Genomic DNA, 55793 nt, shown 5'->3' on the forward strand with positions numbered 1-55793 from the left:
GGCCGGGGCCGGCGGTGGCAGCGATCGCATCGATATCGCCGAGCGCCATGCCCGAATCGGCAAGGGCGGCCTCGATGATGCCGTCCAGCGCCTCGACATGGGCACGCGCGGCGATCTCCGGCACGACGCCGCCGAAGGCGGCATGCTCCTCGATCTGGCTGAGCACGATGTTGGACAGGATTTCGGGCGCGGACGTGCCGTCGAGCGCCACCACGCTGGCGGCGGTCTCGTCGCAACTCGTCTCAATGCCTAGAACGCGGATCAATTCGTCACGGTCCTCGAAGATTGTATCGCCAGGCGTTCCCCGTTAGGAGAAAACCCGGCAAGACCTCGCTTGCCCGGGGGTTATCACGGACCGCGCGCCATGCAAACAACCTTGAAAATTGGAACACGCGGCAGCCCGCTGGCGCTGGCCCAGGCGCATGAAACGCGGGCGCGGCTGATGGCGGCGCACGGCCTGCCGGAGGCAGCGTTCGAGGTGGTCGTCATCTCGACCAGCGGCGACCGCATCCAGGACCGGCCGCTGTCGGAAGCCGGCGGCAAGGGGTTGTTCACCAAGGAGATCGAGGAAGCGCTTTTGGCACGCCGCATCGACATCGCCGTGCATTCGTCGAAGGACATGCCGACGCTGTTGCCGGACGGGCTGGAGCTGTCCGCTTTCCTGCCGCGCGAGGACGCGCGCGACGCTTTCATTGGCAAGGCGGCGAGGAGGATTGCCGATCTGCCGCAAGGCGCGAAGGTCGGCTCGTCCTCGCTCCGGCGCCAGGCGCTGATCCGGCGCATGCGCCCGGATCTCGACGTGGTGATGTTCCGCGGCAATGTGCAGACGCGGCTTCGCAAGCTGGACGAGGGCGTCGCCGACGGCACCATTCTGGCCTATGCCGGGCTGAAACGGCTCGGGCTCGAACACGTCGTCACCGATTTGATGCCGCTGGACATCTTCCCGCCGGCGCCAGGGCAAGGCGCGATCTGCATCGAAAGTCGCATCGACGACCGTGACGTGGAAAAGATGCTGATGGCCATCCATGATGTACCGACCGGACAGGCGCTGGCCTGCGAGCGCGCTTTTCTCGCGGCGCTCGACGGCTCCTGCCGCACGCCGATCGCCGGCCACGCGACGATATCAGGCGAAACGCTCTCCTTCGTCGGACTGATCATCTCGCCTGACGGCACCGCCTCGCATGAGGTCAGGCTGGACGGTCCGGCACAGGACGCCGCCCGGATCGGCGCGGACGCCGCCAGGACGGTGCGGGCCAGGGCCGGCGAAACATTCTTCGACGGCTGGGCCTGACATGGTCCGCGTCCTGGTGACGAGGCCGGAACCCGGCGCCTCGCGCACGATGCGGCGGCTGCAGGACATGGGTTTTCAGCCGATCCTGCTGCCATTGACCGAGACCGTGCCGCTGCCGGTCGCCGCCGGCGCCGCCGCAATGGATGCAGCGGCCGTCGCGGTCACCAGCGCCAACGCGGTGCGTCATGCGCCGAAAGAACTGATCGCGGCGCTCGCCGGCCTGCCCTGTCATGCCGTCGGCAACAGGACGGCGCATGCGGCGCGCAAGGCAGGTTTCCTGTCGGTCGGCGAAGGTCCGGGCGATGCCACCGCGCTGGCCGACGCGATCGTTGCCGGCTATTCGGCAGGGACGATCGTCTATCTCGCCGGACGCGTGCGCTTTCCGGCCTTCAAGGAGCGGCTCATGGCAGCCGGCGTCAGGGTCCGCGCCATCGAGACCTACGACACGCTTGCGCTGGATTATTCCGACGCGGACCTGCTTGCGCGCCTGTCCAGCCGGCCGGTCGAAGCCGTTCTGCTCTATTCTGCCAAGGCGGCAGCGGCGACGGAGACCCTGATCCGGCGGCCCGCTTTGCGTGATCTTTTTGAAAAGACCACATTTTTCGCTCTGTCGGGACGTATTGCCGCAGCCTTCGAAAGCATCGCCGGGTCAAGGATCGAGATCGCGCCGGAACCGCAGGAGGAGGCGCTGCTGGAGCTGTTGCGAGCTTGGCGCTGAACCCGCGTCATCACACCGCCCCTTTTCACCGCTTGGTGATGTGCTAGAGCATCCTTAACTCGACACCCTTTGAACCATCCCAAGCCTATTTTGCGGAGCCCAAGCATGGTCAAGACGCCGAAGATGCGACATTCGAAAAGCCGCCGCGAGCCGGTGACGATCGAGCTCGAGCCCGGCTCCGTGTCGCGTATCGTCGACGAGGACGCGGCAAAGGCCGGGGCCGAGGCGAAAGCGGAGGATGCCGTCGACGCGTCGCAGCCGGAGGCTCCGCCGGAGACACCGGAAGAGCCCGTCCATGCCGACCAGACCGACCTCGAGCCGTGGGAACACACCGACGCCGCGCCGCAGGCCGGTACGGACCAGAAGGCGGACGCTTCCATGAAGGGGTCCCACGAACCGGAAGTCACCTATCCCGGAACCGAGAAGGCGGCATCGGAACAGCCAAAAGCCACCGACTATAATTTCGAGGACGCCTCCGCCAAGCCGGCGGAAGAGAAGCCGAGGACGAGCCAGGTCCGGAACGACACCGTGGCGCCGCCGAAGCGCAGCGGCATCAACGGCATTGCCGCCGGCATCATCGGCGGCGTCATTGCGCTGGCCGGTGCCGGCGGGCTGCAGTTCGCCGGCCTGCTCGGCGCGCCCGGGCCGGGCGCCGGCGGCGTGTCGCTCGATGGCGTCAATGGCGAGATCGCCGCGCTGAAGAGCGAGATTGCCGGCTTGAAGGAAGCGGGCGGCAACGGCGACGCCTCAGCCAAGGTCGATGGCCTGTCGACGGCCCTGGATCAGGTCAAGACCGATGTCGCGGCGCTGAAATCGGCGGTCGAGCAAGGTGGCGCCGGCGACAATGCCGGGCTTGCCGCGCTTGGCGACAAGGTCAAGCAGGTCGAGACGGCGGTTGCCGACCTTCAAAAGGCCGGCGGTGCCGCAGCGGTCGATCTCGGCCCGCTCAATGAAAAGCTCGCCGGGCTCGACGCACTGGTGAAATCGGCCGGCGAGGCAGCGACGGCGCAGGAAGGCCGGCTCACCGCGCTGGAACAGTCGGTATCGCAGCTTTCCGGCAAGGTCGAGGCCCAGGCCTCGCAGCCGAAGATCGCTTTGGCCATCGCCGCCTCGGCGCTGAAGGCGGCACTCGACCGTGGCGCGCCCTTCGCCGCCGAACTCGAAACCTTCGCGGCGATTTCGCCCGACGCGCCGGAGATCGCGACGCTGCGCGCCTATGCCGAGAAGGGGGTTTCGACCCGAACCGAGATCACGGCCGAGGCCGACGCCGCGGCCAGCGCCATGGTTGCCGCCGCCACGCCCGTCGACCAGAACGCAAGCTTCCTGCAGAACCTGATGACGAGCGCCGAATCGCTGGTCAAGGTCAGGCCGATCGGCGCTGTCGAAGGCGCAGGCGCCCCCGAGACGGTGGCGCGCATGGAGGTCGCGGTCAACCAGGGCGACTATGCCAAGGCGCTCGCCGAATACGAGACCTTGCCCGAAGCGGTGAAAACGGCCGGTGCCGCGTTTGCCGGCAAACTGAAGGCCCGCCTCGAGGTCGAGAAGCAGATCGATTCATTGATTGCCGGTGCGATGAAGGCGTGAGGAAAATCCGATGATCCGCATCCTGTTTTTCCTCGCCGTGGTCTTCGCGCTCGGCCTCGGCTTCGCCTGGCTGGCCGATCGGCCCGGGGAGATGGTCATCACCTTCAACGGCTACCAGTATCAGGTGACGCTGATGGTCGCGGCGGTGGCGGTGGTTGCCGTGGTCGCCGCGGTGATGATCTTCTGGTGGCTGATCAAGTCGCTGTGGAACAGCCCCTACACCATCTCGCGCTATTTCCGCGTGCGCCGCCGCGACCGCGGCTACCAGGCGCTGTCGACCGGTATGATCGCCGCCGGCGCCGGCGATGGCGCGCTGGCCCGCAAGAAGACCAAGGAAGCGGCCAAGCTGATCCGCTCCGACCAGGAGCCGCTTATCCATCTCCTGGAAGCGCAGGCCTCGCTGCTCGAAGGCGACCATGAAGGCGCGCGCGAGAAATTCGAAAGCATGCTCGACGATCCGGAAATGCGGCTGCTCGGCCTGCGCGGGCTCTATCTCGAGGCCGAGCGCCTCGGCGACCGCAACGCCGCCAGGCACTATGCCGGCCGCGCCGCGGCAGTGGCGCCGCAACTCGCCTGGGCCGCCGAATCGACGCTGGAAGAATTGACCGGGCGCGGCGACTGGGACGGCGCGCTGAAGCTGGTCGAGGCGCAGAAATCGACGCGGCAGATCGAGCGTGATGCCGCCAACCGGCGCCGCGCCGTGCTGCTCACCGCCAAGGCGCAGGCGCTGATCGACAGCGACCCCAATGCCGCCAGGACCGCTGCGCTCGAGGCCAACAAGCTGCAGCCGGATTTCGCGCCGGCGGCGGTCGCCGCGGCAAGCCTGCTGTTCAAGCAGAGCGATGTGCGCAAGGGCTCCAAGATCCTCGAAACGGCCTGGCGTGCCGAGCCGCATCCGGAGATCGCCGAGCTCTACACCCATGCCAGGCCGGGCGACGCGGTGCTCGACCGGCTGAACCGGGCAAAGAAGCTGCAGGAGATGAAGAAGAACCATACCGAATCCTCGCTGACGGTGGCGCGCGCCGCGCTCGACGCGCAGGATTTTGCCACGGCGCGGCGCGAGGCCGAGGCCGCGATCCGCATGGATCGACGCGAGGGTGCCTATTTGCTGCTCGCCGACATCGAGGAAGCCGAGACCGGTGACCAGGGCAAGGTGCGGCAATTGCTGTCCAAGGCGGTCAGGGCACTGCGCGATCCGGCCTGGGTCGCCGACGGCGTCATCTCGGAACGCTGGGCGCCGGTGTCGCCGGTCACCGGCAAACTTGACGCCTTCGAATGGCGCGCGCCGATGGAACGGCTCGGCCAGCTGATCGACAGCCACGAGGATTTGCCGGAGGCTGTCGTGCCGGCCATTTCTGCGCCGGTCGTATCGGTCAAGGAAAAGCCTGCCGACGTGATCGATCATCCGGCCGTCTCCGCCGGCAAGACGGCAGCCGCGGCCGGGGCCGTGGCGGAAAATGATGAGGACCGGGTTACGCCGGTCACCGCCGCCGCCTTTGCCGCTGTGCCGGCCGATTCCGAGGCGGTCGAACCGGCGGAGGAGCTGGCCAGGCTGCCCGACGATCCCGGCGTCGACCCCGACGAGGAAGCGGAAAAGTCGCCGCGCCGGTTTCGATTGTTTTGAGGCTCGGCCGATTGGGAATGAAGTGATGTTCGAACGCGTCTTGTCGTTTCTTAAGGATTTGCCGGGCGGTACCGGAGCCCGCGCCAACGCGGATGATCCGCGCATTGCCGCGTCGGCGCTGCTCTACCATGTCATGAGTGCCGATGGCGTGCGCCAGGACATCGAGTGGGAGCGGTTCAAGCAGGTGTTGGCGCAAAGCTATTCGATCAGCGGCGAAGAACTCGACGCACTGGCCGCCGCCGGCGAGCACGCCGACAATGAGGCGATCGATCTCTATGCCTTCACCAGCGTGCTGAAGCGCCATCTCGACGCCGAGGCGCGCAAGGCCTTCATCGGCCTGATGTGGGAGATCGTCTATGCCGACGGCGAGTTGCACGAGCTGGAGGACAACACGGTCTGGCGCGTCGCCGAACTGATCGGCGTCGAACGCCGCGACCGGGTCGAGGCGCGCCGCAAGGCGGCCGCGCAAGCGCCGGGCGCCAGCGGAACCTCAAGCGACGAATAGGGTCCTGCCCGCCGATGCCGCCCAAGCAGAGTTCGAAGCCAAGAATCCTGATCGTGCTGCATCAGGAGAATTCGAGCCCCGGACGCGTCGGCCATATGCTGCTGGAAGAGGGGTTCGATCTCGACATCCGCCGGCCGCCGCTCGGCGATGAATTGCCCGGTACGCTGGACGGCCATGCCGGGGCCGTGGTGTTCGGCGGGCCGATGAGTGCCAATGACGAGGACGAGTTCGTCCGCCGCGAGACCAACTGGCTCAACGTTCCGCTGAAGGAGAACCGGCCTTTGCTCGGCATCTGCCTCGGCGCGCAGATGCTGGTCAACCATCTCGGCGGCAAGGTCGAGGGTCATGGCGAGGGATTGGTCGAGATCGGCTGGTATCCGCTGAAAGCCACCGAAGCCGGCAAGAAGCTGATGCACTGGCCGGAGATGGTCTACCAGTTTCACCGCGAGGGGTTTTCCCTGCCCAGGGATGCGACGCTGCTGGCGACCTCAGAGACCTACCCCAACCAGGCCTTCCGCTATGGCGACAATGCCTGGGGCATCCAGTTCCATGGCGAATTGACCCGGGTGATGATGCAGCGCTGGGTGGTGCGCGGCGCGCACCGTTTCGAGTTGCCTGGCGCCCAGCCCGGCCGCGACCATCTCGGCGGCCGGCTGATCTGGGACATGCACCTGAAGCGCTGGCTCGGCGAATTTTTGGAACTGATTTTCGGCAGGCCGGCTGTTCGGTAGATTTCAGTTCCGTCCGTTCAGGTGGCGGACCTTCCGTAGCGCCGGAAACAGATAGGCCCACAACCCGGCGACGGCCACTGCGCCGACGCCGCCGATCACCACCGCAGGCACAGTGCCGATCAGCGCCGCCATGGTGCCGGCGCGGAACTCGCCGACCTCGTTGGAGGCGCCGACGAACACCTGGTTGACGGCGTTGACGCGACCGCGCACCTCGTCCGGTGTCCATAGTTGGATCAGCGTCTCCCTGATGTAGACGCTGAACATGTCGGTGGCGCCGAGGAAGGCAAGCGCTGCGATCGACAACCACGTGATGGTCGAAAGCCCGAACAGCACCGTGAAGGCGCCGAACAAAGCGACGAAGCCTAGCATGATCTTGCCGGCGTTATCGCGAAGCGGGTGCCCGGCGAGCCAGACGGCGACGCAGATGGCGCCGATGCCTGGAGCCGAGCGCAGCAGGCCGAGACCCCAGGGGCCGAGTTCCAGAATGTCGCGCGCATAGACCGGCAACAGCGCCGACGCCCCGGACAGAAGCACGGCGAACAGATCGAGCGAGATGGCGCCGAGCACGATCTTCTCGCTCCAGATGTAGCGGAAGCCGGCAAAGAGGGTCTCCATCGTCGGCTTGTCGGTGGCGCTCTGTTGGGCCGGCTTCGGAATGGTGAAGATCAGCAGGGCGGCCACCGCCATCAGGATGGCGGCGGTGGCGTAGGCAATCTCCGCCGAGAGGCCATAGAGCAGGCCGCCGGCGACCGGGCCGACGATGGTCGCCGTCTGCCAGGCGGACGAGTTCCAGGCAATCGCATTGCCGAAATCCTCCGGCGGCACAAGATTGGCGAACAGCGAGGACGAAGCCGGTCCGAAAAAGGCGCGCGCGACGCCGAACAGAGCGAGCACGGCGAAGATCGGCAGCGGACTGACGAGACCGCGCAACGTCAAGGCCAGGAGAACGAGTGCACAGCCTGCCTCGATCAGCGTCGACAGTGCCATGATCAGACGGCGGCCGAAGCGATCGGCGACGACGCCGGTGACCAGCACCAGGAGCAGCGACGGCAGGAACTGGACGATGCCGACAATGCCAAGATCGAAGGGATCGCGCGTCAGGTCGTAGATCTGCCAGCCGACCGCGACGGAGACGATCATGGTCGCGAATGTGCCGAGGAAGCGCGCCGTCCAGTAGCTCAGGAAGGCTTTGTGCCGGAAGGCCGCATAGCGCTGGTCCGGCGATATCTGTTCTGCAGTCATGAGTTAGGGCCCCGTTGCGAAGACATCGGCCGGCGGGGCACTTCCACGGTGGGCGCTGTTCCGGCCAAGGAACTTTTAGCAAAGTTCGCTGCGGCATGTGCGCCAGAATTAGCGCTGGATCAAGGGATTTCCGGTCTGTCCGCCAGATGGGGCCAGGATCACACCCTCAGCGCGGCGGAGACGGCGTCGAGGCCGCCGCGCAAGTCGGCCTCCTTCGGCCAGCCGAAGCCGACACGGAAGAAGCGCTTCGGCATGTCGAACCAGTGGCCGGGGCCGACATAGGCGCCGTGGCGCTCCAGCAGATCGCTGTAGAACCGGTCGAGATCGAATTCGGGGCCGACATTCAGTCTGGGAAAGCCGACAACGCCGCCCTCGGGCCGCACCCAGTCGACCAGCGGTTCGCGGTCGATCCATGCCTGGACGATGTCGCGGCGCCTGGCCATGTCCGGCAGCAGTGCCGCCAGGAAGACGTCGCGGCGCTCAAGCATGCCGCGCGCGATGCCTTCGTCGATGACGCTGCCGCAAATGCCGATCTGCTCCTTGGCGGCCAGGAACGTCTCCTGCAGCCCCGCGTCGCGTGTGACCAGCCAGCCGATGCGGATGCCCGGAATGCCGAAGGCCTTGGACAGCGACGAGACGCTGATCGCCCTGGAGCTCAGCGATGCCGCCGAAGGCAGGCGCCGTCCATAGGAGAGGTCGCGATAGGTCTCGTCGACCAGCAGATAACATTGTCGGCTCTCGGCGAGCGCCACCAGCGCGTCGAGTTCGGTTTGGCTCATCATCGTGCCGGTCGGGTTGTGCGGGCAGGTGACGCTGATCAGACGAGTGTTAGGTCGGATCGCCGCGGCCACGCGGGCGACGTCGATGGCGAAGCCTTCATCGAAATCGAGATCGACATAGGAGATGGCGCAGCCGATCGCCTTCGGCGTCTCGATGTTGGTGGCGTAGTTGGGCCTGACGACGACGAGATGGTCGCGCTCGGACAGCAGCGAGGTCGAGATGATGAACAGCGCGCCGGCGGCACCCGCGGTGACCAGCACGTCGTCCGGCGAAATCCCCTCATCCTGCGCCGCGATCAGCGCCCGCAATTCCTTGTCGCCGCGATGCTCGCCATAGAACAGCGTCAGGTCGGGCAGCGACAGGCCGATGTCGGAGAGCTTCTGGTCGGCGATCGAGCTTTCGGAAAGATTGTAGCGGATACGATCGTAGCCGTATTCCTCCGGCGCCTCTTTCTCGATCACCATCCTGGCATAGTTCATGGCCGCTCCCCCGAGAAAATACGTGGCCGCTCCATCTCAGCCACAGAGGCTGGCTGTCAACGGCCTGACCTTCAAACAATAAGTTCGGGATAGGACTTTCGAAATGCCTTCAGCCAACCAGCCGCTCTTCCGTAGCCCGCGACTATATCATTTTGGTCTCGAACTATCAGGAATTCGAGATCGTCCGTAAAGCAGAGGTGATCTATGCCGCCACGGTGAGCGTGCGCCAAGGACAGACCTATGGGATTGTCGAGTTTAAACAGAGTATCCGGGCGAGATATCTGACCGTGCAGTTCGGTCATCACGTAGAAAGGACTGCCAATCGCATCTTTCTGCGTTGCGTAGAACAATACGAAGAATGGATGCCCCTTGGTTCGATATGCTTCTACCTCAACCCCATCAATGTCCCTACAAGTGACCGGTGAGAGTTCAAATGCTCTCCCATATTTTTCGATCAGCCTATTATATCTTAGCTCAAACTCTGACCCACGCAGGATGTCATACCGCGACCCAAATCTCTTAAGCCCATCGGCAAAATACTCGTCGGTCTTGTTTCTGAACTGCATGGCCTGTCAGAATCGCTCCCCAAGGATCTTTCCCCGGAGGGAAGCTATCTGACAGACCATTGGCGCAGGGCCACGCCTCAAGCCGCGGCTTTGGCTTTCCTGCCCTTTGTCTTGACCGGTTCCGGCGCGGCGGCCTTGCGGCCAAGGCCGATCGACTTCGCCAGCGCGGAGCGCGAGGCCGCATAGTTGGGGGCGACCATCGGATAGTCGGACGGCAGGCCCCATTTGGTGCGATAGGCCTCCGGGCTCAGGCCGAAATGAACGCCGAGATGGCGCTTCAGCGATTTGAACTTCTTGCCGTCCTCGAGGCAGATGATGTAGTCCGGCGTCACCGACCGTCTGGGATTGACCGCGGGTACCAGCGGCGCTGCCTCGGGAACGGCCGACTGGCCGAGGCCGCTGATCGAGGCGCTGACGCTGGCGATGAGGTCGCTGAGGCCGGAAGCGGGCAAGCGGTTCTTCTCGACGTAGGCGGACACGATGTGGGCGGTGAGCTCGAGCAGATCGATGTCTTTGCGAGCGTTATTGCTGTCGTCGGCCAATTTATCTCTCCGTCGGTGGGGGGTGGTGGCACTCCTAGTCGGCAAATCTGCCCGGCGCAATGACTTCGTGCCACATCACACGTAATTTTGAACAACTATACTGAATCGTAATACTATCAGACGATCAGCGCCTTGTCGCGCCACAGTCGAAATCCGCCTTCGAAGGCTCGCGTATTGTCGCCGCGCCGCGAATCAGCAGGCAATTCGTCGAGCTTGTCGACATTGCCGCCGCCGATGACCACGTAGTCGGGCTGCATGGCGGCGCGAAGCCGGTCGACAACATCGAAGACGTATTTGCGCCATTTCCTCTTGCCGCGCTTTTCCAGGCCGCGCTCGCCGACATAATCCTCGAAGCTGCCGCCCTTCTTGTAGGGAAGGTGCGCCAGCTCCATCGGTTGGGCGACATTGTCGACGATCATCGCCGCACCCAGGCCGGTTCCCAGGCCAAGGAAAAGCATGCGGCCGCCCTCGTAACTGCCGATGGCCTGCATCAGCGCGTCGTTGACGACTTTCACCGGCTTGCCGAAGGCGGCGGCGAAATCGTAGCCGGCCCAGCCCTTGCCAAGATTCGCGGGATCGATCATCGGCCGGTTGTGGGTCACCGGGCCGGGATAGCCCATCGCGACGACGTCATAGGGCAGGCCCTCGGCCAGCGTCTTCACTGCCGCGATCATCTGCTGCGGCGTAAGTCCAGGTCCGGAATCGGCGCGGCGCTCCTTGCCGCCGGCGCTGGTCAGGATCTTGACGTGCGAGCCGCCGATGTCGATCGACAGCACGATCTGTTCGCCGTTTGCCACGGCCGGCTTGGTCGTTTTGGCCATCGCCTTGCCTCCCGGAAATTACTTCGACGGATTGATCCAGCCGTTTGGCGGGCCGAAGCCGTTCATGGCGTCTTCCGGTCCCCAGGTCTTCGGCTCGTAGACATGCGGCGGCGTGGTGTCGCCTAGAACCGGACCAACGATGCGCCAGGCCAGTTCGCTGGCGTCCTGACGGGTGAATAGCTGGCCATTGCCGTTCATGGCATCGCCGATCAGCCGCTCATAGGGCGGCATGTCGTCCTTGCTGTCGTCGAGCGCGGTGAGTTCCACCTGCTCGCCGACCATGTCGTCGCCGGCCTGCTTGCGCTGGGCACCGATCGAGATCGCCACCAGCGGATCGATGCGGAAGCGAACATAGTTGGCGTCGCCGGGCTCGATCGGATCGAAGACGTCGAGCGGCGGCCGTTTCAGCCGCACGATCACCTCGGTGGCGTGCACCGGCATATTCTTGCCGGCACGGACGAAGAATGGCACGTCCTGCCAGCGCCATGTGTCGACGAAGAAGCGCACCGCGGCGAAGGTCTCGACCGGCGAGTTCGGCGCCACGCCGGGCTCGGCGAGATAGCCCGTGAACTGGCCGCGCACGACGTCGTCCTTGGTCAGCGTGCGGATCGCGCGGAGCACCTGCACCTTCTCGTCGATCAGATCGTCGGCGGAGCGGCCGACCGGCGGCTCCATGGCGAGCAGCAGCAATATGTTGAGCAGATGGTTTTCGATGACGTCGCGGATGCAGCCGACATCGTCATAGAAGCGGCCGCGCCCCTCGATGCCGAAATCCTCGGCCATGGTGATCTGCACGCTCTCGACGAAGTTGCGGTTCCAGATCGGCTCGAGGAAGGAATTGGCGAAGCGGAAATAGAGCAGGTTCTGGATCGCTTCCTTGCCGAGATAGTGGTCGATGCGGAAGATCGACTGCTCGTCGAACACCAGATGCAGCACGCGGTTCAGCCAGCGCGCCGATTGCAGATCGTGGCCGAAGGGCTTTTCCACCATCAGGCGCGCGGCATGCGCGGTGCCGGACTGTTCCAGCCCCTGGACCACGGTTTCGAACATGGTCGGCGGCACCGCCATGTAGTGCAGCGGCCGCTGCGCCGAGCCGAGTGCCGTCTTGAGCTTCTCGAAGGTCGCCCCATCGCGATAGTCGCCGCTGACATAGCGCAATTGCGAGGCGAGCTTGGCGAAGACCTCGTCGTCGACGCTGCCCAGCGCATTGACGATGCCGTCGCGGGCGCGCGCCTGCAATTTGCCGATGTCCCAGGGGTCGAAGGCGACGCCGATCACCGGCTCGGTCAGCGTCCCCTTGGCGACCATCTGGTAGAGGGCGGGGAAAATCTTCTTGTGGGCGAGGTCGCCGGTCGCTCCGAAGAGCACCAGCGTGTCGGACCGTTCCTGGCTCATCTTATCTCCCCTCAGGCGCCGGCCTTCGGCTTCTCGACATGGCCGCCGAAGGCATAGCGCATGGCGGACAGAAGCTTGTCGGAGAATTCGGACTCGCCTTGCGAGGAGAAGCGGTCGAATAGGGCCGAGGACAGGACCGGCGCCGGCACGCCGGTGTCGATCGCCGCTTTCAGCGTCCAGCGTCCTTCGCCGGAATCCGAAACCCGGCCGCCGAACTGGGTCAGTGCCGAATCGGACTTCAGCGCACCGGCGGTCAGGTCGAGCAGCCAGGAACCGATGACGCTGCCGTGGCGCCAGACCTCGGCCACCTCTGCGAGATCGATATCGAACTGGTAATATTGCGGGTTTTCCAGCGGGCTGGTCTCGGCGTCCGCCGTGCGCTGCCGCTTGCCGGCATTCGCCGACTTCAGGATGTTCATACCTTCGGCATAGGCGGCCATGACGCCGTATTCGATGCCGTTATGGACCATCTTGACGAAATGGCCTGCGCCGCTCGGCCCGCAATGCAGGTAGCCGAAGGGGGCGGTCCCGCCGTCCTTGGCCGGGGTGGCGCCGGCATCGGCGCCGGGCGCCAGCGTGGCGAAGATCGGGTCGAGATGGCGCACCGCCTCGTCGGGGCCGCCGATCATCAGGCAGTAGCCGCGCTCCAGGCCCCAGACGCCACCGCTGGTGCCGACATCGACATAGCTGATGCCCTTGGCCGCGAGCTCGGCCGCCTGGTCGACGGCGTCGTGGTAGTAGGAATTGCCGCCGTCGATGATGATGTCGCCGGGTTCCATCAGTGCCGCCACCTGGTCGGCGATCTTGCCGGTGATCGCTGCCGGCAGCATCAGCCAGGCGCTGCGCGGCTTGGTGAGCTTGCCGACGAACTCCTCCATCGAAGCAGCACCAACGGCGCCGTCCTTGACCAGGGCGGCGACGCTCGCCGGGTTGATGTCGTAGACGACGCATTCGTGGCCGTCGCGCATGAGGCGGCGCACCATGTTGGCGCCCATCCTGCCCAGTCCCATCATTCCGATCTGCATGGTCTCGTCCTGAACGTTTGAGGAATCGAAGATCTATTCCGGCTCATCAATGCCGACGGAGAAGTCGACATTCTCCCAACGGCCGGTGTCGGGCCAGAAAAAAGTGAAGACGATGGTGTTGCCCGGCGGCATGTCGTTAACCGGCAGGTCCACCAGATGGACGCCGAAGGCGTTCTCGGCGGTCTTGCTGTCCTGGACGGTCAGCCATTTGTCGGTCGTCCAATGGACCACGCCACGTGCCGAGAGTTCCACGCGCAGCGCCTTGCCGGCGGGAATGGTGCGGATCTTGTTGTTGAAGCGCCATATCCTGAGCGGCGACGTTGTCTTGTCCTCAATGTAGCGCTTCACGCCTTGCGGCGGCATGTCGAACACCGCGCCGTCGCGCAGCGAACGCAGCAGCTTGATGTGCTCGGAATGGGCCCAGACCAGCGGCATGGCGCTGCCTGATGGTGCGCCGCGCCGCAATTCGCGCTCCGGCATGTCGGGGCCGTCCCAGACCTGTTCGGGCAGCAGGCCGCCTTCTCCGGCCGAAGCTTCGAAGGTTTCGAGCAGGTCTGCTGCCTTGCCCTTGCGCCCGGCGGCGAGTTCGTAGTGGGCGCGCTCGCCTGCCAGCAATGGCCAGGGCCGGCCCCGGCCGGTTCCGTCGAAAGGCGCGCCGTCTTCGTGCTCGCCATAGCCGTCGCCCGTATAGCGGTACCAGAGCGGCCCTTGCGGCAGGTCGCAGCGCAGCGCGGCGTCTATCACCCTCAGCGTATCGAGGATGCGCTGATCGTTCGCCGCCCTCAGGCCGAAGCGCACCAGCGCCAGTGCATCCGGACTGACGATCGCTTCGGCCGGACGGTCGGTGTCGCCGGGCGGCCGGTTCTTGATCGGGACAAAACCGTCCTTCGGCGAGGCGGCGCCTGAAGCGTCCGGTGGCGCGATGCGGACATAATAGCCTTTGACGCCGGTATCGGTGCACAGGGCCGTATCGGAAGCATAGGTCCAGCGCTCGATCTGGTCGTTCCAGCAATCGGCGGTCTCGCGCAGATAGTTTGCCGGCTCCGTTTTTCCCGAGACGTTGAACATGTCCGCCGCCGCGAGCAGCGCTGAGATCTCGACGGCAAGTGTGAACGGGCTGTAGCCGGCGTCTTCCTCCCAGCGGTCCTCGCCGGTTACAGGGCCGTTGCGCACGACATAGGACGCCGCGCTCTCGATCATCGGCATGAAGGCGGACAGCGCCGTGCCCGAGAGGTGGCCGGCGCGGCGCAGCGCGTCGGCGAGCAGCAGCGGAAAGGCGCATTCGTCCATCTGGATTCCCGGCCAGTAGGCCGAGCCGTCGAGCCAGGCGTTTTGCGGCCAATGGCCATCCGGCTGCTGGATGGAGCGGAGATAGGCGAGGATACGCAGCGCCTCACCGGCGTCGCCTGCGGCCAGAAAGCCGCCCGCCGTCTCGACCAGGTCGCGAGGCCAGACCAGATGGTAGCCGCCGAGATCGTCGTCGCCCTTGCTGAACCCCCAGGGGATCGACAGGCTGGCAACCGCCGCGCCCGGCACGGCGAACGAACGGTGCGCGGCCAGGACCGCGGTGCTGACGCGGTAAGTGTTGAGGCCGGACGCCGCATGGCGGTCCAGCGGCAGCAGGCCATCCTGCCATTGGCGCCATCTCTGGACATAAGACTTCGCCACCGGCTCGAAGCCTCGCTTCAGGCTGGCGGAAGCATTGTCGGCCGCTTCCTCCGGCGTCGCGCCGAAGCCGAGCGCCAGCAGGGCCTTGGTTGCCTTGGCGGAAAAGCCGATCTCGCCGGTCAGCGCCACGTTGCCGTCTTCGGCCCTTTGGCTGGCCGGGTCAAGGCGGCCATCCCTCCGGAGTTGCTGCCAGCCGTCGGAAATGCCGACATAGCCGGCCGAGCAGGCGCCCCAAGGCAGCGAGGAGACGAGCGCCAATGAGACGCCGCGCCCGGAGGCGAACAGGACAGGTTTGACGCCCACCCAGGCGGTATTGCCCATGCCGGCATTGACCAGGTGCGGCGCCAGCAGCGCGTAGACGCGGTAATCGGAAGCCGAGCCTTTCAGTGGCGTGAAGGCGATCTCCTGCAGCAGAGCAGGGCATTTCGGGTCCGTAACGATGCGCTTTTCGATCCGCCAGCTTCCGTCGGCGGCGGTGTTGATCAGGCTGTAGCCGGGCACGCCATCCTCGAACGGCGCGATTTCATGCCTGGCGTCGCGCTTTTCCTCGGAAAAAGTGCCGCCGGGGCCGGTGACGATCAGACCGAGGTCGCGGGTGCAGGCGCTGTCGAGGCGCGGATAGTAGATCTCGTTCAAAATGCCGTGGCTGATGGTGAACCAGACGCGGCTGGCCGCTGAAAGTGCGGTGCCGACGCCGCTCTTGGCGCTTGACGTCCAGCGCGCCGGTATCCCCGGGGCGCCCTGAGCAACAGTCTGCGTCGCTGCCATGCATTGGTCTCCTGGCCCAGACCTAGACCAGGAGGGGAAGGGTTTTCAATCGTTGCACTGCAAGTTGATCGCCCGCCGCAACGGGAGGCGTCGTTGACAGCGGCATCGGCAAGCGTCCACTATTTCGCCGGCAGGGAGGACTGCAGGCAAACCGGGTATCGGCCGTACGCTGGCAATGGCATCGCTGCGCCCGGTCGATTTGCAGTGATGGCAGGGAGGAACCATGTCGGACGTATCTCCCCAGTTGATCGACCGGTTGGTGGCCATTTCGCGGGCGCTGGCCGGCCATATCGATACCGGCTCGGCATTTCGGGCAACAGCCATCGAAATCGGCACGCTCATTCCGCACGATCACATCGATCTGGCGGTGCTGTTGCAGGATGGACGCCTGCACGCCTGCTACGAAGCCGGCTTCCACACCAGCTGGAGCGAACTGGCGCAGCATCCGGTGGAAGGCAGCCCGATCCGGCGTGTGCTGTGGGGCGAGACGCCCTACCTGTTGTCGGACAACGCGGTTGTCGACCCACGCTTCCACTTCGCGGGAGCGTTCGACGAGCCGATCTTCGCCGCCGAGCTGCGCAGCCGCATCATCGTGCCGCTCAGGGCGCGAGGCAGCATCATCGGCGCCCTCAATATCAGCCGGCACGAGGTCGGCTGCTACACGCTGGCGGACGTGGCGGTCGCCCAGCAATGCGCCGATCTGATCGCGCCCTACATCTTCGCGTTGATCCAGACCGAGGAGGCGCGGCGCGCCATGCTGGCCGAGAGCGAGGCGCGCAACCGTGCCGAGCTTTTGCGGGTCGGAGCCTCGCAGCTGACCGAAGGCATGGAGCGCGAGCGCCGCCGCATGGCCATGGACCTGCACGACCAGACGCTTGGCGACCTCGCCCGCATCGCACGCCAGGTCTCGGCGTTTCGCAGCCAGGGCGTGGCGCGAACCGCCCAGCTTGCCGATCTCGAGCAGGAGATCGCAAGCTGCCTGACCGAACTGCGCCATATCGTCGACGACATGCGGCCGAGCGTGCTCGAACTGTTCGGCCTGCGCGACGCCGTCGAGGCGCATCTCAACCGCAGCGTCGCCAGAGCCAAGCCGCCGATAGCGGTGCGCATCGCCGACACCAGCGACGGCTGCGCCGACAGCCTGTCGGAGACGATGCGCACGGCGCTCTACCGGATCGTCCAGGAAGCGATCAACAATGCGGTGCGCCATGCAGCTCCTGGCCGTATCGAGGTGCTTCTGACATCGACCGAAAGCGTGTTCAGGGTCATCGTCACCGACGATGGCCATGGCTGCGGCGCGGTCGATCCGGCCGCCCAGGGCGGCATCGGCCACATGCATACGCGGGCCGCCCTTGTCGGGGCGCGGCTGCGTTTTGAGCCGGCGAGCCGCAAGGGTGGCACGCGCGTGGTCATCGAGGTCGACCGCGAGCCCGCCTTGGGCAAGGCCCAGGCAACGCCTGCCGCAATGCCCGGGGAACCGGCCGTGCCGGAGGTGGTGTGATGCTGGTGATGATTGCGGAGAACGACGGGCTGCACCGCACCTTCGCGCGCCGCACCGTCGAGCAGCTATGGCCGGGCGACGTCGAAGTGATCGAAGCCGGCGACGGCGCGGACGCAATCAGCCTGGCGGCCGAGCGCGAGCCGCCGCATGTCGTGCTCGACCTGCAGCTGCCCAAGGCGACGGGGATCGAGGTGGCGCGCGCGATCTGGAGCCGCCGCGCCGGCACACACATCCTGTTCTGGTCGAATTTCGCCGACGAGGCCTATGTCAGGGGCGTGGCGCGCATCGTGCCGCCCGGCTCGGTCTATGGCTATGTGCTGAAATCGGCGACGGAAGAGGGCATGCGTTCGGCCCTGCGCGGCGTGTTCCGCGAAGGCCACTGCATCATCGACCGCGAGATCCGTGGCATCCAGCACCGCGTGCAGGACCGCTTCGAAGGCATCACCGACGGTGAATATGAGAGCCTGATCGACATCGCGCTGGGTCTCACCGATCGGGCCATCGCGGCGCGGCGGGGCCTGTCGATCCGTGGCGCGCAGAGTCGCATCAAGCATGTCTACGACAAGCTCGGCATCGTGCCGCCGGAGGAGGGCGCCAGCGAGGCCTCCGTCTTCAACTCGCGCACGCGGGCGATCTATCTTGCCATGGCGCGCGGCCTGATCAACATCGACGCGCTGCGCCGCGAGCAGGACCGGCTCGACGCCTGGCTGGCGCATGCGCCGCCGCAGCAGGATCAGTGATCCTTTCCGTTTGAGTGTTCGCCGCTCTTTGCTGCAAGAGCAATCGGCTCGGTTTCGATCAGCCGAAGGGATCTTACCATGTCGGCCGTTTGCGTCTTGTATTTGAGAAAGTGCGGGGTGGTCAGATGGGCTTGGTAGGCGAGCGGGTCGGCGTAACACTCGATGACGCGCACCGCTGAAGGCGCGCCCTTTACCGACACGGCGTAAAGGAACAACACGCCGGGCTCGCGCTCTACAGACGTTGCGATCTCTTCGGCAAGCAAGGCCTTGAATTCATCGATTTGATCAGGGTCGATCTCCAATTCCGCTATGCGGACGATTGGATCGATGCGAGGCTGTGCCATTATCAGTTCCCTTGCTGTTTTGGGGACGCTACCCGGGTGTGGCCGCGCCTTGATAGCGGCAAGTGTGCAAACGCACAGTCGTCGTTGCGCTTTGACCGGTATCGCGCCACCAAGGCCGTGACTAGGCTCAGCCCCACAACAAGAAAATATCGGGGAAGCGCTCATGCCGTTCGTCAACATACGGATACTCGAGGGCCATTCGCAAAAGCGCAAGGACGAGATATCGCGCCGCGTCACCGAGGCAATCAGCGAGGTCGCGGAACTGCCCAGGGAAGCGATCTGGGTGGTGTTCGAGGACGTCGCGGCCAGCGACTGGTTCGTCGGCGGCACGGCCGTCGGAAAGCCGAAGAGCCAATAATGCCGATATCGGCGAGAGCCCGCCATTCCGGCTTCGGCGATGTCGTCGGCAACGCCGCCATGGAACGGCTTGCGACCGGCTTCAGCTTCACCGAGGGGCCGGTATGGCACCCCTATGAGAAATGGCTGGTGTTTTCCGACATTCCGGAAAGCCGCATGTACCGCCGCCTTGTCACGGGCGAGATCGAACCGTTCCGCGATCCGAGCCACAAGGCCAATGGCAATACGCTGGATCGTCAGGGGCGGCTGGTCACCTGCGAGCATGCGACAAGCCGTGTCACCCGCGCCGAGCCGAATGGCTGCGTGAGCGTGCTGGCAACGCATCATGGCGACAGGGAGCTCAACAGCCCGAACGATGTCGTCGTCGCCACGGGCGGGGCGATCTACTTCACCGATCCGAGCTTCGGGCGGATGGAATTCTACGGCGTGCCGCGTCGCCAGGAGCTGGCCTTCCAGGGCGTCTACCGCATCGACGGCGACGGCGCCCGGCTGACGCTGCTTGCCGACGATTTTGTGCAGCCGAACGGGCTCTGCTTTTCGCTGGACGAGTCGCGCCTGTTCATCAACGATACCGAGCGCGGCCATATCAGGGTGTTCGGCGTGGAAGCGAACGGCGACCTGAATGGCGGCGCCGTTTGGGCCGTGACCGAGGGCAGCGAGCCCGGTACGCCCGACGGGATGAAGATCGACAGCCGCGGCAATCTCTATTGCACCGGCCCGGGCGGCATCCATGTCTTCGACGCATCGGGCGACCTTCTGGGTGTCATACGCACGCCGGAATACTGCGCCAACTTCACTTTCGGCGACGAGGATCTGAGGAGCCTTTACATCGCCGCGTCGACTTCGCTTTACCGGCTAAGGGTTCGCGTGCCGGGACTGAGGCTGTTTTGAGCGCGTTGGCGCTCAATTCGGGACGGCCGCCGATCCAAGGTCCGGCGGCAGCGATGCCAAGGCATCGTGGCATGGAGGTGTGCCGGACGCGCTCCGGCAGGAATTGCAGCAGTCAACAACATCTGGGAGGATTTTTGAGATGAAGAAACTACTCGTTCTGAGCGCTCTGGCGGCGATGCTCGCCTCGGGCACGGCGCTAGCCGACACAAGCGGCAAGAAGATCGCCTTCTCCAACAATTATGCCGGCAATTCGTGGCGCCAGGCGATGCTCGACAGCTACGGCATCGTCACCAAGAAGGCGGTCGAGGACAAGGTGGTCGCGGCCGCAGACATCTTCACCACGGCCGACAAGGAAGTGCCGACTCAAGCCGCCCAGGTGCAGAACCTCATCCTGCAGGGTTATGACGCCATCGTCATCAATTCCGCCTCGCCCGATGCGCTCAACGGCGCCATCAAGCAGGCCTGCGACGCCGGCATCGTCGTCGTGTCCTTCGACGGCATCGTCACCGAGCCCTGCGCCTACCGCGTCGTCGTCGACTTCAAGGACATGGGCAGGCAGGAAGTCGAGCAGATGGCCAAATTCCAGCCCAAGGGCGGCAATTTGCTGGAAATCCGCGGCTTGGCCGGCACCTCGATCGACGATGCCATCCATGCCGGCATCCTCGAAGGCGTCGCCGCCCATCCCGAGTTCAAGATCGTCGGTTCGGTTACCGGCGACTGGGACCAGACCACGGCGCAGAAGGCCGTCGCGACCATCCTGCCGTCGCTGCCCGACATCGTCGGCATCGTCGACCAGGGCGGTGACGGCTATGGCGCCGCCCAAGCCTTCGCCGCCGCCGGCAAGCCGCGCCCGACCATCATCATGGGCAACCGCCAGGACGAGCTGAAGTGGTGGAAGGAACAGAAGGACAAAGACGGCTACCAGACCTGGTCGGCGTCGATCGCGCCCGGTGTCTCCTCGCTCGCCTTCTGGGTGGCGCAGCAGGTGCTCGACGGCCGCAAGGATATCCCGCACGACCTGCTCGTGCCCTATCTGGCCTTTACCCAGGACGATTTCGAAGCCGCGCTGCCGAAGATCAAGGAGGGTGGCGTCGCCACGCACGAATACACGCAGGAAGACGCGATGGCGGCGATCAAAGCCAACATCAAGTGATGGCAGAACAGACGTTGCCGTTCGCATCGCCAACCGGATATCGTTGAGCATGCCTCAGGCAAACGCGGACATCATCAGACTGGACGGCGCCGAAAAACATTTCGGCGCCGTCCGCGCCCTTAGCGGGGTCGATTTTTATGTAGGCGCCGGCGAATGCGTCGGTCTCGTGGGCCATAACGGCGCCGGCAAGTCGACGCTCATGCATATGGTGGCCGGCACGCTGGTGCCCGACAGCGGCAAGATCGTGGTGCGCGGGGCCAGCGAGGACAACTTTTCGGTGCCGCGCGCACAGCAACTCGGCATACGCTGCGTGTTCCAGGAGCTGTCGCTCTGTCCGAACCTCAGCGTCGCCGAGAACACGCGCATCAACCACCCGTCGCTCAGCGGCTTCGGCTGGCGGCGCAAGGCGGCCGACCTGATCGCCGCCAAGCTCGACGAGATTTTTCCGGACCACGGCATTTCCGCCTTCGACATCGCCGGCGACCTTTCCATCGGTAGGCGGCAGATGGTGGAGGTGGCGCGTGCCTTCACGCTGACGCAGGATCCGCTCGAGCTGGTCATCCTCGACGAGCCGACCTCCTCGCTCGACGCGCATACGGCCGGCCAGCTGCTTGCCTTCGTGCGCCGCTTCGTTGCCGGCGGCGGCAGCTGCATCCTGATCTCGCATGTGCTGGGCGAGGTGCTGCAGAATGCCGACCGCATCGTGGTGATGCGCGACGGCAAGGTCGTCGCCGCAGACGCGGCAAAGTCCTTCGACCGCGACAGGCTGGTCACCGCCATGGGCGGCGCCGAGGGACATCAGAAGGCAGCGACCGAGACCGCTAAGACCGAGGCCGGCCCGTTGCGGGTCCGCGCACGCCCCACGCGGCAGCAGGACGGCAAGGAGCTTGTCGCACATGCCGGCGAGATCATCGGCCTGGCCGGGCTCGCCGGTCATGGGCAGACGGACCTGCTGCTGGCGATCTTTACCGCCGCCGGGCGCGCCAAGGCCGGCATCGAAGTGACCGCGCCGGTGGCGCTGGTGGCCGGTGACCGCCAGTCGGACGGCATCTTTCCGCAATGGTCGATATCGGAAAACATCGGCATCCGATCGCTGGCGCGGCTGCGCAGCGGGTTCTTGATCTCGCCGCAGCGCGAGGCGGAGCTCGCCGATTTCTGGCAAAAGAAGATCGGCATCCGCACCCCTGACATGAGCAACAACATCTTCTCGCTGTCCGGCGGCAACCAGCAGAAGGCTCTGTTCGCGCGGGCTCTGGGCTCCGATGCAAGAATCGTGCTCATGGACGATCCGATGCGCGGCGTCGACATCGGCACCAAGCTCGAAGTCTACGACCTCGTGCGCGAAGAGGCTAGGCGCGGCCGCACCTTCCTCTGGTACACAACCGAAACCGAAGAGCTCGACAATTGCGACCATGTCTATGTGTTCAAGAACGGCCGGATCGTCGCCAATCTGAGGCGCGACGAGCTGACGGAGGAAAAGATCATCCAGTCTTCGTTCGGCGATGCGGCCTGAGATGACAGCGGCGGCCATCGAAAACCAGCTCAAGGGCGCTTCGACGCGCAACGCGGCGGCGCGGGCGCGCATGCTGCGCAGCCTTTTGCCGGCGCTGTCGCTGGCGCTTGTGCTTTTGGCCATCGCCTGGCTCAACCCGCGCGCCATCAGCTATTTCGGCTTCAGCCTGATGCTGAACCTGGCGATCCCGATCGCCCTGGCGACGATCGCGCAGATGTTCGTCATCGCCGGCAACGAGCTGGATCTGTCGATCGGCACTTTTGTCGGCTTCGTCGGCTGCGTCACTGCGACATGGCTGAAGGATGCGCCATTGCTCGGAATCGCAGTGCTTGCCGGCTCGATCGGCGTCTACGCGCTGCTCGGCGCACTGATCCATCTGCGCAATCTGCCGTCGATCGTGGTGACGCTCGGCATGAGCTTCGTCTGGCAGGGGCTTGCCATCCTCATCCTGCCGAAGCCCGGCGGCAAGGCGCCCGATTGGCTGCTGTCGCTGATGGCGTTCAAGCCGCCTTTCATCCCCTTCCCGATCATCGCCGCGCTGCTGATCGCGGCGGTCGTGCATTTCGGCCTGATGCGCACCTCCTACGGCGTCATCCTGCGTGGCTCGGGCGGCAACGCGGCAGCACTCAAGCGCGCCGGATGGTCGCTGCTCAAGACCAAGACCGTGCTGTTCGCGCTGACCGGCCTGTTCGGCGTGCTCTCCGGCATGGCGCTGATCGGCATCACAACATCGGCCGATGCCAATATCGGCAACGGCTATACGCTGCTTGCGATCGCCGGCGTCATCCTCGGCGGCGGCGAATTCGTTGGCGGCCGGGTGTCGCCGATCGGCGCGGTGCTCGGCGCGCTGACGCTGGCGCTCGCCGCCTCGCCGCTGCTCACCTTCATGCACATCCCGCCCGACTGGCAGGTGGCCGCCAATGGCGCCATCCTCATCATCGTGCTTGCGGCCCGCGTGCTGATCAGCCGCAGGGAGAGGTGACGATGGCCTCGTTGCAGACGCTCATCGCAAAGCCCTGGATATGGTCCTTCATTGGCGCGGCTCTGGTGTGGCTGGCGACGGTCGCCTTCACCGGCGGTTATGGCGGCGGCGGCATGATCACGGCCGCACTCTCGCTCGCCGTCTTCACCGTCATCGTCGGCGTCGGCCAGATGTTCGTCATCACGCTCGGGCCGGGCAATGTCGACCTGTCGCTGCCGGCCAATATCGGCCTCGCCAGCGCGGTGGCCATGAAGGTGATGGACGGCAATGATGCGATGATCGTCGTCGGGCTGCTGGCGGCGCTCGCCTGCGGCATGGCGGTCGGCGCCGCCAACTATCTCCTGATCTGGGCGCTGCGCATTCCGCCGATCATCGCCACGCTGTCGGCCAGCTTCATCATCCAGTCGATCGACATCAGCTATGGGCGCGGGCTGCAGATCAAGCCACCGCCGGGTTTCGCCGATTTCACCAACTGGCAGGTCCTAGGCATCCCGGTGCTGGCGATCCTCACGGTGCTGTTCACCATAGGTGCAGCGATTGCGCTGCAACGCATGATCTATGGCCGCTCGGTGCTGGCGATCGGCCAGAACATCCGGGCCGCCTGGCTGGCCGGCGTCAATGTCGGGCGCGTCCGCTTCCTCACCTATACGCTGTCGGGCATGCTCGGCGGCCTCGACGGCGCACTGCTCGCCGGCTACTTCCGCGGCGCCAATGTCGACATCGGCAACGAGTACCTTTTGGCCTCGATCGCCGTCGTCGTCATCGGTGGTACGTCGGTGGCCGGCGGCAAGGCCAATGTGCCGGGCGTGTGGGGCGCGGCGCTGTTCCTGGTGCTGCTGCTCACCATGCTCAACACATTCGGCGTCAGCGCCGGCGTGCGTCTGCTGCTGACCGGGCTGATCATCGTCGGGGTGATTACAGTCGCGGGCGGGCAGAAGGCACTGCGCTGAGGACAGGCGGCTCCCACTGATCCAGCGCCGGGAGAATACCGGCCCTGCCGGAAATCCGGTTCCCATCCGGATATCGGCCCTGTAAACCCCGCGGGCGCGGTTCGCACTTGCTGGAGGTTCGTCTTGTCCGATTTCGTCAGCGTTGCAAGGGACGGCGATGTCGCGGTCGTCACCATCGACAATCCGCCGGTCAACGCCATGAGCTTCCACGTGCGCGAGCCTCTTCACCAGGCGCTGGCCGCACTGCGCGACGATCCTACCGTCGCGGCCATCGTGATTGCCTGTGCCGGGCGGACTTTTGTTGCCGGCGCCGACATCACCGAATTCGGCAAGCCGGTGCAGCAGCCGGAGCTGCGCGCCGTCATCGCGCTGCTGGAGACCATCGCCAAGCCGACGGTCGCCGCCATTCACGGCACCGCGCTTGGCGGCGGGCTGGAACTGGCGCTCGGTTGCCATTTCCGCGTCGCCGACAGCAATGCGAAACTCGGCCTGCCGGAAGTAAAACTCGGCTTGCTGCCGGGTGGCGGCGGCACGGCACGGCTGCCGCGCCTCGTCGGCGCGGAGAAGGCGCTCGGCATGATCGTCTCGGGGGCGCCGATCGGTGCTGCCGAAGCGCTTGAGGCGGGCCTGGTCGATGCGGTGTTCGATGGCGATCTTCTTGCGCAAACAGTTCGTTTCGCCAGCGAAATGGTCGTCAAAGGCGGGCCATTCCTGCCCGTGCGTAACCGCAACGATCGTCTGGGAAAGACCGATCTCGCCGCCTTCGACAGGCAGGCGACGGAGTTGGCCAAGAAGGCGCGGGGCCTCGAAGCCCCGATCGCCTGCGCGCAGGCGGTCCGCAACGCGATTTCGCTGTCCTTCGACGAAGCGCTGGCGGCGGAGCGCGAACTGTTCCTGAAACTCGTTGCCGGTGATCAATCGCGCGCGCAGCGGCATCTGTTCTTTGCTGAGCGTGAGGCGGCAAAGGGTTCCGGCAAGGATGCTTTTTGGCGCAAGATCGCCCAGGTCGGCGTCATCGGCGCCGGCACGATGGGCGGCGGCATCGCCATGGCGTTCGCCAATGGCGGTTTTCCCGTGACCTTGCTGGAAACCAGCCGCAAGGCGCTGGATCGTGGGCTGGCGACCATCGACAAGAACTATGCCGTTTCCGTTTCGCGTGGCTCGCTCAGTGAAGAGGCCAGGCAGCAGCGGCTCGACCTGTTCAAAGGCAGCACCGACTATGCCGACCTTGCCGATTGCGACCTGATCGTCGAGGCGGTGTTCGAGGAGATGGCGGTCAAGCAGGAGGTGTTCGGCAAGCTCGACGCGGTGGCCAGGGCCGGCGCGATCCTAGCCACCAACACCTCCTATCTCGACGTCAACGCCATCGCCGCCGCGACGTCGCGGCCGCAGGATGTCGTCGGCCTGCATTTCTTTTCGCCGGCCAATGTCATGAAGCTCTTGGAAATCGTGCGCGCCGAAAGGACCGCGCCGGACGTGCTGGCGACCGTCGTCGAACTGGCGCGGCGGATCGGCAAGGTGCCTGTGGTCGTCGGCGTCTGCCATGGTTTCGTCGGCAACCGCATGCTGGCCGCGCGCGGTGCGGAGTCCGAGGCGCTGCTGCTGGAAGGTGCGACGCCCAGCCAGATCGACCGTGTGTTCACCGATTTCGGCTGGCCGATGGGGCCGTTCCAGATGGGCGATCTCGCCGGCCTCGACATTGGCTGGCGCAACCGCAAGGCGCGCGGGCTGACGGCCGTGATCGCCGATGCGCTGTGCGAACAGGGGCGTTTCGGCCAGAAGACCGGCAGCGGTTTCTATCGCTATGAGAACGGTTCTCGCACGCCGGTTCCCGACCTGGAGGTTGAAGCGCTGATCCGCGCCAAGGCGGCCGAAAAAGGCATCGCGGCGCGCGCGATCGACGCAGACGAGATCATCGAACGCACGCTCTATCCGCTGGTCAACGAAGGCGCCAAGATCCTCGAGGAAAAGATCGCGGCCCGCGCGTCCGACATCGATGTCGTCTGGGTCAACGGCTACGGCTTTCCGGTCGGCAAGGGCGGGCCGATGTTCTGGGCCGGGCTCGAAGGGGGCGACAAGATCGTCGAGCGCCTCGACCATTGGCACGAGCGGACCGGCAAGGATGTCTTCAAGCCGGGGCGCCTGCTCAGGCGCATGGCCGAGACCGGTTCGTGGGAAAGTGCAGTCGGCCGATAGCGAGCCATCCAGAACGAGCGCTGGCGTTCCTTCGCGCCCCCCTCTGTCCTGCCGGACATCTCCCCCACAAGTGGGGAGATTGGCAGCTTCGCCGATGGCGCCGCTTTTTGTGACGTTGGAGATTGGCGAGAGCATTGGCGACATCCGATCTCCCCCCTCGTGGGGGAGATGTCCGGTAGGACAGAGGGGGGCGCTGTCCCACCAACGCTTCTCAAGTTCAACATCATAAAAGCCAAATTTGACCACGTGGACAAAACTCAGGCGCCGTTCCATAGTTCCCTGTCGGACATTCCTGAGAACAGCCGGCTCGACACGGCTGTCAACCAGAGGGGCATTTCCATGAAAAACGACAACTGCAAAATCCAATCGAAACGCGAGGGTTTATCGCGACGCAACGTGCTGGAACTGGGCGCACTTGGCCTGGCTGCCGCCATGCTGCCGGGCAATGCCTTCGCCAAGGACAAACTGAAGGTGGCGGCGATCTTCGCCACGCCGATCGAGGAGCCGTGGGACAACCAGATCCACGTCGCCTTGCAGAAGGCCGAGAAAGAGCTCGGCATCGAGTACAAATGGTCGGAAAAGGTGCAGACCGCCGACTTCAGCCGCGTCATGCGCGAATATGCGCAAGGCGGCTACCAGCTGGTGCTGGGCGATGCCTTCGCCGCCGAGCGTGAATCGCGCCGTACCGCCAAGCAGTTTCCGAAGACCGCCTGGCTGTTCGGCTCGGGCGCCGGGCCGGCGGAACCCAATTTCGGCGTCTTCGACAACTGGATCCATGAGCCGGCCTATCTCTCCGGCCTGATCGCCGGCAAGATGTCGAAATCGGGCACGATCGGCGCCGTGGCGGCGATGGGCATTCCGGAAGTGAACCGGCTGGTCAACGCCTTCTTTGCCGGCGCCAGGGAGGTCAATCCGAACATCAAGAAGAAGGTTGCCTTCATCGGTTCCTTCTTCGATCCGCCGAAGGCGAAGGAAGCCGCGATCGCCCAGATCGATGCCGGCGTCGACGTGATCTATGCCGAGCGCTTCGGCGTCATCGAAGCGGCGGTGGAGAAGAAGATCCTCGCCATCTCCAACATGTCCGACCAGTCGAGCCTCGGCCCCGACACGGTGATCACCGGGCCGGTCTGGAACATGTATCCGACCGTCGAACAGGCGATCAAACTGGTCAAGGCCGGCGTCACCGCGCAGGACTATGGTGATTTCTCGCGCATGGCCAAGGGCGGTTCCTCTTTGGCGCCATACCACAAATTCGACAAGACGTTGCCGGCGGAGGTCAAGGATCTGGTCGAAAAGAAGAAGACCGAAATCCTCGAAGGCAATTTCCGCGTCGACGTGGACGAGAACACGCCGGTTTCGGATTGAGGTTCTGCTTTTTGGGGGTGGATGCCTGCCCGCCCTTCTGTCCTGCCGGACATCTCCCCCTCAAGGGGGGAGATTGGCAGCTTCGTCGGCGGCGCTACCTTGATGGCGAACGGTTAGCGAAAGCCGACGTGACATCCGATCTCCCCCCCTTGAGGGGGAGATGGCCGGCAGGACAGAGGGGGTGCAGCGCATTCCCATCCAGTCAAAGCTGAATCATAAAGCCAGTTCCGATCGGAGTTGCCCTTGCCCGCCCCTCTCATCGAAATGCGCGGCATCACCAAGAGCTTCGGCGCCGTCAAGGCGAACGAGGCCGTGGATCTCAGTGTGGCGCCGGGCGAAATCCTCGGCTTGCTGGGCGAGAACGGTGCCGGCAAGACGACACTGATGAACGTGCTGTTCGGCGCCTATGCGCCCGACGCCGGCGAGATTCTTATCCAGGGCCAGCCGGTGCGGATCAACAGCTCGGCCGATGCGCTCGCCGCCGGCATCGGCATGGTGCACCAGCATTTTCACCTCGCGCCGCGGCTGTCGGTGCTGGAAAACCTGTTGATCGGCATTCCCGGCAAGTCCGGCCGGATCGATCGCGCCGGCGGACTGGCGCGGCTCAACGAAATCGGCCGGCAGCACGGGCTGACGCTCGATCCCGACCTCCCGGTGTCGGCTTTGTCGGTCGGCGAACAGCAGCGGCTGGAAATCGTCAAAGCGCTGTTTCGCGGCGCGCGGCTCTTGATCCTCGACGAGCCGACAGCGGTGCTGGCGCCGACGGAGGTCGACGGGCTGTTTGCGGCGCTGCGTTCGATGGCCGCGCAAGGACTCGGCATCATCTTCATCTCGCACAAGCTCAACGAGGTGCGGGCGCTGACGCATCGCTGCGTGGTGCTGCGGCATGGCCGTGTCGCGGGGCGTGTCGATACGCCGGCCACGACCACTTCATCCGAGATGGCGCAACTGATGTGCGGCCACGAGATCGTGCCGCCGGCCAGGGGGCCGTCGACACCGGGTGCGGCGGTGCTCACCCTCGACGGCATTTCGACGTCAGGTCATTCAGGTACGGTGCTGCGCGGCGTCTCGCTCGCGGTCCGTGCCGGCGAGATCCTCGGCATTGCCGGCGTCTCCGGCAACGGCCAGCGGGCGCTGGCCGATGTGATCTCAGGCGTGCTCATACCGGACGCCGGCCAGATGACGATAGCCGGCAAAGCAGTGTCGCGGTTCTCGCCGCGCGAGGTGCAGACGCTCGGTCTCGGGCGCATCCCGGAGGACCGCATGACGACCGGGCTGGTCACCAATCTGCCGCTCGCCGATTCCATGGTGCTGCCGCGCATCGGCACCGAAGCCTTCAGCCGCAAGGGGCTGCTCAAGCCCGATGCGATCCGCGCCTTCACTGAGGAACAGATCAAAGTGTATGACATTCGTTGCCCCGGGCCGATGACGCGTGCCGGGGCGCTGTCCGGCGGCAATCTGCAGAAGGCGCTGTTGGCGCGCGAGCTTGCCTTCGACCCAAAAGTGCTGATCGTGTCGCAGCCGACACGCGGCCTCGACATAGGTGCCGCCCGTTTCATCCACGAAAAGTTCTTGGACATGCGGGCCAAGGGCTGCGGCATCATCGTCATCGGCGAGGATCTCGAGGAACTGCTGATGCTCTGCGACCGCATCGCGGTGATGTATGAGGGCCGCATCGCCGGCACGCTGGACAGTGCGGACGCCACCGTGGCGCGGCTCGGCCTGCTGATGACCGGGGCCGGGCAGGCAGAGGAGGCGGCCTGATGTTTCGCCTCGAAGCCCGCACCTCGACACCCGCCTGGTTCAATCTGGCCCTGCCGCTGCTGGCGATCGGGGCGACACTCATCCTGTGCAGCGGCCTCATTGCGCTGGCCGGCGCCGGCGTCGTCGAAGCCTATGGCGTGATGTTTTCGGCCTCGCTCGGCGACAGCTACGCCATCACCGAAACGCTGGTTCGGGCAACACCGATGATCTTCACCGGACTTGCCGTGGCGATCGCCTTCCGCGCAAAATTCTGGAACATTGGCGCCGAGGGGCAGTTGCTGGCGGGTGCGGTGGCTAGCTGCGCCGTCGGCGCCATCCCTATGCCGGGGCCGCTCGCCATGCTCTTGATGGCGCTGGCGGGTGCTGCCGCTGGTGCCGCGGTGGCGCTGGTGCCGGCGACGCTCAGGGTGAAATTCAAGGTCGACGACGTGGTCAGCTCGCTGCTGCTCAACTCGGTCATCTTCTACGCCCTGATGGCGCTGATCGAGGGGCCGTGGAAGGACAGTTTCAGCGGCTATCCGATCTCGCCGCCGATCGAGGATTCGGCGAACTTCCCGGTGCTGCTCGAAGGCACGCGGCTGCATCTCGGCGTGGTGGCGGCGCTGGTCGCGGCACCCTTGATCTGGTTCCTGATCGTGCGCACGACGCTCGGCTTCCGGATCCGGGTCACCGGCGAAAACCCCGAGGCGGCGCGCTATGGCGGCATCCATGTCGAACGCGTGCTGATCTCGACCGCGCTGCTCTCCGGTGCGCTGGCCGGGCTGGCCGGGGTCGGCGAGGTCGGCGGCGTGCATTTCCAGGTGATGAGCGACATCTCGCCGGGCTACGGCTATTCCGGCATCGTCGTCGCCATGCTGGCGAGACTCAATCCGCTCGGCGTGGTGCCGGCGGCGATCTTCCTTGCCGCCGTCATGACCGGCGCCGAGGCGATGTCGCGGGCGACCGGCGTGCCGGCTTTCCTCAGTGATGTCATCCAGGGCACGGCGCTGCTTGCCATGTTGGTGGCGCTGCTGTTCACCGCCTATCGCCTCCGCCGCGTCGGAGCTGCGCGATGAGCGCGGTGTTCGAACAGATCTTTCAGGTCGGCTTCCTCGGCGCGATTATCCGCATCGCTACGCCGCTGGCCTTTGCGACGCTCGGCGAAATGTTCTCCGAGCGGGCCGGCGTGCTCAATCTCGGTATCGAAGGCATCATGCTGCTATCGGCGATGACCGGCTTCACCGCCACCAGCCTGAGCGGCAGCTTGTGGCTGGGCGTGCTGGTCGCGGTGCTGACAGGCATGCTGATGGGGGCGCTGCATGCGCTGTTTACGGTGGCGCTCGGCCTCAGCCAGCATGTCTGCGGCATCGGCGTGACGCTGTTCTGTTCAGGGCTAGCCTATTTCCTTTATCGGTTGATCTTCGGCCAGCAATCGGTGCCGCCGAACATCAAGGGTTTTCAGACGCTGCCAATCCCGGTTCTCTCGGACATCCCGGTGCTCGGACCGGCGGTGTTCAACCAGTTCTCGCTGGTCTACATGGCGATCATCGCCATCCCGCTTGCCGCCTTCGTGCTTTACCGCACGCCCTGGGGCCTGTCGGTGCGCATGGTCGGCGAAAATCCGCGCGCTGCCGATTCTGCCGGCGTCGGCGTCATTGCCACGCGTTTCCAGGCCGTCATTCTCGGCGGCGCCTTGATGGGCCTGGCCGGGGCCTTCCTGTCGATGGCGCAGTTCAACGCCTTCACCTTCGGCGTCGTCTCCGGGCGCGGCTGGGTGGCGATCGGGCTGGTGGTGTTCGGCCGCTGGGACCCGTGGCGCTCGGCGGGCGCCGCGCTGCTGTTCGCCTTCGTCGACGCCTTGCAACTGCGCATGCAGGCGAGCGGGCTCGGCCATATCCCCTATGAAGCGTTCCTGATGCTGCCCTTCATCTTCACCATCGTCGCCATGGCGGTGATGTCGCGCAATGCAGTGGCGCCTTCAGCGCTGCTCAAGCCGTTTCGACGCGAGGAGCGCTGACAGCCCGAGCGGCTGCCAGCGCTCCGCTTCTCACATCGCGGTAAAGCCGTTGTCGACGAACAGATGCGCGCCGGTGACGAAGCTCGACTCGTCGCTGGCCAGATACAGCGCGGCCTTCGCCACCTCTTCCGGCTCGCCGATGCGGCCCTGCTGCGCGGCGAGTGCCGCATCGGAAACATCGACGCCGAGTTTTCCCAGATCGGCGACCTCGCGCATCCCATGCGGCGTGCGGATGAAGCCGGGGCAGACCGCGTTGCAGCGGATGTTGCGGTCGCGGAACTCGACGGCGATGGCGCGCGCGAACATGTGGCAGGCGCCCTTGGTGGTGTCGTAGAGCACTTCCATCGGCGTCGCCGCCACCGCCGAGATCGACGAGGTGCAGACGATCGAGCCGCCGCCGGCTGATATCATGCCGGGCAGCACGGCGCGCGTCATCAGGAACATCGAGCGCACATTGACGGCATGCAGCCAGTCCCATTCCTGAACGGTCGTCTCCAGGAAGGGCTTTATCACGATGGTTCCGGCATGGTTGAACAGCACGGTGACCGGGCCGAGTTTTTCGCCAGCGCCCTTCACCGCGGCCTCGACCTGCGCTTCGTCGGAAACATCGGCTACGAAATGCTCGGCGACATGGCCACGCGCCCGGATCGCCGCTGCCGTAGCTGCCGCGGCTTCGCCGTTGCGGTCGATGATCGCCACCTTGGCGCCTTCCGCCGCGAACAGTTCCGAGGCCGCCCCGCCCATTCCGGTCGCGCCGCCCGAAACGATGGCGACCTTGCCCGCCAGTCTTTCGCCCATGCCTTTTCTCCCATGCCCTGGATTGGTCGTTTCACATTGCCGTTTGCGATGATGCTATCCTTCAAGCACCGGATGGCCAATGCCTGAAACCGGGCAGAAAGGCGAGGATATAGGGCCATTCAAGCGCGGAGGCGCATGTCGCCGCCTTGGCCGATCGATCGCGATTACGCAGCGCTCAGCAAAGCGGAACCAAATTTTCCGCCGACTGGAGAAAATCGTTCCAACAATCGCCAAAAAATAGCACTCGACAAAGTCTACTGATTTTATAGATTAACCGGCGAGACGGAGGTCGATATGTCCTATATCCAGAACGCTCAGACTGATCGCAACGGCCAGAGGCTGGTCAATGGCCAGGCCTTTCGCCCGGCCTATGCGGGCGCCTTCGCCTATCTCGTTTTCGCTCTTGCGTTCGTGTTCACCGGGGCAGTCGTTCTCGGCCTTATTCCCTGAGTTAGGGGTGGCGGCCTACCGCCTTCAATCCGAGTTTGAAAAACCTGATCGCGGTGCGCTTTCGTGCGCCCGGGTGATGGATTTCGGATTCGCCGCATCAGCTATTCCCAACGTGATGGAGGAGATGGCAATGCCGATCGAGTTCACGCATGTTCCCGGTAAAACGCAGGACGCCAGTTTTTTCTATGATTTCGTCGAGACCGCGAACAAGCTCTCGCTGGTCGAGGATGCCGGCTTCAGGAAGATCGTCGTCGACGATCAGGCCGGCCTTTTGACCAATATGGACATTGCCGCCCAGACGCTGGACCGCACCTCGTCGCTCGAAGTGGTGCTGACACATTGGGCCGGCGTCATCGAGCCGACGGTGGCGGCGCGGCAACTGGCGGCGCTGGATGTCAAAAGCGGCGGCCGGCTGTCGCTCAGGATGCTCAGTGAGCCGCTCAGCGACGACGATGCCGAGGCGCGTCCGGTCGGCCACACTGTGGTCTGGCAACGCATTGACGAATATCTGGTCTTGCTGAAGCGGCTGTGGTCGAACGACAGGCCTTTCGACCATGAAGGCGCCTTCTACAGCGTCAAAGGCGGCTACGTCCCGCGCAAGGGGCCGCACTGCGTGACCATCCGCATGGGCGGACAGTCCGGAACCGCGCTCAAGGTTGCCGGGCGGCATGCGGATGTCTTCGAATTGGCCGCCGGCTCGCTGGACGAGGTTAGGCTGCTGATGCAGCGCGTGCGCAGTGCTGCTGCCGAACACGGGCGCGCCGGCAAGGTGCGGTTCGCGCTGCCGGTTCGGATTCGTTCCGAAGGCAAGGCCGCCGCCACCGATCACAAGGCGATCGAGGTTTCAGGTCCGCCGGGGCAGATCGCGCTTTCGCTGCTGCCCTATGCGGCCCTGGGTGTAAATGAGTTCATGATCGCCGGCATCGACCGGCCACGCGAGATCGCCACGGTCGGCCGCGAAACGGCGACGCTGCTCAGTAACACGCTGGCGCGCCGCGAGGCCGAGATGCCGCAGCCGGAGGCGTTTGTATCGCGCGCTGTTCCGGAAGTTCGCGCGGCGGGCTGAGCTGTGCAGAAGAGAGCCCTTCTGTAGCGATCCTTCACCAGAGGCGTGTGAAGGATCGCTACCGTTTTCATTCTCTCGCCTTCCCAGACAGCCGCGACAGCGCCGCCAGCACAGCACTTGAATCCGCCAGCGCCCCAAAGACGCCGTCCTCGACCGTGATCATGTGCAGCGCTGCCTCATGCGCGTATCTGTCGCCGCTGGCGCAGGCGTCCGAAATCGTCAGGCACTGGAAATTCCGATCGCAGGCCTCGCGCAGCGTTGTGTGCACGCAGACATCGGTCGTGCATCCCGAAAACAAGAGATGCGTGATGCCCTGCGAGCGCAGGACAAGTTCCAAATCTGTATAGGTGAAGGCGCCGTTGCAGGTCTTGTCGACGATGATGTCCTGAGGTGCGATGTCGATCTCTGGCACGATCTGGAAGCCGGAACCGGATCGCAGCAGGATGTCGGTGCCGTCGAGGCCGGCGCGCTTGCGGCGCCATTTTTCGTACGGCGTCATGTCGGCCATGTCGGCCCGATAGCCTTGCCTGGTGTGGATGATCCTGAGGCCGGCCGCGCGTGCTGCCGCGATCAGCCGGCTAACCGTCGGCAAGATGGCGCGCAGTGGAGCCGGGTCGTAGCCCTGTTTGGCAAAATAGCCAGTCGTCGACAGGAAATCCTGTTGCAGGTCGATGACGATGAGGGCGGTGTTTTCCGGCACCAGCCTGCCGTCATAGGGGAAATCGAACGGTGTCGCCTTGATCATGTGCCGCTTGCCTCACGCTTGCTGCCCATCATCGTGGTCGGGGAAGGCGCCGCCGTCCACCCTCTCAGTCGCCGATGCCAGGTGCTGGGCGTCATGCAGGCGCCGGTAGATGCCGCGCAGCTGCAGACCGAGACCGCGATTGTCGGCGCCGTAGAGATTGCCGGTGGCGCCGGGGATGTAGCGCAGCGCATCGTTCAGGCTGTTGACGGCTTGGGCTTCCATCTGGTCCTTGGTGATGACCGATATCGACTGCGGCGTCTCAATCAGCGGCGTGTCGGTCTTGGTGCCGGTCGAGCCTTGTTTGGCGACATAACCGTCGACCGGCCCGAAGGCGTTGTCGACGCGTTCCTGCACCTGGATCGGGTCGAGATTGGTCGCTTCCTGCGCGAAAGCCCGACCGCCGCCGAAGAGCGCAACCAGCGATATGGCCGCCGCAGGCAGGCTTCGTCCGCCCCGAAATGTTCCACGAGCAGAAACCAGCCGCGCCAACCCCCGGAACTTGCCCGATTTCGACGTGCCGCCCGTGCGTCACGACATTTTTGTTGATTCAAAAAGTCATCTTCAGAGTTGACTAGTAAACTCATGTTTCATAGGCAATGGTTGCCGGGAACCGGATGCTGGGACCTGCGCAAGCCGGAGTTGCAGAAAGGCCGAAAGCGTGGCTGGAGTTCAAACTGCCTTCCGTATCGAAGCGGTGCGTTTCGCCGTCGGCGAGCGGACCCTGCTCGGCCCGGTCTCGCTCGAACTCGAGCGTTCGCGCGTCTACGGACTGATCGGCCACAATGGGTCGGGCAAGTCGACGCTCATCAAGCTTCTGGCGCGCCAGCAGCCGGCAAGTGCCGGCGCGATCAGCTTCGCCGAGCGGCCGCTGGCCGGATGGGGCGCGCGCGAATTGGCGCGTGCGCTGGCCTACCTGCCGCAGACGACGCCGGCGGCGACCGGCCTCACCGTGCGCGAACTGGCGACGCTCGGGCGCTATCCCTGGCATGGCGCGCTCGGCCGCTTCGGCCATGAGGACAAAAGGCATGTCGAGGAGGCGCTGGCGCTGACCGACATGGCCGGTTTCGCCGACCGGTTGGTGGACGAACTGTCCGGCGGCGAGCGCCAGCGCGCCTGGCTCGCCATGCTGGTGGCGCAGAATGCCGGCGTCATGCTGCTCGACGAGCCGATCTCGGCGCTCGACATCGCGCATCAGGTCGAAGTGCTGCGCCTCGTCAAGGATCTCAGCCGCAAACGCGACCTTTGCGTCGTCGTCGTGCTGCACGATCCCAGCATGGCGGCGCGCTACTGCGACGAGCTGATCGCGCTGAAGGACGGCCGGCTGCTGACCCGCGGCACGCCCGGCGAGATCATGCAGGGCGACGTGCTCAAGGGTATTTTCGGCGTCGAGATGGGGGTGTTTGCGCATCCCGTCACCGGCCAGCCGATCGGTTACGTGCAATGACAAAGCGAGGACGAAGCGTGTCCAGAACTGGTTTGTTGGCGGCGCTGGCCGCATCGGTCGTCCTGTCGACCGGCGCAGTCGTGGCGCAGGAACAGCCGGCAACGCCGGCTCCGGCAGTACAGGCCCCGGTAACCCAGGCCCCGGCGGCACAAGCGCCCTCCGCGCCCGCCGCAAATGCGCCGGCCGCAGCCGCGCCGGCGGAGCCGCAGCCAGGCGTTCAGCCGGCACCGCCAGCGGCAGGAGCAGAGCCGTCGACGGTGATCTCGCTGACGCTGCCACACGACCTGTCGCCCTGGGGCATGTTCATGGCCGCCGACATCATCGTCAAAGCGGTGATGATCGGGCTTGCCTTCGCGTCTTTTGTCACCTGGACGATCTGGCTGGCCAAGTCGCTGGAGATTTTTGGCGGCAAGCTGCGCGCGCGCCGCGCGGCCAACGCCATCGGCAATGCCGCGACGCTGATGCAGGCCGGGCGTGCGCTCGGCCACAACAACGGCCCCGGCGCCCTTCTGGTGCGCGCAGCCGAGGAAGAGGCGGCGCTTTCGGCCGGCGCGCTCAATCACGTCTCGGGCGAGGGCCTGAAGGAGCGCGTCACGTCCCGCCTGGCGCGTATCGAGGCGGCCGCGGCGCGGCGCATGTCGCGCGGAACCGGCCTGCTGGCGACGATCGGCTCGACCGCGCCTTTTGTCGGCCTGTTCGGCACAGTCTGGGGCATCATGAACGCCTTCATCGGCATCTCGCAGGCGCAGACCACCAATCTGGCGGTCGTGGCGCCCGGCATCGCCGAGGCGCTGCTCGCCACCGCCATGGGCCTGGTGGCGGCAATCCCGGCGGTGGTCATCTACAACGTCTTTGCGCGATCCATAGCCGGCTACCGGCAGATCCTTGCCGATGCCTCGGCTGGCGTCGAGCGGCTGGTCAGCCGCGACCTCGATTTCCGCACCGTGCCGCCGGCAAGTGCCATGGCAGCGGAGTAAGCAGCCATGGCGGCTAGAATTCGCGAAACGGCAAGCGACGATCTCGAGGAAAGCCACGAGATCAACGTCACGCCGTTCATCGACGTCATCCTGGTGCTGCTGATCATCTTCATGGTCGCGGCACCGCTGGCGACGGTCGATGTCAATGTCGACCTGCCCGGCTCGACCGCGACGCCGGCGCCGCGGCCCGAGACGCCAATCTTCCTGACGCTGAAAAGCGATCTCACCCTGGCGATCGGCAATGACAGCGTGCCGCGCCCCACCTTAGCCGCCGTGCTCGACGGCAGGACCAAGGGCGACAAGCAGACGCGCATCTTTCTGCGCGCCGACAAGACGGTCGGCTATGGCGATCTGATGGAGGTGATGAACCTTCTGCGCGGCGCCGGCTATCTCAAGATCGCGCTGGTCGGGCTGGAGACATTGCCCGCCGCCGATGCCACCGCGCCGGCCACGAGCGGAAGTCCGGCGCCGGCGCCAAACGGCAGCCCAGCCCAATGACTGAAGCCGCCGCCCTGCCCAGGATCGATCCGCCGCGCTTCAGCGTGCGCACGGCTGGCCTGTGGGCAGGCGCGGCAGCTCTGGTTCTGGTCGCGCATGTGGCGGTCGCCTATGCCGTGCAGAATTTCAGCCTGACCGAGATGTCGGATGGCGGGCCGCCACCGGCACTGGCGATCGAAATGTCGCCGATGGTGATCGCACCCGCCGTTCAGGAAGAGACGCCGATGTCGGATGTGGTGACGCCCGACCAGGCCGATCCAGTTGAGGAGACCATCGCCGAGGTGAAGCCGGTGACCGAGCCGACACCGGAGCCGGTCGTGGAAGATGCGGAGCCGGTCGCCGAACAGCCGGTCGAAGCCGAAGAGGCCACGGCGCCCGAGCCGGCGGAGCCGACGGTTGCAGCGCTGAGCGAGCAGCCGCCACCACTCGAAGAGGTCGTGCCCGACATCGTCGAGACGGTCGCGCCCGACGTGGTCATCCCGCTGCCGCAGCCGAAGCCGATCCAGACGGAAGTCAAGGCGAACAAGCCGGTCGAAGCGAAGAAGACGACGGAAAAGAAGCCTGTCGAAAAGCCGAAACAGCGCAAGAAGAAGGAGAAGGCAGCACCGCCCAAGACGGTGACGACTGCCAGCATCGACGCCAAGGCTGCGGCCAAGGCCGCCGCGCCAAAGTCGTCCGATGGGGCGCCGCGGTCGAGCGTCAGCCCGTCGCGGTGGAATGCCAGCCTGGCGGCGTGGATCCGGCGGCACACGCGCTACCCGAGCGCGGCAAAATCCAGACGGGCCGAAGGCACCCCGAACGTGACCTTCATCGTCGACGCGTCCGGCAGAGTGGTCTCTGCTCGGCTTGCCCGCTCGTCGGGCGACGCCGATCTCGACCGCGCGGCGCTCAGCGCGCTGAAGGGCGCCACGGTGCCCACGCCGCCGGCGGAGCTCGGTGCGCGCGTCACCCGCACGGCGCCTTTCGTTTTCAGCCTGCGCGACTAGCTGGAAATCCCTCCAGCCAGCCGGCGCGCCATGCAATCACTTTCGCGCTTGACTGACCGACGGGACGGAATAGGCTGATCCACGAAAATACCGGCCTTGGTCGCCGGGCGGCAAGAATGCCTCGTATGCCTCTCCCACCGGGTCGAGGCTGCGGGGCATTGTCATTTGGGGCTTTGCTTGAAACAGCGTATCGAGATCGGCATCCTCTACTCGCGGTCGGGAAGCTATCAGCTCGTCTCCGACGCGTGCCGGATGGGCGCGATGCGCGCCATCGCCGACATCAACGCCGACCGCCGCCATGGCATCGAACTGGTGCCTGTCGAGCGCGATCCGCAAAGCAATGCGGATCGCTATGCGACACTGTGCGAGGACATCTTCAAGACCAGCAGCGCGCGCCATGTCGTCGGCTGCGTCACTTCCTGGAGCCGCAAGGAGACGATCCCAGTTCTGGAGAAAGCGGGCGGAATGCTCTGGTACGCCTGCCCCTATGAAGGGTTCGAGGCCAACGAGCATGTGGTCTATATGCATGCTTGCCCAAACCAGCACCTGGTGCCGCTGATGGCACATGTCGTGCCGCGCTTCGGCGCCAACGGCTTCCTACTCGGATCGAACTATATCTGGGGCTGGGAGATGAACCGCGTGGCGCGCGATTTGATCGCCGATGCCGGCGGCAAGGTTCTGGGCGAGCGCTATCTGCGCATCGGCGAGACCGACGTGTCGCGTCTGATTGGGGAAATCCGGGCCACGCGACCGAACTTCATCCTCAACAATCTGATCGGCACATCGTCCTACGCTTTCCTCGCGGCCTATCGCGACCTGGCGGATGAGGATCCCGCCTTCAGCCCCGAAGCCTGCCCCGTCATCTCCTGCAATCTCACCGAGGGCGAGCTGCCGGCGATCGGCGAAACCGGGAAGGGGCATTTGTCGGTCGGGCCATATTTCGCGCCGCGGCCGGCCGCATTCGCCTCGTCCTTCGAGGCCTCCGCCTATGCCTCCGTGCAGGTGATGGCCGACGTGCTCTCGCACGATCCCGACGCCGGTCCGGCGGAATTTTCCAAGGCCTTCGCCGAACGGCGCTTCTCCACCCGGCTCGGGCCGATCGCCATCGACGCCCACTCCCAGCACGCGACGCTGCCGGTGATGATCGGGCGGATCGCGGACGGGTTCTTCGAGGTCGTCAGCCGCGAGGACGAGGTGGCGCCGGATCCATATCTGTCGCGCTACGACCCCGCCAGGACATTCGGCCGTCCGCGCCTGAGGGTGGTGTCGTGACGAGAATCCTACGCATCCCCAATCTTGGCGGCGCGCGGGCCTTCATCCTGCATCGTCCGCATCCGACGGTGCAGGCGATCACCAGGCAATTGTCGGCCATCGGTCTCGACACGGTCGATTGCTGGCCTGAATTGCCGCCCGAAGTGCTGGCGGCCGATTTCGTCTTCTTCGATGCCGATCTCGGTTTCGACGAGCAATTCCCCTGGAAACCGGGCGAAGCACCGATGCCGCTGGTGGCGCTGATCGGCTCCGAGGCGCCGGGCCGCATCGAATGGGCACTGTCGCACAAGGCCGACGCCCAGCTCTTGAAGCCGGTCGGCAATGCCGGCGTCTACAGTGCGCTGCTGATCGCGCGGCAGAGTTTTGAGGCGCGCAAGCACCTGGCGGGCGAGATCGCCTCGCTGCGCCAGCGCGTCGCCGAGCGCCAGACCATCGTGCGCGCGGTGGCTGCGCTATCGAAGGGCGCCGACGACGACCGCGCCTATGGGCAGCTGAGATCGCTGGCGATGAGTTGGCAGATCAGCCTCGAAGAGGCGGCGCGGCGGATCGTGGCGATGACTGAAGAAGAGGGTGGCGATGACCAGTCCCACCGCGCCTGACCTGCCGGCAGCCGGGCGCATGCCAGTCAAGCCGCGCGCCGGCGTTTGGCGGCGGCTGATCAAGCGACCGCTGGCGGTGCTCGGCTTGGTCATCATCGCCATCGTCCTCGCCGGGGCCATCCTGGCGCCGTGGCTGACCGGCTACGATCCGAACGAGCAGATGTTCGACGGGCTGACGCTTGAAGGCGCGCCGCTGCCGCCCGATGCCAAATTCTGGCTGGGCACCGACCTGCTCGGCCGCGATCTGCTGACCCGCATCCTGTTTGGCGCGCGCACTTCGCTGATCATCGGCATCGTCGCCAATGGCGTGGCACTGCTGATCGGTACGCTGGTCGGCGTCACCGCCGGCTATTTCCGTGGTTGGATCGGTAGCGCGCTGATGCGGTTCACCGATTTGATGATGGCGTTTCCGGCACTACTGCTCGCCATCTGTCTGGCGGCGGTGTTCGAGCCGAGCCTGTGGATCGTCGCCATGGTGATCGCGCTGGTCAATTGGGTGCAGACCGCGCGCGTCATTTACACCGAGACCAGCTCGCTCGCCGAGCGCGAGTTCATCGATGCCGAACGCACCATCGGCGCAAGTGCGCCACGCATCCTGTTTCGCCATATCCTGCCGCATCTTTTGCCGACCATCATCGTCTGGGGCACGCTCGGCATCTCGACCACCGTGCTGCTCGAGGCGACGCTCAGCTATCTCGGCATCGGCGTGCAGCCGCCTACGGCGTCGTGGGGCAATATCATCTTCGAGAACCAGACGTACTTCCAGGCCGCACCCTGGCTGGTGTTTTTCCCGGGTGCCGCGATCCTGGCGCTGGCGCTTGCCTTCAACCTGATCGGCGACGCGCTGCGCGACATCCTCGATCCGACGCAAAGGGGCCGGGCATGATCGCCTATCTCGGCCGCCGCATCATCCAGTCGCTGCTGATCCTGCTCGGCGTCTCGCTGATCACCTTTGCACTGCTCTATCTCTTGCCGGCCGATCCGGTGCGGCAGATCGCCGGCCGCAGCGCCACGCCGCAGACGGTCGAGAACATCCGCCAGCAACTCGGTCTCGACCAGCCCTTCGTCGTCCAGTACTGGCACTATCTGGTGAGCCTGCTCAGTGGCGATCTCGGCCGCTCCTACATCCAGCGCTCCGAGGTCGCCGAGCTGATCGTCTCGCGCCTGCCAGCGACGTTGCTTTTGATGGTTGGCGCTATCCTGTGCGAGCTGCTGATCGGCCTGAGCATGGGCCTGATTGCCGCCGTCAAGCGCGGCACCGCCACCGACCAGACGCTGATGGTCGCCTCCTTCGTCGGCGTCTCGGCGCCGCAATTCGTCGTCGGCCTTTTGCTGCTCTATGTTTTTGCCGTGCGACTGAGCTGGTTTCCGATCGGCGGCTACGGCACCTGGCGCCACCTGGTGCTGCCTTCGCTGACCATGGGCATCCTTGGCGCCGGCTGGTACGCGCGCATGATGCGCTCGTCGATGATCGACGTGCTGCGCCAGGACTATGTGCGCACCGCGCGCGCCAAGGGCCTGGCGCGCGGTGCCATCATCTTTCGCCATGCGCTGCCCAACGCCATCCTGCCGGTCATTGCCATGATCGGCATCGACATCGGCATCTTCATGGGCGGCATCGTGGTGGTCGAAAGCGTGTTCGGCTGGCCCGGCATCGGCCAGCTCGCCTGGCAGGCCATCCAGCGCGTCGACATCCCGATCATCATGGGCGTCACGCTGGTGTCTGCCTTCGCCATCGTGCTCGGCAATCTCTTGGCCGACATCGTCGCGCCGTTCATCGACCCGCGCATCAAGCTCAGATGAAAACCAGAAAACAACCAGAGAAAGGGAACCGTCAATGAAGCGATTTTTGGCACCCACAGTAGCGGCATCGGCGCTGGCGCTGATGCTCGGCATGGCAAGCGCACGCGCCGAGGACGCCGTCGATCCGAACGCCAAGCAGGGCGGCGCGATCACCATCACCTACAAGGACGACGTCGCCACGCTCGATCCGGCGATCGGCTATGACTGGCAGAACTGGTCGATGATCAAGAGCCTGTTCGACGGGCTGATGGACTATGAGCCAGGCACCACCAACCTGAAACCCGACCTCGCCGAAAGCTACGAGATCTCGCCCGACGGCAAGACCTTCACCTTCAAGCTGCGCCACGGGGTGAAGTTCCACAATGGCCGCGAGATGACGGCCGACGACGTCAAGTACTCGATTGACCGCGTCACCAATCCGAAGACGCAGAGCCCCGGCGCCGGCTTCTTCGGCTCGATCAAGGGCTATGACGACGTCGCCGCCGGCAAGGCTGAGAGCCTGGCGGGCGTCACCGTCGTCGACCCCTACACGGTCAAGTTCGAGCTGACCCGTCCCGACGCCACCTTCCTGCATGTCATGGCGATCAACTTCTCGCATGTGGTGCCGAAGGAAGAGGTCGAGAAATACGGCGCCGATTTCGGCAAGCACCCGGTCGGTACCGGTGCTTTCAAGCTCGCCGAATGGACGCTCGGCCAGCGCATCGTGTTCGAGCGCAATCCGGATTACTGGCACAAGGGTCTGCCGCATCTCGACAAGATCACCTTCGAGATCGGCCAGGAGCCGATCGTTGCGCTGCTGCGCCTGCAGAAGGGCGAGATCGACGTGCCCGGCGACGGCATCCCGCCGGCCAAGTTCCAGGAGGTGATGGCCGATCCCGAGCAAAAGGCCCGTGTCGTGGTGGGCGGGCAGCTGCACACCGGCTATGTCACCATGAACACCACCATGGCGCCCTTTGACAATGTGAAGGTGCGGCAGGCGGTCAACATGGCGATCAACAAGGAGCGCATCGTCCAGCTGATCAACAACCGCGCCGTGCCGGCCAACCAGCCGCTGCCGCCGTCGATGCCGGGCTACGACAAGGACTTCAAGGGCTATGCCTACGATGTCGCCAAGGCCAAGGCGCTGCTTGCCGAAGCCGGCCATCCCGACGGCTTCGAGACGCAATTGTTCGCGATGAACACCGATCCTAACCCGCGCATCGCCCAGGCGATCCAGCAGGATTTGGCGGCGGTCGGCATCAAGGCCAGCATCCAGTCACTGGCGCAGGCCAACGTCATTGCCGCAGGCGGCGACAAGGCCGGCGCGCCGATGATCTGGTCGGGCGGCATGGCCTGGATCGCCGACTTCCCCGATCCGTCGAACTTCTACGGACCGATCCTCGGCTGCGCGGGCGCCGTGCCCGGCGGCTGGAACTGGTCGTGGTACTGCAACAAGGATCTCGACGCCAAGGCGGCGGAGGCCGACTCCGTAGTCGACCCGGCCAAGGCGGCGGAACGCGACAAGATGTGGAGCTCGATCTACGACAAGATCATGGAGGATGCACCCTGGGCGCCGGTGTTCAACGAGCAGCGCTTCACCATGAAGTCGCCCCGCATGGGCGGCGCCGACAACCTCTATGTCGACCCGGTCCATATCCCGATCAACTACGACAATGTGTACGTAAAAGATGTGCAATAACTGCGACTACACCATCCACGGGCGCCACCACCATTTCGGCTGGGACAATTCCTTTGCCCCGGCCGAGCGGGTGGCGCCCGGCTCGACCATCGAGTTCCAGTGTCTGGACGCCGGGGGCGGCCAACTTCAGGCCGACAGCACGACTGCCGACATCGCCAAGCTCGACTTCGCCAGGGTCAACCCGGTGACCGGGCCGATCTTCGTCGAAGGGGCCGAGCCGGGTGACGCGCTGAAGGTGACGATCGAAATGTTCAAACCGTCCGGCTTCGGCTGGACGGCGAACATCCCCGGCTTCGGCTTGCTCGCCGACGACTTCAAGGAGCCGGCGCTGAACATCTGGACATACGACGCCACCTCGCTCGAGCCGGCGTTGTTCGGCAAAAACGCGCGCGTGCCGCTAAAACCCTTTGCCGGCACCATCGGCAATGCACCGGCCGAGAAGGGCCTTCACTCGGTGGTGCCGCCAAGGCGCGTCGGCGGCAATCTCGACATACGCGACCTCGCCGCCGGCACAACGCTCTATTTGCCGGTGGAGGTGGCGGGCGCGCTGTTCTCGGTCGGCGACACCCATGCTGCGCAAGGTGATGGCGAGGTCTGCGGCACGGCGATCGAAAGCCCGATGGATGTCGTGCTGAAGCTCGACCTGGTGAAGGATGCGCGGCTGAAGACGCCGCGCTTCACCACGCCTGGCCCGGTGACGCGTCATCTCGACGCCAAGGGCTATGAGGTGACGACCGGCATCGGCCCGGACCTGATGACCGGGGCGAAAGAGGCTGTCTCGCAGATGGTTGACCTGCTGGCCAGCCGCTACAAGCTCGACCCGGTCGAGGCCTATATGCTTGCCTCGGTCTGCGGCGATCTTCGCATATCGGAAGTCGTCGACATGCCGAACTGGGTCGTGTCGTTCTACTTCCCGCGCTGCGTATTCGAATGAACGCACGTGCCGCCAATAAACCGGCCGGGGCTGCCGCCCCGGTCGGATCGATCGCAGCCCGGCCGGTGCTGGACATTGCCGGCCTGTGCGTCTCCGTGCGTGGCGAGGACGGCGAGCGGGAGGTGGTGTCCGACCTTTCCTTCAGGCTTCAGCGCGGCGAGACGCTTTGCATTGCCGGCGAGTCCGGCTCCGGCAAATCGATGACGGCGCTGGCGATCATGCAGCTGCTGCCGCAGCCTGCCGGTCGGATCTCATCGGGCGCCATCCGGCTTGGTGAGACCGATCTGGCGGGGCTCAGCGAGCGGCAGATGCAGCGCATTCGCGGCGACCGCATCGCGATGATCTTCCAGGAGCCGATGACTTCGCTCAACCCGGTGCTGTCGATCGGCCGGCAACTGACCGAATCCATCGAGGCGCATACCGGCCTCTCCCAGGCGCAAGCGCAGCGGCGCGCCGTCGAAGCGCTGAAGGCGGTGCGCATCTCCGAAGCCGAAAGCCGGCTAAAGCAGTTTCCGCACGAACTGTCGGGCGGCATGCGCCAGCGCGTGATGATCGCCATGGCGCTGGCGCTGGAACCGGACGTGCTGATCGCCGACGAACCGACGACGGCGCTCGACGTCACCGTGCAAGGCGAGGTGCTGGAACTGCTACGCGATTTGCAGTGCGAGCACGGCACCAGCGTCATCCTGATCACCCACGACATGGGGGTGGTCGCCGAAATGGCGGACCGCGTCATCGTCATGCGGCATGGCCGCATGGTCGAAGAGGGTGCGGCGACCGACATTTTCGCCAGGCCACAGGCCGACTACACGCGCGAACTGCTGGCCGCCGTGCCGCGCATCGGCACCGGTGCCGGCCGTCAGGAATCCAAGGATGCCACCGAAGCGGCAAAGCCGGCTAATGTCGCCGATGTCAATGATTTGCATGTCCGCTTCGACCTGCGTGGCGGCTTCTTCGGCAGGGTCGACCGGCGCGTCCACGCCGTCGAAGGCGTCAGCTTTTCGATCGCGCCGAACGAGACGCTGGCGCTGGTCGGCGAATCCGGCTGCGGCAAGTCCACCACCGCCAAAGCACTGGCCGGGCTGGTGCCTTATAGCGGCGACATCGCCATCGGCGGGCGTAATCTGTCGGGGCTCGGCCGCGACGAGCGCAAAGCGGTGCGCCGCGACGTGCAGATGATTTTTCAGGACCCCTACGCCTCGCTCGATCCGCGCATGCGCGTCGGCGACCTCGTCGCCGAGCCACTGCTGATCCATGGCATCGGGTCGAGAGAAGAACGTAGAGAGCGTGTGGCGGCGTTGTTCGAGCGCGTCGGCCTGTCGGCCGACCAGATGGAGCTCTATCCGCACGAATTTTCCGGCGGTCAGCGCCAGCGCATCTGCATTGCGCGGGCGCTTGCCTTGCGGCCGAAGCTGATCATCGCCGATGAAAGTGTGTCGGCGCTCGACGTCTCGGTGCAGGCGCGTGTGCTCGACCTGTTGAAGGAATTGCAGCGCGAATTCGGCGTCGCCTATCTGTTCATTTCGCATGACATGGCGGTGGTCGAGAACATTTCCGAGCGTGTCGCCGTCATGTATCTCGGCCAGATCGTCGAGATGGGCACCCGCGACCAGGTGTTTTCCAACCCACGCCATCCCTACACGAAGCGCCTGATCGAGGCCGTGCCGGTGCCCGATCCCACGCGGCGAAGGGAGCGCTTCGCGCGCCTCGACCGGGAAATCCCGAGCTCGACGCGACGGATCGGTGAGACTCCGCCGCGTTTGGCTCTAACGGATGTCGGTGGCGGGCATCTCGTGGCCGTCTGAAGTTTTCGTGAACGCGGTCGGGTTGACTCGATCGCCTGATTGCCTAGCTAGCAAAAGGGCGCTGGGGGGCTGCACGCAAATCCGACAGTCGGCATGATATCTTTCCGCATCCGAACGCTTGCCCTTCCAGTTCTCACGGCCGGCATCTTGTCTTCCTGCGTGGTCCCCGACGATACGTCAGGTCTCGCCAAGGTAGACGCGACAACCGCAGCGGCGCGCAAGGAGATGGTCGGTCTCAGCGAGGCCGACGTCCGCATGTGCGCCGGCTTTCCCACCGCTACCGCCGACGCCGGCGGATCGGGCCGGATCTGGACCTATCAGCGTGTCGTGCAGCGTGGCAATCTCAGCGTCGTTGTTCCGACGCTCGCCGTGGGCGCGATCCCCGCAGTCGGCGGGTCGGTCAACGTTGCACCCGGCGGCTATTGCAACACGCAAATTCGCATGGTCGACGGCCGCGTCGCCGAGGTTGCCTATGCGGGCGACAACAATTTGCCGAACAGCCGCGATGCACTCTGCGTCAGCACTGTGGACGCCTGCGTGGCCTATGCGCGCCAACGCCATCAAAAGGCAACGGCCGTCTCCAGATAGGCGAGCCGATATCCAACCCTTTCGGTCAGGCGATTGTGACTTGATTGGCCTCATGAGTTTAGGTCAAACGGTGCCACCGCGATCCCATGTATCGGTATTGGCGCCGGTTCGACGCTCATGCCATGTGGGTGCACGGCCCTCGAGGCCTTTCAGTTGGAGCGCATATGACGGTCCTCACACGTCGCAAACTCTTGAGAACTGCCGCGATTGCCGGCGCTGGTGGCGTCGGGCTCTCTGCCGTGGGCAAATGGGGCAGCTGGGCCGCGGCCACGCCCGAGCCGGTGCTGCTGAAGACGGCCCGGATCCAGGCGAAGCTGATGGATGTCGGCCAGACCAAAAATGTGCTGACCTATGGCGACGCCGGCATGCCGCCGGTGATCAGGATGAAAAAAGGCGAGACCTTCGCCGCCCGGCTGGTCAACGCCATCGACGATCCGACGACGATCCACTGGCATGGCATTCGCGTTCCCAACAAGATGGACGGCGTGCCGTTCCTGGTGCAGCCCTACGTCTATACCGGCGATCATTTCGACTACGCCTTCACGCCGCCCGATGCCGGCACCTTCTGGTATCATCCGCACTGCAACACGCTTGAGCAGATGGGCCACGGACTGACCGGCGTGATCGTCGTGGAGAACCCGAACGATCCGAAATTCGATGCCGAGGTGGTGATCAATCTGCGCGACTGGCGCCTCGGCGACGACGGCCAGTTCATCGACCAATTCCGGCCGCGCGATGCGGCAAGATCCGGCACCTACGGCACGGTGCGCACCGCCAACTGGCTCGACCAGCCGCAATTTGACGCGCCGGCCGGAGGGTTGGTGCGGCTCAGAGCCGCCATCACCGACGTCACGCGTGTCTATGCTTTTCGCGTCGAGGGCGCCGAAGCGACGGTGATCGCGCTTGACGGCAATCCGGTGCCGCAGCGCTTTGCGCCCGATGCCTTGCAGCTCGGACCCGGACAGCGGCTGGAGCTCGCCATTCGCATGCCCGACGATGAAGGGGCAGTCGTCAGCCTGGGAGACGTCAGGGGCACCAAGCCCAAAATCCTGGCGACGCTGCGTGCCGTTGGAACTTCTCTCAAACGCGACCTTCGCGACCTTGCACCGCTGGAGATCAATCCGGTCCAGCAAGTCGATCTCGCCGCTGCCGAGCACATTTCATTGTCGCTCAGTGCTACGGCGGAAAACGTGCCGAGCGACGGCATCTGCGGCTCGCTCGGCTACAGTTTCTGGGCGATCAACAAGGTGCCGTGGCCAGGCGATACGTCCGATCCGACCGCGCCGCTGGCCGAATTGAAGCTCGGCAAAAGCTATGTCATCGACATGGAAAACCTGACGCCGCAATCGCATCCGATCCATCTGCACGGCATGAGCTTCAAGGTGCTGTCGTCCTCGACGCGCCCGGTGCAGCCGATGATCTCCGACACCTATCTCATCCAGCCCAACGAGAAGGTTCAGCTCGGCTTCGTCGCCGACAACCAAGGCGACTGGCTACTGCACTGCCACATCATCGAGCACCAGAAATCGGGAATGACGAGCTATGTCCGGGTGGCCTGAGGACGCCTGGTCCGATACGCCGGAATTAGCATTGACACGGCCAGGGCCACGATATCTGGGCTGCGTTAAAGGGCGCGCGATTTCGGGCAGCTTAAGGCGCACTCTCTGGCGCTCAGCGAAGGCCAGGGCGAAGGATCCCGGCTCGAATGAGTAGGTGCGTTCCTCTTCGTCCTCGATTACCCGCACAAAGCATTGGCTGTCCGTCTCAACCATCTCAACGCGGGTTCCCAAAAGACCGCCATAGCTATCCAGATAAGCACGCACATCGCTTGGTGAATAAGGCATCACTTTCTCCCACATGGCGAAACATGTGACCGTGCCAATAATACCTGCGCGCAGCAATAAACTATGACATACCTCACACGGCGTTCAGACGTTCTGCAGCGAGGGGCGCGAGATTGGCGTGCACGAACCATGCACTTGATCGAACCCGTACCGGTGCCCGATCTCGCCAGGCGCCGGGAGCGCTTCGTCCGCCGCGATCGGGACATTCCGTACTCGACCAGAAGGGTCGGCGACGCGACAGCGAGACTGGTGCTCAGGGATTTCGGCGGCAGACATCTTGCCGCCATCTGAAATTCGAGCCGATCGATGGTCGTGGGTTCATTTCGGTGATTGATCCGATGGTGGAGCTGAGGAGGATCGAACTCCTGACCTCGTCATTGCGAACGACGCGCTCTCCCAGCTGAGCTACAGCCCCGTCCAACGGATGGCGCATTTATCGAAGGCAGCGGTTTCCTGTCAAGGCGGCGTTTTGCGCAAATGACCTCGTTTCAGACTTTGGTTCGGCATGTGGCGGAAGCCGGCTCTTGCCGGTTCGGCGTGCAATGGCTACATGTCGGCAACAATTGGAGACCGGCATGATCGCCCTTATTCAAACCATCGTCATGGCGCTTGACATCTACTGGTGGATCATCATCGCCTCGGCGATCTTTTCCTGGCTCTACGCCTTCAACGTCGTCAACTCGCGCAACCAGTTCGTCGGCACCATCGGCAACACGCTCTATCGGCTGACCGAGCCGGCGCTGCGGCCGATCCGCCGGTTCATCCCGGATCTCGGCGGCATCGACATCTCGCCGATCATTCTGCTGTTGCTCATTTTCTTCCTCCGCCAGTTCCTGCTCACCACCGTACTGTCGTTGGTCGTCTGAGCCAGCCATTCGATGGCTACGCCGTTTCGCCTGCGTGACGACGGCGTAGACCTGTTCGTCCGGCTGACGCCAAAGGCGGCGCTGGACAGGCTCGAAGGTATCGAGACAGCTGCCGACGGGCGCAGCCATTTGAAGGCTCGCGTGCGCGCCGTGCCGGAGAATGGTGCCGCCAATGCGGCACTTGAGAAGCTGCTCGCCAAGGCGCTGGGCGTGCCGGCGTCGGCTGTGTCGGTGGTTGCCGGCGGCGCGGCGCGGCTGAAGACGCTGCGAGTCCTTGGCGATCCTGCGGTGCTTGCGAGAAGCATCGAGGCGTTGGATGGCCACTAGTCGCGTCGGATCGCGCTGCCCCTCATTGCCCTGCCAGGCATTTCTCCCCGTATAGTGACGGGGAGAAAGACGCCGTCACAGATGGTTTCGCCAACTACCAGCGTTGCAGAATGGACGCCAAGGTCGCGGTCAGCGGGCTTCTCCCCGTTCACGGGGAGAAGGTGCCGGCAGGTGGATGAGGGGCAGCGCCGACGTTCCTGGATTGGCGCATTTTGCGGCGAAACAAACTCATTTGGCCCCCCATAGAAGCGGGGAACAAAAGGTCTCTCAATCGCCCAGCGGCAAACGCGGGTCATCGACCTTCAGCGTGTTGACGCTCTGCTTGATGCGGCGCAGGTTTTCCAGGACTTTCGGTCCGCGCGTTTCGGCAACCGACGTGGCGATCATGTCGACGATCGCCATCAGCGCGTAGCGCGAGGATGTCGGCTTGTAGATGTTGCCGTCCTCGAGCGGCTGGAAATGGATCACCGTGTCGGCTGCCTTGGACAGCGCCGAATCCGGTGCGGTGATGGCGACGGTGACGGCGCCATATTGCTGCGCGACCTGCACGGCCTCGATGACCGAACGCGCGTAGCCCGACACCGAGAAGGCAACCACAGTCGTCTCGGGCGTGGCGACCGCCGCGTACATGCGCTGCAGCTGGCCGTCGACCTGCGCCAGTGCCGACAGGCCGAGCCGGAACAACCGGTTCTGCATCTCGGTCGCCATCATCGAGGAAATGCCGCCGGAACCGATGCACAGCACATTGCCCGAACTGGCGATGCGCGCTGCGACGCCGACCAGCGCCTTCATGTCGAGGTTCTCGCTGGCGCGCTGCATGGCCGATATCGCCGCCTCGGTGATGGCCGAGGCGATGCGCTGCTCGCGAACGTCGCGGTTCAGCGGTTCCGGCGACAAATACTGGGCGCCAATGGCGATGGCCTGCGCCAGATAGAATTTGAAGTCGCGCAAGCCTTCGCAGCCGAGGTTGCGGCAGAAGCGGGTTACCGTCGGCTCGCTGACGCCGACGCGCGCGGCGATCTCCGAAATCGCCGCCTTGGAGGCGAAGTCGAGATCGGAGAGCACGAGGCCGGCCAGCCGGCGGTCCGACTTGGTGCCGTCCTGCGACATCAGCTGCAGCCGCGTGATGATGTCGGCCGGCGTCTTCATATCGGAGTTCTCACAGGGGCAGGCCCGTCGTCTTGTCGAACAGATGGATGTTGGCGGGATCGACTGAGACCGGCAAGCGGTCGCCGGGCCGGATCTGCAGCCGGTCGCGGAACACGGCCCGCACCGTGTCGGGACCTATCGCGCCGTAGACATGGGTTTCGGCGCCGGTCGGCTCAACCACGTCGACATCGATGGCCATCGCATCGTCGGCGCCGCCGACGACGAAATGTTCGGGGCGGATGCCGGCTTCCACAGTGCTGCCCGCCGGCACGGCCTTGCCGGCCAGCGCCAGGCGGCCGCCACCTGATGTCTCGAACCAGGCCTTTGTCGCAGACCCCTTGAGGGCGCCGGAAACAAAGCTCATCGAGGGCGAACCGATGAAGCTGGCGACGAATTTGTTGGCCGGTCGGTCATAGAGTTCCAGCGGCGCCCCGACCTGCTGGATCCGGCCGAGATTCATCACCACGATACGGTCGGCCATGGTCATGGCCTCGATCTGGTCGTGGGTGACGTAGACGATCGTCGATTTCAGCCGCTGGTGCAGCGCCTTGATCTCGGTGCGCATCTGCACGCGCAATTGCGCGTCGAGGTTGGACAAGGGCTCGTCGAACAAGAACACCGAAGGCTCGCGCACGATGGCGCGGCCCATGGCGACGCGCTGGCGCTGGCCGCCCGACAATTCTCGGGGGTAACGGTCGAGATAGGAGAACAGGTTGAGGATGCCGGACGCCTTCTTGACCTTGTCGTCGATCGCCGCGCGGGTCTCGCCGCGGATTTTTGGGCCGAAGCCGATATTGTCCGACGCCTTCAGATGCGGGAACAGCGCGTAGGACTGGAAGACCATGGCGATGTTGCGCTGCTGCGGCGGCAAGTCGTTGGCGCGCAGGCCGCCGATGATGAGATCGCCGGACGTGATTGGCTCCAGCCCGGCCAGCATGCGCAGCAAGGTCGACTTGCCGCAGCCGGAAGGGCCGACCAGGACGACGAACTCGCCGCTGTTGATCTCGAGGTTGATGTCCTCGAGGATCTTGTGGTGCCCGAACGATTTCGACAGGTTGCGAAACTGGACATCGGTCATGGTCACGCTCCCAAAATGTCGTCGATGAAGGGCAGGCAGCCGGCGGTCAGCCCGGCGTCCACCGGCATCACCACGCCTGTTACGCCCGATGCGCGGTCGGAGGCAAGGAAGGCCACGGCTTCAGCCACTTCAGAGGCGTTGACGATGCGGCCGAGCGGATAGAGCCGCTGCAGTCTGCCGAGGATTTCCGGGTCCTTGGCCAGGCGATGATCCCAGGCCGCGGTGCGGATCGATCCCGGGCAGACGACATTGGCGCGTATGCCGCTGCGGCCGAGTTCGACCGCGATCGACTTTGCATAGGCGTTGATGCCGGCCTTGGCCGCGGCATAGGCCGGATTGCCGAAATGCGCGATGGCATTGACCGAGGAGATGAAGACGACGTTGCCCGAGCCGCGCCGGGCCATCGCCTTGACCAGCGGGTCGGCGAACATCATCACGCCGGTCAGGTTGAGGTCTAGCTCGTGTTCGATCTTGTCCGGGGTCAACGCCGGCAGCGTCTCGGCGCGCGTCCAGCCGGCATTGTTGATGAGGATGTCGGGAATGCCGTCCTTGTCGAGGATCGCAGCGATCGCGGCTTCCAGCGAGACCCGGTCGAGAAGGTCGAAGACGTGGCGCGAGGCGAGGTGCGGGCTGGCCAAGGCCTCGTCCGACCGATCGCAGCCGACGACCCGCGCGCCGCGCTCGTTGAGCAGCGCCACCATCGCCGAGCCGAGGCCGCCGCCGGCGCCCGTCACCACGACCGTCTTGCCTTCGAACTCGGTTCTCGAAACCACCGCGCGCGCTCCTCCCTGATCCCGGTTGGGGCTGTGAGGCTATTCGCCGAAATGTAATTTAGCAACAGATTAATCTGCTTGCGAAGCGCAGAATGATGGATAATGTAGGAAAGTCACATAAACCTATGCTGCCTCACAGCATGGAGCGCGCAGGCGCACTTCAAAGGGAAAGAGCAGATGAGTCTGAGGAAATGGACTGTCGGCCTGATGGCCGGAATGAGCATGCTGGCGCTTGGCGCGCAGGCAGATGCCGGTGAGGTGCGCGTCACCGTTGCCGAATACAGCGCCAAGACCGGCCCCTATTTCGAAAGCGTCAAGAAGGATTTCGAGGCGGCCAACCCGGGCATCACCGTCAAGTTCGAGATCGTGCCATGGGAAGTTCTCTTGCAGAAGCTGACCACCGACATCACCGCCGGCACCAATGCCGACCTGTCGATCATCGGAACGCGCTGGTTGATCGATTTCGTCCAGCAGGATGTCGCCGAACCGCTCGACAGCTACATCACGCCCGACTTCAAGGGCCGCTTCATCGACACTTTCCTGTCGCCGTCGATCATGGAGGGCAAAACCTACGGCCTGCCGATCGCGGCTTCGGCGCGCGCCCTGTATTACAACAAGGAATTGTTCGAGAAGGCCGGCATCGCCCAGCCGCCGGCGACCTGGACCGAACTGCAGGAGGACGCCCGCAAGATCAAGGCGCTCGGCTCCGGCACGTTCGGCTTCGGCCTGCAAGGCAAGGAGATCGAGACCGACGTTTACTACTACTATGCGATGTGGTCCCAGGGCACGGAGATCCTCAACAAGGACGGCACCTCGGGCCTGAGCACACCGGGCGCGCTCGAAGCCGCCAAGCTCTACAAGTCGATGATCGACGAAGGCCTGACCGAGCCTGGCGTCACCTCGAACAACCGCGAGGACGTGCAGAACCTGTTCAAGCAGGGCAAGGTCGGCATGATGATCACCGCGCCCTTCCTGTCCAACCAGGTCAAGGACGAGGCGCCGAACCTGAAATATGGCGTGGCGGCGATTCCCGCCGGGCCGACCGGCGCGCGCGGCACCTATGGCGTCACCGATTCCATCATCATGTTCAAGAACTCCAAGAACAAGGATGAGGCCTGGAAGCTGCTCGACTTCCTGTTCACCACGGAGCAGCGCGCCAAGTTCACGCAAGGCGAAGGCTTCCTGCCGGTGAACAAGGAAGAAGCGAAAATGGACTACTACGTCAACAATGCCGACCTTGCGGCGTTCACGGCGCTGCTGCCCGACGCCCGCTTCGCGCCGGTCATCCCAGGCTGGGAGGAGATCGCCCAAATCACTTCGGATGCCATGCAGAAGATCTATCTCGGCAGCGCGGAGCCGGAGGCTGCCTTGAAGGAGGCAGCGGACAAGGCCAATGCGGTGCTGAAGAAATAGGGCGTTCACTCCCGACGCCCGTGGCGCGCCCTACCCGTCGGGGCGCGCCACCCCCCGACGCCCTCAGGTCAGCCGATGCAAAATCGCTTCTTGCCCTATCTCCTGACCTTGCCCAGCCTGTTCCTGGCGGCCGTCGTCATCTTCTGGCCGGTCTGGGACCTGATCCAGATCTCGACCCACGATGTCAGCCGCTTCGGCCAGTTGCGCGACTTCAGCGGCCTGACCAATTTCTGGGCGCTCACTGCCGATCCCGACTTCGTTGCCGCGCTCTGGCGCACAGGTGTGTGGACGGTGCTGGTCGTCGGTGGCGCGCTGCTGTTGTCCATCCCGGTGGCGATCATCCTCAACACCGACTTTTATGGTCGAGGCATCGCCCGCGTCATCATCATGCTGCCCTGGGCGGTGTCGCTGACCATGACGGCGGTGGTCTGGCGCTGGGCGCTCAATGGCGAAAGCGGCATGCTCAATTCGGCGCTGATCGGGCTCGGCCTGATCGACCAGAACATCCAGTGGCTGGCGAGCGCCGAGACGGCGTTCCCGATGCAGGTGCTGATCGGCATATTGGTGACGGTGCCGTTCACGACGACGATCTTCCTCGGCGGCCTGTCGTCGATCCCCGACGACCTCTACGAGGCCGCCGCACTCGAAGGCGCGACACCGCTGCAGCTGTTCCGCGAGATCACCTTTCCGCTCTTAAAACCGTTCATCAACATCGCCATCGTGCTCAACACCATCTACGTCTTCAATTCCTTCCCGATCATCTGGGTGATGACGCAGGGCGGACCGGCCAACTCGACCGACATATTGGTCACCCACCTCTACAAGCTCGCCTTCCGCATCGCAAACTCGGCGAGGCGTCAGCCGTGTCGCTGGTGATGTTCGCCATATTGCTCGTCTTCACCATGATCTATGTGCGGCTGGCGATGCGGGAGCAACGCGCATGAGGAACGGCAAGCTGAAGCGTTCGATCATCGCATGGCTGCTGCTTTCGCCGCTGATCGTGGTGACGATCTTTCCCTTCGCGGTGATGTTTTTGACCGCGGTCAAGCCGCGACAGGAGGTGCTGTCGCCGACCTGGTGGCCGAGCGAATTCCGCTGGTCGAATTTTGCCGACATGTGGGTGGCGACCGGTTTCGGCCAGGCGCTGGCCAATTCGCTCTATGTCTCGGTGATCGCCACCGTCGGCGCCATATTGATCTCGGTGCCGGC

The 55793-nt window shown here is 64.8% G+C and carries 55 protein-coding genes, 1 tRNA gene and 1 pseudogene (2 of these 57 only partly in view); 40 read left to right on the forward strand and 17 right to left on the reverse strand.

Going from position 1 to position 55793, the window contains the following annotated elements; genetic code table 11:
- Positions 1-262, reverse strand: the beginning of a protein-coding gene (gene tsaD / locus AC04SI_RS05560; protein WP_404278770.1) for a tRNA (adenosine(37)-N6)-threonylcarbamoyltransferase complex transferase subunit TsaD. The gene continues 824 nt to the left of window position 1, outside the view; 262 of the gene's 1086 nt are visible here — the first part of the coding sequence; the start codon lies at positions 260-262; its stop codon lies beyond the left edge, outside the window.
- 102 nt (positions 263-364) lie between these two features.
- Here tsaD and hemC point away from each other — a divergent pair, with 102 nt between their 5' ends.
- From hemC to AC04SI_RS05590, 6 genes are all read left to right on the forward strand, one after another.
- Positions 365-1291, forward strand: coding sequence for a hydroxymethylbilane synthase (hemC, locus tag AC04SI_RS05565; protein WP_404278521.1), 927 nt, complete (start codon positions 365-367; stop codon positions 1289-1291).
- A 1-nt stretch (position 1292) separates the two neighbouring features.
- Entirely contained in the window at positions 1293-2009 is a 717-nt protein-coding gene (locus AC04SI_RS05570; RefSeq protein ID WP_404278523.1) for a uroporphyrinogen-III synthase, read from the forward strand.
- A 105-nt stretch (positions 2010-2114) separates the two neighbouring features.
- Positions 2115-3593 (forward strand): COG4223 family protein, encoded by a 1479-nt coding sequence (locus tag AC04SI_RS05575; protein WP_404278525.1) that lies wholly within the window; start codon positions 2115-2117, stop codon positions 3591-3593.
- A gap of 10 nt (positions 3594-3603) precedes the next feature.
- Positions 3604-5217 (forward strand): heme biosynthesis protein HemY, encoded by a 1614-nt coding sequence (locus tag AC04SI_RS05580; RefSeq protein WP_404278527.1) that lies wholly within the window; start codon positions 3604-3606, stop codon positions 5215-5217.
- A gap of 25 nt (positions 5218-5242) precedes the next feature.
- Complete coding sequence (locus AC04SI_RS05585; RefSeq protein ID WP_404278529.1) at positions 5243-5722, forward strand: tellurite resistance TerB family protein; 480 nt, start codon at positions 5243-5245, stop codon at positions 5720-5722.
- A 14-nt stretch (positions 5723-5736) separates the two neighbouring features.
- A complete protein-coding gene (locus AC04SI_RS05590; protein WP_404278530.1) occupies positions 5737-6453 on the forward strand; it encodes a glutamine amidotransferase in 717 nt (238 codons plus the stop codon).
- Between the two features lie 3 nt (positions 6454-6456).
- On the opposite strand, the gene AC04SI_RS05595 is transcribed toward AC04SI_RS05590, so the two are convergent.
- The 8 genes from AC04SI_RS05595 to AC04SI_RS05630 form a co-directional block, all read right to left on the reverse strand.
- Positions 6457-7695 (reverse strand): MFS transporter, encoded by a 1239-nt coding sequence (locus AC04SI_RS05595; RefSeq protein ID WP_404278532.1) that lies wholly within the window; start codon positions 7693-7695, stop codon positions 6457-6459.
- A gap of 158 nt (positions 7696-7853) precedes the next feature.
- Positions 7854-8954 carry an aminotransferase class I/II-fold pyridoxal phosphate-dependent enzyme gene (locus AC04SI_RS05600; RefSeq protein ID WP_404278534.1) on the reverse strand — a complete coding sequence of 367 codons (1101 nt, stop codon included), beginning with the start codon at positions 8952-8954 and terminating at the stop codon, positions 7854-7856.
- 71 nt (positions 8955-9025) lie between these two features.
- Positions 9026-9520 carry a hypothetical protein gene (locus AC04SI_RS05605; RefSeq protein WP_404278536.1) on the reverse strand — a complete coding sequence of 165 codons (495 nt, stop codon included), beginning with the start codon at positions 9518-9520 and terminating at the stop codon, positions 9026-9028.
- A gap of 77 nt (positions 9521-9597) precedes the next feature.
- A complete protein-coding gene (locus AC04SI_RS05610) occupies positions 9598-10062 on the reverse strand; it encodes a Ros/MucR family transcriptional regulator (RefSeq protein WP_404278539.1) in 465 nt (154 codons plus the stop codon).
- Positions 10063-10178: 116 nt separating this feature from the next.
- Complete coding sequence (locus AC04SI_RS05615; RefSeq protein ID WP_404278541.1) at positions 10179-10883, reverse strand: ROK family protein; 705 nt, start codon at positions 10881-10883, stop codon at positions 10179-10181.
- Positions 10884-10901: 18 nt separating this feature from the next.
- Entirely contained in the window at positions 10902-12278 is a 1377-nt protein-coding gene (gene zwf / locus AC04SI_RS05620) for a glucose-6-phosphate dehydrogenase (protein WP_488473991.1), read from the reverse strand.
- Between the two features lie 11 nt (positions 12279-12289).
- A complete protein-coding gene (gene gnd / locus AC04SI_RS05625; RefSeq protein ID WP_404278545.1) occupies positions 12290-13303 on the reverse strand; it encodes a phosphogluconate dehydrogenase (NAD(+)-dependent, decarboxylating) in 1014 nt (337 codons plus the stop codon).
- A 33-nt stretch (positions 13304-13336) separates the two neighbouring features.
- Complete coding sequence (locus AC04SI_RS05630) at positions 13337-15739, reverse strand: glucan 1,4-alpha-glucosidase (RefSeq protein ID WP_488473992.1); 2403 nt, start codon at positions 15737-15739, stop codon at positions 13337-13339.
- Positions 15740-15962: 223 nt separating this feature from the next.
- Between AC04SI_RS05630 and AC04SI_RS05635 the strand changes: the two genes are divergently transcribed.
- The gene (locus tag AC04SI_RS05635; RefSeq protein WP_488473993.1) at positions 15963-17240 is read left to right on the forward strand and encodes a sensor histidine kinase; all 1278 of its coding nucleotides are present in this window, start codon (positions 15963-15965) and stop codon (positions 17238-17240) included.
- Positions 17240-17980 (forward strand): response regulator transcription factor, encoded by a 741-nt coding sequence (locus AC04SI_RS05640; RefSeq protein WP_404278551.1) that lies wholly within the window; start codon positions 17240-17242, stop codon positions 17978-17980. The genes AC04SI_RS05635 and AC04SI_RS05640 overlap by 1 nt, the downstream gene beginning before the upstream one ends.
- Here AC04SI_RS05640 and AC04SI_RS05645 read toward each other — a convergent pair.
- On the reverse strand, positions 17974-18324 hold the full coding sequence (locus AC04SI_RS05645) for a putative quinol monooxygenase (protein WP_404278553.1): 351 nt from the start codon (positions 18322-18324) through the stop codon (positions 17974-17976). The genes AC04SI_RS05640 and AC04SI_RS05645 overlap by 7 nt on opposite strands.
- Positions 18325-18487: 163 nt before the next feature.
- Here AC04SI_RS05645 and AC04SI_RS05650 point away from each other — a divergent pair, with 163 nt between their 5' ends.
- From AC04SI_RS05650 to AC04SI_RS05700, 11 genes are all read left to right on the forward strand, one after another.
- The gene (locus AC04SI_RS05650; protein WP_120014410.1) at positions 18488-18682 is read left to right on the forward strand and encodes a tautomerase family protein; all 195 of its coding nucleotides are present in this window, start codon (positions 18488-18490) and stop codon (positions 18680-18682) included.
- Positions 18682-19572, forward strand: a complete 891-nt coding sequence (locus tag AC04SI_RS05655) for an SMP-30/gluconolactonase/LRE family protein (protein WP_404278555.1) — start codon at positions 18682-18684, stop codon at positions 19570-19572. Before AC04SI_RS05650 ends, AC04SI_RS05655 begins: the two co-directional genes overlap by 1 nt.
- A gap of 139 nt (positions 19573-19711) precedes the next feature.
- Positions 19712-20725, forward strand: coding sequence for an ABC transporter substrate-binding protein (locus AC04SI_RS05660; protein WP_404278557.1), 1014 nt, complete (start codon positions 19712-19714; stop codon positions 20723-20725).
- Positions 20726-20774: 49 nt separating this feature from the next.
- On the forward strand, positions 20775-22238 hold the full coding sequence (locus tag AC04SI_RS05665; RefSeq protein ID WP_488473994.1) for a sugar ABC transporter ATP-binding protein: 1464 nt from the start codon (positions 20775-20777) through the stop codon (positions 22236-22238).
- Between the two features lies 1 nt (position 22239).
- Positions 22240-23220 carry an ABC transporter permease gene (locus AC04SI_RS05670; protein WP_488473995.1) on the forward strand — a complete coding sequence of 327 codons (981 nt, stop codon included), beginning with the start codon at positions 22240-22242 and terminating at the stop codon, positions 23218-23220.
- A 2-nt stretch (positions 23221-23222) separates the two neighbouring features.
- Entirely contained in the window at positions 23223-24170 is a 948-nt protein-coding gene (locus AC04SI_RS05675) for an ABC transporter permease (protein WP_404278563.1), read from the forward strand.
- A 123-nt stretch (positions 24171-24293) separates the two neighbouring features.
- Positions 24294-26366 (forward strand): 3-hydroxyacyl-CoA dehydrogenase NAD-binding domain-containing protein, encoded by a 2073-nt coding sequence (locus AC04SI_RS05680; protein WP_404278565.1) that lies wholly within the window; start codon positions 24294-24296, stop codon positions 26364-26366.
- A gap of 339 nt (positions 26367-26705) precedes the next feature.
- Positions 26706-27731, forward strand: a complete 1026-nt coding sequence (locus AC04SI_RS05685) for a BMP family protein (protein WP_488473996.1) — start codon at positions 26706-26708, stop codon at positions 27729-27731.
- Positions 27732-27974: 243 nt separating this feature from the next.
- On the forward strand, positions 27975-29495 hold the full coding sequence (locus tag AC04SI_RS05690; RefSeq protein WP_488473997.1) for an ABC transporter ATP-binding protein: 1521 nt from the start codon (positions 27975-27977) through the stop codon (positions 29493-29495).
- On the forward strand, positions 29495-30550 hold the full coding sequence (locus tag AC04SI_RS05695; protein WP_404278571.1) for an ABC transporter permease: 1056 nt from the start codon (positions 29495-29497) through the stop codon (positions 30548-30550). Before AC04SI_RS05690 ends, AC04SI_RS05695 begins: the two co-directional genes overlap by 1 nt.
- Positions 30547-31491 (forward strand): ABC transporter permease, encoded by a 945-nt coding sequence (locus tag AC04SI_RS05700; protein WP_488473998.1) that lies wholly within the window; start codon positions 30547-30549, stop codon positions 31489-31491. The genes AC04SI_RS05695 and AC04SI_RS05700 overlap by 4 nt, the downstream gene beginning before the upstream one ends.
- Positions 31492-31521: 30 nt before the next feature.
- Here the strand turns inward: AC04SI_RS05700 and AC04SI_RS05705 are convergent, their stop codons facing one another.
- Positions 31522-32289, reverse strand: coding sequence for an SDR family NAD(P)-dependent oxidoreductase (locus AC04SI_RS05705; protein ID WP_404278575.1), 768 nt, complete (start codon positions 32287-32289; stop codon positions 31522-31524).
- Between the two features lie 294 nt (positions 32290-32583).
- Here AC04SI_RS05705 and AC04SI_RS05710 point away from each other — a divergent pair, with 294 nt between their 5' ends.
- Together AC04SI_RS05710 and AC04SI_RS05715 are read left to right on the forward strand one after the other, a co-directional pair.
- On the forward strand, positions 32584-32739 hold the full coding sequence (locus AC04SI_RS05710; protein ID WP_404278576.1) for a hypothetical protein: 156 nt from the start codon (positions 32584-32586) through the stop codon (positions 32737-32739).
- A 130-nt stretch (positions 32740-32869) separates the two neighbouring features.
- A complete protein-coding gene (locus AC04SI_RS05715) occupies positions 32870-33805 on the forward strand; it encodes an LLM class flavin-dependent oxidoreductase (RefSeq protein ID WP_404278578.1) in 936 nt (311 codons plus the stop codon).
- A gap of 67 nt (positions 33806-33872) precedes the next feature.
- On the opposite strand, the gene AC04SI_RS05720 is transcribed toward AC04SI_RS05715, so the two are convergent.
- Positions 33873-34550, reverse strand: a complete 678-nt coding sequence (locus AC04SI_RS05720) for a cysteine hydrolase family protein (protein WP_404278580.1) — start codon at positions 34548-34550, stop codon at positions 33873-33875.
- 12 nt (positions 34551-34562) lie between these two features.
- Positions 34563-35039, reverse strand: a complete 477-nt coding sequence (locus tag AC04SI_RS05725; protein ID WP_488473999.1) for a TonB-dependent receptor plug domain-containing protein — start codon at positions 35037-35039, stop codon at positions 34563-34565.
- Positions 35040-35208: 169 nt separating this feature from the next.
- Between AC04SI_RS05725 and AC04SI_RS05730 the strand changes: the two genes are divergently transcribed.
- The 14 genes from AC04SI_RS05730 to AC04SI_RS05795 all read left to right on the forward strand — a co-directional run bounded on the left by AC04SI_RS05730 (position 35209) and on the right by AC04SI_RS05795 (position 49269).
- Positions 35209-35994, forward strand: coding sequence for an ATP-binding cassette domain-containing protein (locus tag AC04SI_RS05730; RefSeq protein ID WP_404278584.1), 786 nt, complete (start codon positions 35209-35211; stop codon positions 35992-35994).
- Positions 35995-36011: 17 nt separating this feature from the next.
- Positions 36012-36971, forward strand: a complete 960-nt coding sequence (gene exbB / locus AC04SI_RS05735; RefSeq protein ID WP_488474000.1) for a tonB-system energizer ExbB — start codon at positions 36012-36014, stop codon at positions 36969-36971.
- A gap of 6 nt (positions 36972-36977) precedes the next feature.
- Positions 36978-37469: a TonB system transport protein ExbD gene (exbD, locus tag AC04SI_RS05740; protein ID WP_404278588.1), complete on the forward strand. Its 492-nt coding sequence runs from the start codon at positions 36978-36980 to the stop codon at positions 37467-37469.
- Positions 37466-38455, forward strand: coding sequence for an energy transducer TonB family protein (locus tag AC04SI_RS05745; RefSeq protein ID WP_404278590.1), 990 nt, complete (start codon positions 37466-37468; stop codon positions 38453-38455). The genes exbD and AC04SI_RS05745 overlap by 4 nt, the downstream gene beginning before the upstream one ends.
- 177 nt (positions 38456-38632) lie before the next feature.
- A complete protein-coding gene (locus tag AC04SI_RS05750; RefSeq protein ID WP_404278592.1) occupies positions 38633-39727 on the forward strand; it encodes a transporter substrate-binding protein in 1095 nt (364 codons plus the stop codon).
- Positions 39724-40326: an ANTAR domain-containing response regulator gene (locus AC04SI_RS05755; RefSeq protein ID WP_404278594.1), complete on the forward strand. Its 603-nt coding sequence runs from the start codon at positions 39724-39726 to the stop codon at positions 40324-40326. The genes AC04SI_RS05750 and AC04SI_RS05755 overlap by 4 nt, the downstream gene beginning before the upstream one ends.
- 19 nt (positions 40327-40345) lie before the next feature.
- A complete protein-coding gene (locus AC04SI_RS05760; RefSeq protein WP_404278773.1) occupies positions 40346-41212 on the forward strand; it encodes an ABC transporter permease in 867 nt (288 codons plus the stop codon).
- Complete coding sequence (locus AC04SI_RS05765; RefSeq protein WP_404278596.1) at positions 41209-42129, forward strand: ABC transporter permease; 921 nt, start codon at positions 41209-41211, stop codon at positions 42127-42129. Before AC04SI_RS05760 ends, AC04SI_RS05765 begins: the two co-directional genes overlap by 4 nt.
- 34 nt (positions 42130-42163) lie before the next feature.
- A complete protein-coding gene (locus tag AC04SI_RS05770) occupies positions 42164-43807 on the forward strand; it encodes an ABC transporter substrate-binding protein (protein ID WP_404278598.1) in 1644 nt (547 codons plus the stop codon).
- A complete protein-coding gene (locus AC04SI_RS05775; protein WP_404278601.1) occupies positions 43797-44741 on the forward strand; it encodes an acetamidase/formamidase family protein in 945 nt (314 codons plus the stop codon). The genes AC04SI_RS05770 and AC04SI_RS05775 overlap by 11 nt, the downstream gene beginning before the upstream one ends.
- Positions 44738-46546 (forward strand): ABC transporter ATP-binding protein, encoded by a 1809-nt coding sequence (locus AC04SI_RS05780; protein WP_404278603.1) that lies wholly within the window; start codon positions 44738-44740, stop codon positions 46544-46546. The genes AC04SI_RS05775 and AC04SI_RS05780 overlap by 4 nt, the downstream gene beginning before the upstream one ends.
- A gap of 147 nt (positions 46547-46693) precedes the next feature.
- Positions 46694-47134: a hypothetical protein gene (locus AC04SI_RS05785; RefSeq protein ID WP_488474001.1), complete on the forward strand. Its 441-nt coding sequence runs from the start codon at positions 46694-46696 to the stop codon at positions 47132-47134.
- A 164-nt stretch (positions 47135-47298) separates the two neighbouring features.
- Positions 47299-48693 carry a multicopper oxidase family protein gene (locus tag AC04SI_RS05790; RefSeq protein WP_404278607.1) on the forward strand — a complete coding sequence of 465 codons (1395 nt, stop codon included), beginning with the start codon at positions 47299-47301 and terminating at the stop codon, positions 48691-48693.
- 420 nt (positions 48694-49113) lie between these two features.
- On the forward strand, positions 49114-49269 hold the full coding sequence (locus AC04SI_RS05795; RefSeq protein ID WP_404278610.1) for a hypothetical protein: 156 nt from the start codon (positions 49114-49116) through the stop codon (positions 49267-49269).
- Between the two features lie 48 nt (positions 49270-49317).
- Here the strand turns inward: AC04SI_RS05795 and AC04SI_RS05800 are convergent.
- Positions 49318-49393, reverse strand: a tRNA-Ala gene (locus tag AC04SI_RS05800).
- Between the two features lie 160 nt (positions 49394-49553).
- Here AC04SI_RS05800 and AC04SI_RS05805 point away from each other — a divergent pair.
- Both AC04SI_RS05805 and AC04SI_RS05810 read left to right on the forward strand, forming a co-directional pair.
- Positions 49554-49844, forward strand: coding sequence for a YggT family protein (locus AC04SI_RS05805; RefSeq protein ID WP_006201184.1), 291 nt, complete (start codon positions 49554-49556; stop codon positions 49842-49844).
- A 12-nt stretch (positions 49845-49856) separates the two neighbouring features.
- The gene (locus AC04SI_RS05810) at positions 49857-50171 is read left to right on the forward strand and encodes a DUF167 family protein (protein WP_488474002.1); all 315 of its coding nucleotides are present in this window, start codon (positions 49857-49859) and stop codon (positions 50169-50171) included.
- Between the two features lie 267 nt (positions 50172-50438).
- Here the strand turns inward: AC04SI_RS05810 and AC04SI_RS05815 are convergent, their stop codons facing one another.
- The 3 genes from AC04SI_RS05815 to AC04SI_RS05825 are packed head-to-tail and all read right to left on the reverse strand — an operon-like array spanning position 50439 to position 53099.
- Complete coding sequence (locus AC04SI_RS05815; RefSeq protein WP_404278614.1) at positions 50439-51320, reverse strand: MurR/RpiR family transcriptional regulator; 882 nt, start codon at positions 51318-51320, stop codon at positions 50439-50441.
- Between the two features lie 10 nt (positions 51321-51330).
- On the reverse strand, positions 51331-52398 hold the full coding sequence (locus AC04SI_RS05820; protein WP_404278616.1) for an ABC transporter ATP-binding protein: 1068 nt from the start codon (positions 52396-52398) through the stop codon (positions 51331-51333).
- Between the two features lie 2 nt (positions 52399-52400).
- Entirely contained in the window at positions 52401-53099 is a 699-nt protein-coding gene (locus AC04SI_RS05825; protein ID WP_404278775.1) for an SDR family NAD(P)-dependent oxidoreductase, read from the reverse strand.
- A gap of 249 nt (positions 53100-53348) precedes the next feature.
- Between AC04SI_RS05825 and AC04SI_RS05830 the strand changes: the two genes are divergently transcribed.
- The 3 genes and pseudogenes from AC04SI_RS05830 to AC04SI_RS05840 form a co-directional block, all read left to right on the forward strand.
- Positions 53349-54584: an ABC transporter substrate-binding protein gene (locus AC04SI_RS05830; protein ID WP_404278618.1), complete on the forward strand. Its 1236-nt coding sequence runs from the start codon at positions 53349-53351 to the stop codon at positions 54582-54584.
- 75 nt (positions 54585-54659) lie between these two features.
- Positions 54660-55528, forward strand: a pseudogene (locus AC04SI_RS05835) (carbohydrate ABC transporter permease).
- Positions 55525-55793, forward strand: partial view of a carbohydrate ABC transporter permease gene (locus tag AC04SI_RS05840; RefSeq protein ID WP_192181918.1) — the start only. It continues 559 nt past the right edge of the window; 269 of the gene's 828 nt are visible here — the first part of the coding sequence; it begins with the start codon at positions 55525-55527; its stop codon lies off the right edge, out of view. Before AC04SI_RS05835 ends, AC04SI_RS05840 begins: the two are co-directional and overlap by 4 nt.

Source organism: Mesorhizobium sp. CNPSo 4689 (assembly GCF_057784325.1).

Bases quoted from the DNA above. Each gene is read 5' to 3' on its own strand.
- AC04SI_RS05700 (WP_488473998.1), top strand. From the start codon at position 30,547: ATGAGCGCGGTGTTCGAACAGATCTTTCAGGTCGGCTTCCTCGGCGCG.
- AC04SI_RS05830 (WP_404278618.1), top strand. From the start codon at position 53,349: ATGAGTCTGAGGAAATGGACTGTCGGCCTGATGGCCGGAATGAGCATG.
- AC04SI_RS05630 (WP_488473992.1), bottom strand. From the start codon at position 15,739: ATGGCAGCGACGCAGACTGTTGCTCAGGGCGCCCCGGGGATACCGGCG.
- AC04SI_RS05570 (WP_404278523.1), top strand. From the start codon at position 1,293: ATGGTCCGCGTCCTGGTGACGAGGCCGGAACCCGGCGCCTCGCGCACG.
- AC04SI_RS05805 (WP_006201184.1), top strand. From the start codon at position 49,554: ATGATCGCCCTTATTCAAACCATCGTCATGGCGCTTGACATCTACTGG.
- AC04SI_RS05715 (WP_404278578.1), top strand. From the start codon at position 32,870: ATGCCGATCGAGTTCACGCATGTTCCCGGTAAAACGCAGGACGCCAGT.
- AC04SI_RS05825 (WP_404278775.1), bottom strand. From the start codon at position 53,099: ATGGTGGCGCTGCTCAACGAGCGCGGCGCGCGGGTCGTCGGCTGCGAT.
- AC04SI_RS05650 (WP_120014410.1), top strand. From the start codon at position 18,488: ATGCCGTTCGTCAACATACGGATACTCGAGGGCCATTCGCAAAAGCGC.
- hemC (WP_404278521.1), top strand. From the start codon at position 365: ATGCAAACAACCTTGAAAATTGGAACACGCGGCAGCCCGCTGGCGCTG.
- AC04SI_RS05605 (WP_404278536.1), bottom strand. From the start codon at position 9,520: ATGCAGTTCAGAAACAAGACCGACGAGTATTTTGCCGATGGGCTTAAG.
- AC04SI_RS05645 (WP_404278553.1), bottom strand. From the start codon at position 18,324: ATGGCACAGCCTCGCATCGATCCAATCGTCCGCATAGCGGAATTGGAG.
- AC04SI_RS05720 (WP_404278580.1), bottom strand. From the start codon at position 34,550: ATGATCAAGGCGACACCGTTCGATTTCCCCTATGACGGCAGGCTGGTG.
- AC04SI_RS05660 (WP_404278557.1), top strand. From the start codon at position 19,712: ATGAAGAAACTACTCGTTCTGAGCGCTCTGGCGGCGATGCTCGCCTCG.
- AC04SI_RS05780 (WP_404278603.1), top strand. From the start codon at position 44,738: ATGAACGCACGTGCCGCCAATAAACCGGCCGGGGCTGCCGCCCCGGTC.
- AC04SI_RS05760 (WP_404278773.1), top strand. From the start codon at position 40,346: ATGCCAGTCAAGCCGCGCGCCGGCGTTTGGCGGCGGCTGATCAAGCGA.
- AC04SI_RS05810 (WP_488474002.1), top strand. From the start codon at position 49,857: ATGGCTACGCCGTTTCGCCTGCGTGACGACGGCGTAGACCTGTTCGTC.
- AC04SI_RS05580 (WP_404278527.1), top strand. From the start codon at position 3,604: ATGATCCGCATCCTGTTTTTCCTCGCCGTGGTCTTCGCGCTCGGCCTC.
- AC04SI_RS05745 (WP_404278590.1), top strand. From the start codon at position 37,466: ATGACTGAAGCCGCCGCCCTGCCCAGGATCGATCCGCCGCGCTTCAGC.
- AC04SI_RS05585 (WP_404278529.1), top strand. From the start codon at position 5,243: ATGTTCGAACGCGTCTTGTCGTTTCTTAAGGATTTGCCGGGCGGTACC.
- AC04SI_RS05675 (WP_404278563.1), top strand. From the start codon at position 23,223: ATGGCCTCGTTGCAGACGCTCATCGCAAAGCCCTGGATATGGTCCTTC.
- AC04SI_RS05765 (WP_404278596.1), top strand. From the start codon at position 41,209: ATGATCGCCTATCTCGGCCGCCGCATCATCCAGTCGCTGCTGATCCTG.
- AC04SI_RS05710 (WP_404278576.1), top strand. From the start codon at position 32,584: ATGTCCTATATCCAGAACGCTCAGACTGATCGCAACGGCCAGAGGCTG.
- AC04SI_RS05615 (WP_404278541.1), bottom strand. From the start codon at position 10,883: ATGGCCAAAACGACCAAGCCGGCCGTGGCAAACGGCGAACAGATCGTG.
- AC04SI_RS05815 (WP_404278614.1), bottom strand. From the start codon at position 51,320: ATGAAGACGCCGGCCGACATCATCACGCGGCTGCAGCTGATGTCGCAG.
- AC04SI_RS05590 (WP_404278530.1), top strand. From the start codon at position 5,737: ATGCCGCCCAAGCAGAGTTCGAAGCCAAGAATCCTGATCGTGCTGCAT.
- AC04SI_RS05770 (WP_404278598.1), top strand. From the start codon at position 42,164: ATGAAGCGATTTTTGGCACCCACAGTAGCGGCATCGGCGCTGGCGCTG.
- AC04SI_RS05695 (WP_404278571.1), top strand. From the start codon at position 29,495: ATGTTTCGCCTCGAAGCCCGCACCTCGACACCCGCCTGGTTCAATCTG.
- AC04SI_RS05635 (WP_488473993.1), top strand. From the start codon at position 15,963: ATGTCGGACGTATCTCCCCAGTTGATCGACCGGTTGGTGGCCATTTCG.
- AC04SI_RS05575 (WP_404278525.1), top strand. From the start codon at position 2,115: ATGGTCAAGACGCCGAAGATGCGACATTCGAAAAGCCGCCGCGAGCCG.
- AC04SI_RS05705 (WP_404278575.1), bottom strand. From the start codon at position 32,289: ATGGGCGAAAGACTGGCGGGCAAGGTCGCCATCGTTTCGGGCGGCGCG.
- AC04SI_RS05670 (WP_488473995.1), top strand. From the start codon at position 22,240: ATGACAGCGGCGGCCATCGAAAACCAGCTCAAGGGCGCTTCGACGCGC.
- gnd (WP_404278545.1), bottom strand. From the start codon at position 13,303: ATGCAGATCGGAATGATGGGACTGGGCAGGATGGGCGCCAACATGGTG.
- AC04SI_RS05655 (WP_404278555.1), top strand. From the start codon at position 18,682: ATGCCGATATCGGCGAGAGCCCGCCATTCCGGCTTCGGCGATGTCGTC.
- AC04SI_RS05820 (WP_404278616.1), bottom strand. From the start codon at position 52,398: ATGACCGATGTCCAGTTTCGCAACCTGTCGAAATCGTTCGGGCACCAC.
- zwf (WP_488473991.1), bottom strand. From the start codon at position 12,278: ATGAGCCAGGAACGGTCCGACACGCTGGTGCTCTTCGGAGCGACCGGC.
- AC04SI_RS05665 (WP_488473994.1), top strand. From the start codon at position 20,775: ATGCCTCAGGCAAACGCGGACATCATCAGACTGGACGGCGCCGAAAAA.
- AC04SI_RS05790 (WP_404278607.1), top strand. From the start codon at position 47,299: ATGACGGTCCTCACACGTCGCAAACTCTTGAGAACTGCCGCGATTGCC.
- exbD (WP_404278588.1), top strand. From the start codon at position 36,978: ATGGCGGCTAGAATTCGCGAAACGGCAAGCGACGATCTCGAGGAAAGC.
- AC04SI_RS05685 (WP_488473996.1), top strand. From the start codon at position 26,706: ATGAAAAACGACAACTGCAAAATCCAATCGAAACGCGAGGGTTTATCG.
- AC04SI_RS05775 (WP_404278601.1), top strand. From the start codon at position 43,797: ATGTGCAATAACTGCGACTACACCATCCACGGGCGCCACCACCATTTC.
- AC04SI_RS05640 (WP_404278551.1), top strand. From the start codon at position 17,240: ATGCTGGTGATGATTGCGGAGAACGACGGGCTGCACCGCACCTTCGCG.
- AC04SI_RS05600 (WP_404278534.1), bottom strand. From the start codon at position 8,954: ATGAACTATGCCAGGATGGTGATCGAGAAAGAGGCGCCGGAGGAATAC.
- AC04SI_RS05595 (WP_404278532.1), bottom strand. From the start codon at position 7,695: ATGACTGCAGAACAGATATCGCCGGACCAGCGCTATGCGGCCTTCCGG.